The 56087-nt window shown below is 65.2% G+C and carries 58 protein-coding genes and 1 pseudogene (2 of these 59 cut by a window edge); 37 read left to right on the top strand and 22 right to left on the bottom strand.

What is annotated here, in order from left to right; translation table 11 throughout:
* Positions 1-445, bottom strand: the start of a protein-coding gene (locus ACQVDU_RS06810; protein WP_443476622.1) for a flavin-containing monooxygenase. The gene continues 1193 nt to the left of window position 1, outside the view; the window shows 445 of its 1638 coding nt (coding positions 1-445); it begins with the start codon at positions 443-445; the stop codon falls past the left edge of the window.
* A gap of 214 nt (positions 446-659) precedes the next feature.
* Between ACQVDU_RS06810 and ACQVDU_RS06805 the strand changes: the two genes are divergently transcribed.
* The 3 genes from ACQVDU_RS06805 to ACQVDU_RS06795 are packed head-to-tail and all read left to right on the top strand — an operon-like array spanning position 660 to position 4352.
* A complete protein-coding gene (locus ACQVDU_RS06805; protein ID WP_443476621.1) occupies positions 660-1907 on the top strand; it encodes a thiolase family protein in 1248 nt (415 codons plus the stop codon).
* On the top strand, positions 1810-2244 hold the full coding sequence (locus ACQVDU_RS06800) for a Zn-ribbon domain-containing OB-fold protein (RefSeq protein WP_443476620.1): 435 nt from the start codon (positions 1810-1812) through the stop codon (positions 2242-2244). The genes ACQVDU_RS06805 and ACQVDU_RS06800 overlap by 98 nt, the downstream gene beginning before the upstream one ends.
* Complete coding sequence (locus ACQVDU_RS06795) at positions 2241-4352, top strand: acetate--CoA ligase family protein (protein ID WP_443476619.1); 2112 nt, start codon at positions 2241-2243, stop codon at positions 4350-4352. The genes ACQVDU_RS06800 and ACQVDU_RS06795 overlap by 4 nt, the downstream gene beginning before the upstream one ends.
* Before the next feature lie 85 nt (positions 4353-4437).
* On the opposite strand, the gene ACQVDU_RS06790 is transcribed toward ACQVDU_RS06795, so the two are convergent.
* The 4 genes from ACQVDU_RS06790 to ACQVDU_RS06775 form a co-directional block, all read right to left on the bottom strand.
* Positions 4438-5670: an alkene reductase gene (locus ACQVDU_RS06790; protein WP_443476618.1), complete on the bottom strand. Its 1233-nt coding sequence runs from the start codon at positions 5668-5670 to the stop codon at positions 4438-4440.
* 61 nt (positions 5671-5731) lie between these two features.
* A complete protein-coding gene (locus ACQVDU_RS06785) occupies positions 5732-6493 on the bottom strand; it encodes an SDR family NAD(P)-dependent oxidoreductase (protein ID WP_443476617.1) in 762 nt (253 codons plus the stop codon).
* Positions 6494-6524: 31 nt separating this feature from the next.
* A complete protein-coding gene (locus ACQVDU_RS06780; protein ID WP_443476616.1) occupies positions 6525-7982 on the bottom strand; it encodes an NAD-dependent succinate-semialdehyde dehydrogenase in 1458 nt (485 codons plus the stop codon).
* A 35-nt stretch (positions 7983-8017) separates the two neighbouring features.
* Entirely contained in the window at positions 8018-9139 is a 1122-nt protein-coding gene (locus ACQVDU_RS06775) for a zinc-binding dehydrogenase (protein ID WP_443476615.1), read from the bottom strand.
* Positions 9140-9353: 214 nt separating this feature from the next.
* Between ACQVDU_RS06775 and ACQVDU_RS06770 the strand changes: the two genes are divergently transcribed.
* Positions 9354-10139: an N-acyl homoserine lactonase family protein gene (locus ACQVDU_RS06770; RefSeq protein ID WP_443476614.1), complete on the top strand. Its 786-nt coding sequence runs from the start codon at positions 9354-9356 to the stop codon at positions 10137-10139.
* Between the two features lie 484 nt (positions 10140-10623).
* On the opposite strand, the gene ACQVDU_RS06765 is transcribed toward ACQVDU_RS06770, so the two are convergent.
* The gene (locus ACQVDU_RS06765) at positions 10624-12432 is read right to left on the bottom strand and encodes a sigma-54-dependent Fis family transcriptional regulator (RefSeq protein ID WP_443476613.1); all 1809 of its coding nucleotides are present in this window, start codon (positions 12430-12432) and stop codon (positions 10624-10626) included.
* 284 nt (positions 12433-12716) lie between these two features.
* Here ACQVDU_RS06765 and ACQVDU_RS06760 point away from each other — a divergent pair, with 284 nt between their 5' ends.
* The 9 genes from ACQVDU_RS06760 to ACQVDU_RS06720 all read left to right on the top strand — a co-directional run bounded on the left by ACQVDU_RS06760 (position 12717) and on the right by ACQVDU_RS06720 (position 22423).
* Positions 12717-13778, top strand: coding sequence for an ABC transporter permease (locus tag ACQVDU_RS06760; protein WP_443476612.1), 1062 nt, complete (start codon positions 12717-12719; stop codon positions 13776-13778).
* A gap of 58 nt (positions 13779-13836) precedes the next feature.
* Positions 13837-15087, top strand: a complete 1251-nt coding sequence (locus ACQVDU_RS06755; protein WP_443476611.1) for a substrate-binding domain-containing protein — start codon at positions 13837-13839, stop codon at positions 15085-15087.
* Between the two features lie 88 nt (positions 15088-15175).
* Positions 15176-17797: an ATP-binding cassette domain-containing protein gene (locus tag ACQVDU_RS06750; RefSeq protein WP_443476610.1), complete on the top strand. Its 2622-nt coding sequence runs from the start codon at positions 15176-15178 to the stop codon at positions 17795-17797.
* A gap of 23 nt (positions 17798-17820) precedes the next feature.
* The gene (locus ACQVDU_RS06745) at positions 17821-18399 is read left to right on the top strand and encodes a 2,4'-dihydroxyacetophenone dioxygenase family protein (RefSeq protein WP_443476609.1); all 579 of its coding nucleotides are present in this window, start codon (positions 17821-17823) and stop codon (positions 18397-18399) included.
* 17 nt (positions 18400-18416) lie between these two features.
* Positions 18417-18665, top strand: a complete 249-nt coding sequence (locus tag ACQVDU_RS06740) for a glutaredoxin family protein (RefSeq protein ID WP_443476608.1) — start codon at positions 18417-18419, stop codon at positions 18663-18665.
* A gap of 358 nt (positions 18666-19023) precedes the next feature.
* Positions 19024-19776, top strand: coding sequence for a 3-oxoacid CoA-transferase subunit A (locus ACQVDU_RS06735; RefSeq protein WP_443476607.1), 753 nt, complete (start codon positions 19024-19026; stop codon positions 19774-19776).
* Complete coding sequence (locus tag ACQVDU_RS06730) at positions 19773-20429, top strand: 3-oxoacid CoA-transferase subunit B (protein ID WP_443476606.1); 657 nt, start codon at positions 19773-19775, stop codon at positions 20427-20429. The genes ACQVDU_RS06735 and ACQVDU_RS06730 overlap by 4 nt, the downstream gene beginning before the upstream one ends.
* Positions 20430-20431: 2 nt before the next feature.
* The gene (locus ACQVDU_RS06725) at positions 20432-21601 is read left to right on the top strand and encodes a thiolase family protein (RefSeq protein ID WP_443476605.1); all 1170 of its coding nucleotides are present in this window, start codon (positions 20432-20434) and stop codon (positions 21599-21601) included.
* 30 nt (positions 21602-21631) lie between these two features.
* Positions 21632-22423 carry an IclR family transcriptional regulator domain-containing protein gene (locus ACQVDU_RS06720; RefSeq protein ID WP_443476604.1) on the top strand — a complete coding sequence of 264 codons (792 nt, stop codon included), beginning with the start codon at positions 21632-21634 and terminating at the stop codon, positions 22421-22423.
* A 42-nt stretch (positions 22424-22465) separates the two neighbouring features.
* On the opposite strand, the gene ACQVDU_RS06715 is transcribed toward ACQVDU_RS06720, so the two are convergent.
* Positions 22466-23353, bottom strand: a complete 888-nt coding sequence (locus tag ACQVDU_RS06715) for a helix-turn-helix domain-containing protein (protein WP_443476603.1) — start codon at positions 23351-23353, stop codon at positions 22466-22468.
* A gap of 125 nt (positions 23354-23478) precedes the next feature.
* Here ACQVDU_RS06715 and ACQVDU_RS06710 point away from each other — a divergent pair, with 125 nt between their 5' ends.
* Positions 23479-24330, top strand: a complete 852-nt coding sequence (locus ACQVDU_RS06710; protein WP_443476602.1) for an aldo/keto reductase — start codon at positions 23479-23481, stop codon at positions 24328-24330.
* Positions 24331-24367: 37 nt separating this feature from the next.
* Positions 24368-24550, top strand: a complete 183-nt coding sequence (locus tag ACQVDU_RS06705; RefSeq protein ID WP_443476758.1) for a HepT-like ribonuclease domain-containing protein — start codon at positions 24368-24370, stop codon at positions 24548-24550.
* 613 nt (positions 24551-25163) lie between these two features.
* Here ACQVDU_RS06705 and ACQVDU_RS06700 read toward each other — a convergent pair.
* The 5 genes from ACQVDU_RS06700 to ACQVDU_RS06680 form a co-directional block, all read right to left on the bottom strand.
* Complete coding sequence (locus ACQVDU_RS06700; protein WP_443476601.1) at positions 25164-25781, bottom strand: DUF305 domain-containing protein; 618 nt, start codon at positions 25779-25781, stop codon at positions 25164-25166.
* Between the two features lie 81 nt (positions 25782-25862).
* A complete protein-coding gene (locus ACQVDU_RS06695; protein ID WP_443476600.1) occupies positions 25863-26294 on the bottom strand; it encodes a DUF6153 family protein in 432 nt (143 codons plus the stop codon).
* A gap of 67 nt (positions 26295-26361) precedes the next feature.
* Positions 26362-27564: an MFS transporter gene (locus ACQVDU_RS06690; protein WP_443476599.1), complete on the bottom strand. Its 1203-nt coding sequence runs from the start codon at positions 27562-27564 to the stop codon at positions 26362-26364.
* Positions 27561-27905, bottom strand: a complete 345-nt coding sequence (locus ACQVDU_RS06685; protein WP_443476598.1) for an ArsR/SmtB family transcription factor — start codon at positions 27903-27905, stop codon at positions 27561-27563. The genes ACQVDU_RS06690 and ACQVDU_RS06685 overlap by 4 nt, the downstream gene beginning before the upstream one ends.
* 130 nt (positions 27906-28035) lie before the next feature.
* Positions 28036-29049, bottom strand: a complete 1014-nt coding sequence (locus ACQVDU_RS06680; protein WP_443476597.1) for a hypothetical protein — start codon at positions 29047-29049, stop codon at positions 28036-28038.
* 128 nt (positions 29050-29177) lie between these two features.
* On the opposite strand from ACQVDU_RS06680, the gene ACQVDU_RS06675 reads away from it, so the two are divergent.
* From ACQVDU_RS06675 to ACQVDU_RS06665, 3 genes are all read left to right on the top strand, one after another.
* Positions 29178-29483 carry a nucleotidyltransferase family protein gene (locus tag ACQVDU_RS06675; RefSeq protein ID WP_443476596.1) on the top strand — a complete coding sequence of 102 codons (306 nt, stop codon included), beginning with the start codon at positions 29178-29180 and terminating at the stop codon, positions 29481-29483.
* Complete coding sequence (locus ACQVDU_RS06670) at positions 29473-29604, top strand: hypothetical protein (protein ID WP_443476595.1); 132 nt, start codon at positions 29473-29475, stop codon at positions 29602-29604. The genes ACQVDU_RS06675 and ACQVDU_RS06670 overlap by 11 nt, the downstream gene beginning before the upstream one ends.
* Positions 29605-29974: 370 nt before the next feature.
* Positions 29975-30274 (top strand): SDR family NAD(P)-dependent oxidoreductase, encoded by a 300-nt coding sequence (locus ACQVDU_RS06665; protein WP_443476594.1) that lies wholly within the window; start codon positions 29975-29977, stop codon positions 30272-30274.
* Here the strand turns inward: ACQVDU_RS06665 and ACQVDU_RS06660 are convergent.
* From ACQVDU_RS06660 to ACQVDU_RS06650, 3 genes are read right to left on the bottom strand one after another with little or no spacing between them, the layout of a single operon-like run.
* Entirely contained in the window at positions 30261-30911 is a 651-nt protein-coding gene (locus tag ACQVDU_RS06660; RefSeq protein WP_443476593.1) for a TetR/AcrR family transcriptional regulator, read from the bottom strand. The two genes, ACQVDU_RS06665 and ACQVDU_RS06660, sit on opposite strands and share 14 nt — an antisense overlap.
* Before the next feature lie 60 nt (positions 30912-30971).
* Positions 30972-32456 (bottom strand): GH39 family glycosyl hydrolase, encoded by a 1485-nt coding sequence (locus tag ACQVDU_RS06655; RefSeq protein WP_341578409.1) that lies wholly within the window; start codon positions 32454-32456, stop codon positions 30972-30974.
* 39 nt (positions 32457-32495) lie between these two features.
* Entirely contained in the window at positions 32496-33659 is a 1164-nt protein-coding gene (locus ACQVDU_RS06650; RefSeq protein ID WP_443476592.1) for an FAD-dependent monooxygenase, read from the bottom strand.
* Positions 33660-33888: 229 nt separating this feature from the next.
* On the opposite strand from ACQVDU_RS06650, the gene ACQVDU_RS06645 reads away from it, so the two are divergent.
* Positions 33889-34623: a sulfite exporter TauE/SafE family protein gene (locus tag ACQVDU_RS06645; RefSeq protein ID WP_341578411.1), complete on the top strand. Its 735-nt coding sequence runs from the start codon at positions 33889-33891 to the stop codon at positions 34621-34623.
* A gap of 106 nt (positions 34624-34729) precedes the next feature.
* Positions 34730-36250 (top strand): CoA-acylating methylmalonate-semialdehyde dehydrogenase, encoded by a 1521-nt coding sequence (locus ACQVDU_RS06640; protein WP_443476591.1) that lies wholly within the window; start codon positions 34730-34732, stop codon positions 36248-36250.
* A gap of 14 nt (positions 36251-36264) precedes the next feature.
* Here ACQVDU_RS06640 and ACQVDU_RS06635 read toward each other — a convergent pair whose 3' ends face one another.
* Positions 36265-37725 (bottom strand): PucR family transcriptional regulator ligand-binding domain-containing protein, encoded by a 1461-nt coding sequence (locus ACQVDU_RS06635; RefSeq protein WP_443476590.1) that lies wholly within the window; start codon positions 37723-37725, stop codon positions 36265-36267.
* 138 nt (positions 37726-37863) lie between these two features.
* On the opposite strand from ACQVDU_RS06635, the gene ACQVDU_RS06630 reads away from it, so the two are divergent.
* The 6 genes from ACQVDU_RS06630 (at position 37864) to ACQVDU_RS06605 (ending at position 42488) form a co-directional block, all read left to right on the top strand.
* On the top strand, positions 37864-39177 hold the full coding sequence (locus ACQVDU_RS06630) for an aspartate aminotransferase family protein (RefSeq protein WP_443476589.1): 1314 nt from the start codon (positions 37864-37866) through the stop codon (positions 39175-39177).
* Between the two features lie 10 nt (positions 39178-39187).
* On the top strand, positions 39188-39565 hold the full coding sequence (locus ACQVDU_RS06625) for a cupin domain-containing protein (protein ID WP_331790810.1): 378 nt from the start codon (positions 39188-39190) through the stop codon (positions 39563-39565).
* Positions 39566-39617: 52 nt separating this feature from the next.
* Positions 39618-41045, top strand: a complete 1428-nt coding sequence (locus ACQVDU_RS06620; RefSeq protein ID WP_331790809.1) for an NAD(P)/FAD-dependent oxidoreductase — start codon at positions 39618-39620, stop codon at positions 41043-41045.
* Positions 41046-41145: 100 nt separating this feature from the next.
* On the top strand, positions 41146-42063 hold the full coding sequence (locus ACQVDU_RS06615; RefSeq protein WP_443476588.1) for a sugar phosphate isomerase/epimerase family protein: 918 nt from the start codon (positions 41146-41148) through the stop codon (positions 42061-42063).
* On the top strand, positions 42060-42197 hold the full coding sequence (locus ACQVDU_RS06610) for a hypothetical protein (protein WP_228177444.1): 138 nt from the start codon (positions 42060-42062) through the stop codon (positions 42195-42197). The genes ACQVDU_RS06615 and ACQVDU_RS06610 overlap by 4 nt, the downstream gene beginning before the upstream one ends.
* A 39-nt stretch (positions 42198-42236) precedes the next feature.
* Positions 42237-42488, top strand: coding sequence for a hypothetical protein (locus ACQVDU_RS06605; protein WP_344678669.1), 252 nt, complete (start codon positions 42237-42239; stop codon positions 42486-42488).
* Here the strand turns inward: ACQVDU_RS06605 and ACQVDU_RS06600 are convergent, their stop codons facing one another.
* Positions 42489-43031: a MarR family winged helix-turn-helix transcriptional regulator gene (locus ACQVDU_RS06600; RefSeq protein ID WP_300592916.1), complete on the bottom strand. Its 543-nt coding sequence runs from the start codon at positions 43029-43031 to the stop codon at positions 42489-42491.
* 432 nt (positions 43032-43463) lie between these two features.
* Here ACQVDU_RS06600 and ACQVDU_RS06595 point away from each other — a divergent pair, with 432 nt between their 5' ends.
* Positions 43464-43751 (top strand): helix-turn-helix transcriptional regulator, encoded by a 288-nt coding sequence (locus ACQVDU_RS06595; protein ID WP_228177441.1) that lies wholly within the window; start codon positions 43464-43466, stop codon positions 43749-43751.
* A gap of 140 nt (positions 43752-43891) precedes the next feature.
* Here ACQVDU_RS06595 and ACQVDU_RS06590 read toward each other — a convergent pair.
* Positions 43892-44635 (bottom strand): annotated as a pseudogene (locus tag ACQVDU_RS06590) (aldolase/citrate lyase family protein); the annotation flags it as partial.
* On the opposite strand from ACQVDU_RS06590, the gene ACQVDU_RS06585 reads away from it, so the two are divergent.
* Positions 44601-45020 (top strand): class II aldolase/adducin family protein, encoded by a 420-nt coding sequence (locus ACQVDU_RS06585; RefSeq protein ID WP_308017242.1) that lies wholly within the window; start codon positions 44601-44603, stop codon positions 45018-45020. The pseudogene ACQVDU_RS06590 and the gene ACQVDU_RS06585 overlap by 35 nt on opposite strands.
* 5 nt (positions 45021-45025) lie before the next feature.
* Here ACQVDU_RS06585 and ACQVDU_RS06580 read toward each other — a convergent pair whose 3' ends face one another.
* Entirely contained in the window at positions 45026-45748 is a 723-nt protein-coding gene (locus tag ACQVDU_RS06580; RefSeq protein ID WP_228177439.1) for a DUF4386 domain-containing protein, read from the bottom strand.
* A 98-nt stretch (positions 45749-45846) separates the two neighbouring features.
* On the opposite strand from ACQVDU_RS06580, the gene ACQVDU_RS06575 reads away from it, so the two are divergent.
* Both ACQVDU_RS06575 and ACQVDU_RS06570 read left to right on the top strand, forming a co-directional pair.
* On the top strand, positions 45847-46515 hold the full coding sequence (locus ACQVDU_RS06575) for a TetR/AcrR family transcriptional regulator (protein WP_228177438.1): 669 nt from the start codon (positions 45847-45849) through the stop codon (positions 46513-46515).
* A 58-nt stretch (positions 46516-46573) separates the two neighbouring features.
* Positions 46574-47311 carry a sulfite exporter TauE/SafE family protein gene (locus ACQVDU_RS06570; protein WP_228177437.1) on the top strand — a complete coding sequence of 246 codons (738 nt, stop codon included), beginning with the start codon at positions 46574-46576 and terminating at the stop codon, positions 47309-47311.
* A 71-nt stretch (positions 47312-47382) separates the two neighbouring features.
* Here ACQVDU_RS06570 and ACQVDU_RS06565 read toward each other — a convergent pair whose 3' ends face one another.
* On the bottom strand, positions 47383-48156 hold the full coding sequence (locus ACQVDU_RS06565) for an IclR family transcriptional regulator (RefSeq protein WP_443476587.1): 774 nt from the start codon (positions 48154-48156) through the stop codon (positions 47383-47385).
* Between the two features lie 88 nt (positions 48157-48244).
* Positions 48245-49699 (bottom strand): aldehyde dehydrogenase family protein, encoded by a 1455-nt coding sequence (locus ACQVDU_RS06560; protein WP_434970949.1) that lies wholly within the window; start codon positions 49697-49699, stop codon positions 48245-48247.
* Between the two features lie 194 nt (positions 49700-49893).
* Here ACQVDU_RS06560 and ACQVDU_RS06555 point away from each other — a divergent pair, with 194 nt between their 5' ends.
* From ACQVDU_RS06555 to ACQVDU_RS06525, 7 genes are read left to right on the top strand one after another with little or no spacing between them, the layout of a single operon-like run.
* A complete protein-coding gene (locus ACQVDU_RS06555; RefSeq protein WP_228177435.1) occupies positions 49894-51336 on the top strand; it encodes a Rieske 2Fe-2S domain-containing protein in 1443 nt (480 codons plus the stop codon).
* Positions 51333-51923, top strand: a complete 591-nt coding sequence (locus ACQVDU_RS06550) for a 3-phenylpropionate/cinnamic acid dioxygenase subunit beta (protein ID WP_228177434.1) — start codon at positions 51333-51335, stop codon at positions 51921-51923. The genes ACQVDU_RS06555 and ACQVDU_RS06550 overlap by 4 nt, the downstream gene beginning before the upstream one ends.
* The gene (locus ACQVDU_RS06545) at positions 51920-52231 is read left to right on the top strand and encodes a hypothetical protein (RefSeq protein ID WP_228177433.1); all 312 of its coding nucleotides are present in this window, start codon (positions 51920-51922) and stop codon (positions 52229-52231) included. The genes ACQVDU_RS06550 and ACQVDU_RS06545 overlap by 4 nt, the downstream gene beginning before the upstream one ends.
* 28 nt (positions 52232-52259) lie before the next feature.
* Positions 52260-52454: a ferredoxin gene (locus ACQVDU_RS06540; RefSeq protein WP_228177432.1), complete on the top strand. Its 195-nt coding sequence runs from the start codon at positions 52260-52262 to the stop codon at positions 52452-52454.
* Between the two features lie 13 nt (positions 52455-52467).
* Entirely contained in the window at positions 52468-53691 is a 1224-nt protein-coding gene (locus ACQVDU_RS06535; protein ID WP_443476586.1) for an NAD(P)/FAD-dependent oxidoreductase, read from the top strand.
* Positions 53692-53732: 41 nt separating this feature from the next.
* Positions 53733-54575 (top strand): aldo/keto reductase, encoded by an 843-nt coding sequence (locus ACQVDU_RS06530; protein WP_443476585.1) that lies wholly within the window; start codon positions 53733-53735, stop codon positions 54573-54575.
* A 17-nt stretch (positions 54576-54592) separates the two neighbouring features.
* Positions 54593-55342, top strand: a complete 750-nt coding sequence (locus tag ACQVDU_RS06525; protein WP_443476584.1) for a class II aldolase/adducin family protein — start codon at positions 54593-54595, stop codon at positions 55340-55342.
* Positions 55343-55387: 45 nt separating this feature from the next.
* Here the strand turns inward: ACQVDU_RS06525 and ACQVDU_RS06520 are convergent, their stop codons facing one another.
* Positions 55388-56087, bottom strand: partial view of a zinc-dependent alcohol dehydrogenase gene (locus ACQVDU_RS06520; RefSeq protein ID WP_443476583.1) — the 3' portion only. The gene runs 287 nt beyond the window's last position; the window shows 700 of its 987 coding nt (coding positions 288-987); the start codon falls outside the window, past its right edge; the stop codon is at positions 55388-55390.

Below are 56087 nucleotides of genomic sequence, written 5' to 3'. Positions count from 1 at the left end.
ACAGACCTACCGCTTCGATGAGGAACTTCGCGGAGAACACCTGGCCCCTGTCGGTGCTGATCTGCCAGCGTTCGTTCTCCTCGTCGAAGACGACGCTCTGCACCTGAGTGTTGAATTGGTAGCTCCGACGCAAGTCATAGCGGTCCGCGACGTGGCTGAGGTACCCGAGGATCTCAGACTGTCGCGGGTAGCGCTCCGACCACTTCCAGCTCTCGTAGAGATCACGGTCGAAGAAGTAGCAGTACGCGTTGACCTCGGTGTCCGAGCGCGCCCCCGGGTAGCGGTTCCAGTACCAGGTCCCGCCCACATCGCCTGCGTTGTCGAACGCCTGGACGCTGAGCCCCAGATCGTCGCGAAGCTTATGGACGGAGTACAGGCCAGCGAAGCCACCTCCAATGACGACGGCGTCAATTTCGATCGCTTCCGAGTTGGCAACACTGCTCATTGTCGGATGTCCTTTCATGTCTCGGATTGCACCGGATGAGGGTCTCGGCCGGGGCGGCAATACCGCTGGTGGGGCACCATCCTCCGCTTTGTCCCGCATGGTTCCGGTGGGTCCCGGCCGTGTGCAACGATCATGACCCGTTCGGTGCCGACGAGGTCTGGGACGTCCGAAGATGGGACAGCGCCGGTCGCACGTGTTCGGAAAGACTGCTGGGGTGTCACCAGCAGAAGACCTCCAGAAGACCCAGTTTGTTCCGGGCGAGCTTCGTCACCGGGCGGCAATCAGCGGCATCGGCCTGACCGCCTTCGGCCGTGACCTGGGCCGAAGCGCGCTGGAATTGCAGACCGACGCCGCCTGGGCGGCGCTGGATGATGCCGGTTGCGGGCCGCGCGACATCGATACGATCATCACGGGCTACGCGACGACGGTGCAGCACATCATGCCGGCCAATCTCCTCGCTGAGCAGCTCGGAGCTCACCCAGTGCGGGCATTCGGGATGAACGTCGGCGGCGCGACGGGCCTGGCAATGGTTGCGGAAGCTACGAGGCTGCTTCGCTCTGGTCACGCGCAACGCGTTCTCGTGGTCGGTGGCGAGAACCGGGCAAGCGGCCAGAGCCGCGATGCTGCTATCGCGACCCTCGCGCAAGTCGGCCACGCCACCCATGAGGTGCCGCTGGGGGCGAACATCCCCGCGTACTACGCGTTGCTCGCATCTTGGTATCTGCAGCAAACCGGCGCTACGCGCGAGGATCTCGCATCCCTCGCAGTCGTGATGCGTGCGCATGCAGCACATAGCCCCGGAGCGCAATTCGTCAAGCCGATCACCGTGGAGGACGTGCTCGGGGCACTTCCGATCGCTGATCCGCTCGGCTTGCTCGACTGCTGCCCGGTGTCGGACGGGGGCGCGGCCATCGTGCTTGAGTCCGGTTTGAGCTCAGCCCGATCGGTCGAGGTCGCCGGGATTGGGCAGGCGAACCTCCATCAGCACGTCACTGAAGCCGAATTCGGACACTTCGGCGCAGCGGAGAGCTCACAGAACGCCCTCGTGGAGGCCGGGGTGTCGTTGGACGACGTCGATATCTTCGGCATCTACGACAGTTTCACCGTGACGCTGGCGATTCTGCTTGAGGAGATCGGGATCGCGCCCGAGGGCGGCGCGGGGAAGATGGCTGCGCAAGGAGCCTTCTCTGCGGATGGGCAGTATCCACTGAATCTGCACGGAGGCCTGCTGTCCTATGGGCATTCCGGAGTTGCAGGCGGGATGGCTCACCTCGCGGAAGTTGTCTCTCAGCTGCGTGGCGAAGCCGGCGCACGCCAGGTTCGGCGAGCAGCTCCTGACAGTGCGCCCAGGCGTGGACTGGTCCATGCCGATGGTGGCGTGCTCTCTGCGCACGTATCTCTGGTCGTCGGCGGCGACACCACTCAAGCGGCCACGGGGAAGGTCAACCACCATGAACGATGAACGCGACTGGACAGACGGCGGAACGGTGCTGCAGGGCCAACACTGCCGGAGTGGGCACGCATGGTATTTGCCGCGCCGACGTTGTCCGTTTTGCGGAGGCGCTGCGGAGTGGTTTGAACCGTCCGGCCGCGGCCGCATCTTCGCGGCAACCACCGTGCATCGGCGCGCAGACGGCGGTGAAGGAGAGATAGGTATCGCCTTGGTTGACCTCGATGAAGGAATTCGGATCATGGCGCGCTGCGCGCCAGGGACCACTATCGGTGCTCGCGTCCGGGTATCGCCGCAGGAAGACAACTCGTCCGGCCGGATGGTGCCGGCTTGTGAGGCCGAAGCATGAGCGCATTGCACTACTTTCACAACCCTGAGTCGATCGCGGTCATTGGCGCTTCGAATGATCCCGACAAGATCGGCGGGCGTCCCATCGCGTACATGCGGCGGTACGGATTCACCGGGAATCTGTATCCAATCAATCCGAACCGGCCGGAGATCCAGGGGCTGCGCGCGTATGCGAGTCTTGACGAGCTGCCCGAGATCCCGGATGTCATCGTGGTGGCGGTCGCTGGGGCAAGCGCGGTCGCGCAGATCACGCGAGCAGCGCAACTCGGTGTCAAAGGCTGTGTGATCATGTCCTCCGGGTTCGGGGAGACCGGCGACGAGCAGGGCCTGGCGTGGCAGCGCGAGATGATTGCCGCAGCCTCGCAAACGGGGATGAGGCTCGTGGGTCCGAACGCTCAGGGTCTGGCGAGCTTCCACTCAGGCGCGGTGTTGAGTTTCTCCACGCTCTTCACGGAGCAGCCGCCCGAGGACGGCCCCGTCGCTATCGTGAGCCAATCCGGTGCGATGTGCTCCGTCCCGTACGGTCTCCTGCGGGAAGCGGGAATCGGTGTGCGATACGCGCACGGCACCGGTAACGACATCGACGTGACCGCGGCCGAACTCGCTGCAACAGCCGTGGCGGACCCCGCCATTCAGCTACTCCTCATGTACCTCGAGGACTTCAGCGACTTGGACTCGATCGCGGAAGTGGCGCGAGTTGCGCGCGAACGTGACGTGCCGGTCGTGGTGCTCAAGGGCGGTCGCAGTGAGGCTGGTCAGAAGGCGGCGGCCTCGCACACAGGCGCGCTAGCCACCGAGGAGCGGGTCGTGGACGCGTTCCTCGAGAAGCACGGAATCTGGCGAGCGCGAAGCACCCATGACCTCGTTGCCGCGGTGCCGCTCTACCTGCGACGGACGCGGCCGCGTGGTGAACGGTTGGCCATCGTGAGCAACTCCGGCGCGATCTGTGTCCTCTCCGCTGACGCGGCCGCCGACAACGGCCTGTCCCTTGCGACGCTCTCCTCTGACTCGCGCACGCGGCTCAGGGCCGATCTGCCGCACTTCGCATCGGTCGACAACCCGATTGATGTCACCGCGGCGCTTCTCACGGACAGTTCATTGTTCGGGAAGGTGCTGCCTGTTCTGGCGGACGACGATGAAGTCGATGCTGTCGTGCTCGGGATTCCGGTCGCCGGCCGCGGCTACGACGTCGACCGATTCGCCGCCGACGTAGCAGAATTCGAAGACTCCTCGGGAGTCCCCGTTGTACTGGCCGTTCCGCAGAAGAGCGTGGCGCAGGTGTTCAAGGACGCTGGCGCGGTCGTCTTCGCCGATGAATCGCAGGCTGTGGGTGCGCTTGCGCAGTACTTGCGCCACCATGAGCGGATGAGGAGGGCAGCTGCACGCGGTACGGGCGCAACGCCGCGGAGGTCACGTGACGAGGGTCCGCGGGTGGTGTTGAACGAGGCGCGGAGTCTCGAGATGCTCGCTTCTGTCGGGGTCCCCGTCGTTGAGCACGCCGTCGTGAACTCGGCAGCAGATGCGGCCGCCGCGTTCTCCGCACTGGGCGGCAACCCTGTGGTCGTGAAGGGGTGCTCATCCGAAGTGACCCACAAGTCTGAACTCGGTCTTGTGAAGGTGGGGATCTCGGACTCTGCATCAGCGACCCGCACGGTCCAGACGATGCTCGACAGAATGGGGCAAGCGGGCGTCGCCAACGAGGGTGTGATCCTGGCGACGATGGTCGAGTCCGTTCATGAGGCGATGCTTGGTGCTCGCCTCGACCCGGTCTTTGGGCCAGTCGTGCTGGTCGGGGCCGGCGGGATCTATCTCGAAGAGATGCCCGACGTTCAGTTCCTGCTACCGCCGTTCGATGTCGACGAGGCGCTCGCAGCAATTGGGCGGCTGCGGATCTCTGCCGTGTTGGGGGGCGCGAGAGGAAGGCCGCCTGTGGATGTGCGGGCATGGGCCGAGGCCGCGGTGCGCGTTGGTGAGCTCATGCTGGATGGCGACCGGACGGTTCTCGAGCTCGATGTGAACCCCCTGATGCTCTTGGCTGCCAAGGGTAGGATGCAACCTGCGGTGCGTGCCGTCGACGCCGTCGTCATCCTGGAGGGGGCGACGCAGTAGCGTGTGCGGCGATGTCCCCATGATCCGAACACGGCGTCGCGGAATACCTCGACGCCGTGTTCGTGTGACTACCCGCTGATGGGACTCATCCGTCGCGTAACGCCCGATACTGGGTGACCGCCCATGCGGCCTCCCACTCGTCGTGCGGAGTAGTTCCCGAGAACGGGGCGCTGATGGTCGCCGCCAATTGTGCTTCGTCGCGCTCGCCCGACTCCAGTTCCTGGAGCAGGCGCTCCGCAGCCAGCGATGGCCAGTCAACATAGCCGCGGTCATCGGCCGTGTAGAAGGTCGTCCGGTCAGGCGGAGCGAGCCGAGCTCGCTCCGCGAACCGAATCGCCAGGTCGGGGTTGGAGGTGAAGAGCCGCCCGAACGCCACCGCATTCAGAGTGCCGCTGTCGATGGCGGCGGTCGCCGACTCGGCGGTGTAGCGGCCCGCAGCGATCAGCGGATGCGGATAGCGCGCCCGGGCCCACCGCGAATCAATGCCGTCCGCGTGGCTGCTATGTGACTCGGAGCCAGAGATTCCGGGCTCGACCAGATGCAGATAGGCCAACCCAAATCCCCCGATGACCTCCAGCACGCGCGTCCACAGCTCATACGGCGTCGAATCATGCATGCTCTGGAATGTGCTGGCGGGCGAGATTCGAATTGCGGTGCGCCCCGCCCCGATAGAGTCGACGACCGCATCGAGAACTTCGCGAAGGAATCGTGTGCGGTTCTCGACGGAGCCGCCGTATGCATCGGTGCGGTGGTTGCTACCGTCTTGGAGGAACTCATCGATGAGGTAGCCGTTCGCGCCGTGCAACTCCACGCCGTCGAATCCCGCTGCGATCGCATTGCGTGCGGCTGTTGCGTAGTCCCGGACGACTCGCGGGATCTCGTCCGACCCAAGAGGACGCGGTACGGCTGACGGGACCATCCGACCGTCGAGTTCGCGGTCCTTGCCGATCGCGATGGCCGACGGGGCAACAGGGGCGACTCCACCCGGCTGCAGCGCAGGATGTGAGGCTCGGCCGGTGTGCCAGAGCTGAGCGACGATAAGACCGCCTCGGCTGTGAACCGCATCCGTCACCGCCTCCCAGCCTCTCAGCTGTTCGTCCGTCCACAAGCCCGGGAGCCTGCGGTCTCCAATGCCTTCGGCGGAGATACAGGCTCCCTCGCTGATGATCAAGCCAGCGTCAGCACGCTGTGCGTAGTACAGAGGTGCGCTGGGGGATGGCACCGCCGCCGCGCTTGCACGTCGTCGCGTCAGCGGTGCCAGCACGACCCTGTTCCGCAGGTTCAATTCGCCGAGAGTGACCGGCTCGAGTAGTGCCATTGCGGCGGATCCTTTCGATCTCTGTTGATGCCAGGGTGAGACCAGCTGATCGGATGTAACCTCAAACGATCGTCCAGCCTCCGTCGATCACGTAGGCGGCCCCATGGACGAATGCGGATTCCTCGCTGGCGAGGAAGAGCGCGAGGTTCGCGATTTCTTCCGGTTGGGCATGACGACCTGCGGGCACGGCGTTGATGGACTCGATGACCGCCGCATCGCCTTCGGCAAGGATCTGCCGGGTCATGCTGGTCTCGACGGCCCCCGGACAGATTGCATTGGCTCGGATTCCGGCGCGGCCATAGTCTGCGGAGAGCTGCTTCGTGAAGCCGATGACGCCGTGTTTGGCTGACGTGTAGGCGGCTCCACCTCCCCGCGCCACGAAGCCTGCAATGGACGACATGTTGATGACGGTTCCTGCCCCCGATTCCAGCATCAGCGGCAACGTTGCCCGAGTCATGAGGAAGAGGCTTTTGAGATCCACCCCGAGAATGCGATCCCAGAGCTCTTCGCTCGTGTCGAGGAGCGGAGCGTAGCCGTCGAGGATGCCTGCGTTGTTGACGAGCGTGTCGACTCCGCCCAGGGCCTGAGAGCTTTCCGCCACCGCAGCGTCTACCGAACGCGCGTCGGACACATCGACTGCGACCGCACGTGCCGTGCCGCCATCGGTGGCGATGAGAGCGGTGGTCTCCTGCGCGGACTCAGCATTGAGATCAAGCACGGCGACCGCGGCCCCCTCGGCTGCGAAGCGTCGCGCTATCGCTCGGCCCATGCCGGAACCCGCACCCGTGACGATGACCTTTCGCCCGCTCAGTCGTTCGTTCATACTTCTTGCCCTTTCGCCGGAATTTCGCTCATCATCGGGAGATGCCGCCCAGGGAGATGTACTTGATGTCCAGATACTCGTCCATTCCCCAGTGCCCTCCTTCGCGCCCGACACCGCTCTCCTTGACCCCGCCGAACGGGGCCTGCACGGCAGAGATGGTTCCGTCATTGGCGCCCACGGTGCCGTACTCAAGCGCCTCCGACACACGGACGACGCGGTTGACGTCCTTCGTGAAGAAGTACGCGGCAAGGCCGTAGGGGGAGTTGTTGGCGCGCGCGACGACCTCTTCCTCGGTGTCGAATTCGAAGACGGGAGCAACCGGACCGAACGTCTCTTCGCGCGCGACGAGCATGTCGTCTGTGACACCCGTCAGCACGGTCGGCTCGTAGAAGTTCCCCTTGGCGAGCGCGGCCGACTCGGGTCGGCGACCGCCGACCACCAGCTGGGCGCCGGCTGCCACTGCATCGGCTACGTGCGAGTGCACCTTCTCCACCGCCGAGTCATCGATCAGCGGCCCCACCTCCGTTCCCGCGCTGGATCCGTCTCCGATACGAAGCGCGCCCATCCGATCAGCGATTCGCCTCGTGAACTTGTCAGCGATGGACCTCTGAACGTAGACGCGGTTGGCGGAGACGCATGTCTGTCCCATGTTGCGCATCTTGACCGCGATGAGCTGCTCGACTGCGTGGTCGAGGTCAGCGTCTTCGAAGACGATGAACGGCGCGTGGCCGCCCAGCTCCAGCGATACGCGCTTCATCGTCGCGGCGCCTTCGCGCATCAGCACCTTGCCGACTTCGGTTGAGCCGGTGAAGGAGACCACTCGTACGCGTGGATCAGACATCAGGGCGTCGCTGACGCGCGATGCCCGTGAGCTGGTCACGACCTGCAGGACCCCGTCGGGAAGTCCTGCTTCCGAGAAGAACGCTCCGATCTCCAACGCTGACAGCGGGGTGAGCGCGGCCGGTTTGACGATCATCGAGCAGCCGGCTGCCAGCGCGGCACCGAGCTTGCGGAGGATCTGCAGTGATGGGAAGTTCCAGGGCGTGATTGCCACGCTGACTCCCGCCGCCTGCTTGATGGCGGTGATCCGCTTGTCGGGGCCGGTGGACGGCACCGTTGTGCCATATGTTCGGCGAGCCTCCTCGGCGAACCAGTCGATGAAGTCCAACCCGTAGGTCAGTTCCCCCACTGCTTGCTCGTGGGGCTTTCCATGCTCGAGCGTCATGATTCTCGCCAGTCGCTGGATATCGGAGCGCGCGATGCGTGCCGCTTCGCGCAGCACGCGTGAACGTTCCAGGGCCGGGGTACTGGCCCAGGCAGGTTGCGCCGCGTGGGCACCATCGATCGCGCGGGTGGCGTCAGTTGCGGATGCATCGGCGATGCGCACGAGTTCGCTGCCGTCTGCGGGGTTGTGCACCGCGAAGGTGGCGCCGTCCGCTGCGTCCTGCCAAACGCCGTCGATGAAGAGCTGCGTGCGGTACTCGGTCATTGGTATCAACTTCCTTGTCGTGGGCGATGCGCCTGTCAGCGACATTCGCAGTGGGGCGTGGGGGAGGGCGAGAAGGTGATCGACGCCCGTGCGACGGTTCGCGACTCGCCGTCGCGGATGGCCTCTTCGATTCGTTTGAACGGGTGTGCCGTCTTGGTGAGTGCGGCATACGGATACTTCATATGGGTGTGCTGCAGGAAGGCGAGGGCCTGGTGCAGATACCAGGGGTCGTAGCGGAGAACTCCGTGGATGATCAGGCTCTTGCGGGTGATGATGCCGGGAGAGACGGACACCTCGTATTTGGGTCCGACGTTGAGATTCCCCACCGACACCACTTCGCCGCCAACTCGCGCGAGCGCCAACGACTCGGGAAACGCACCGGCGGCCCCGGTCACCTCAAGGACGACGTCAGGACCGATGCCGTGGGTCAAGTCGAGCACTCGTTCCACACGGTCCTCGAGCGTCGTGTACTCTCGCATGTCCACGACGTCGTCCGCGCCGAACTGCCGCGCGAGGGTGAGTCTGTCGGCCAGGCCGTCAATGACGATCACCCTCGCCCCGCGCTCTTTCGCGACGGCGGCCGCGTAGAGGCCGAGGCCGCCTGCGCCTTGGATGACAATTGTGGTTCTTTGCCCCAAGCGCGTCTGGTCGAGCGTGAACAGCATCTGCGCCAGTCCGCAGTTCGCTCCGGCGACGATCTGATCGTCGAGTTCGTCGGGAACCACGAAGAAGTACTGGTCCGGATGGACGACATAGTGCGTTGCGAAGCCGCCGCGGAAGTGCGGCGGAACATCCGGATTCTGAGACCACTCGCGGAGAGCGTTGGCGCACATTCCGAAGTCGCCCCGCAGGCACCGCTCACATCGCCGGCACGTGACGTAGTACACGGGGACAACCCGGTCCCCGACTCGTACAGGTTCCCCCGAATTGTCTTGCGTGACTCCATCACCGAGGGCTGCAACTTCTCCGACGAATTCGTGTCCGAGGACGGCCTCTCGAAGGGCCGGGCTGTCGCCGTGGAACTGGTGAATGTCGGACCCGCATACGTTCGCGCGGCGGACTGCCAGGAGTACAGCTCCGGGAGCCGGATCCGGGACCTCGTAGGTCTTGATCGCCAACTCACTCGGTCCGACAACCGTCGCCAATGTGCCTTGCATAGCTCGCTCCTTCGCGTGCATCGCCGAGATGTGGCGGCGTCGCAACGACGATGCTAGGCGGAGCACTTTCGCCGCGACTGTCCCGATTCGCTACAGCGGAAGCCGACGGGAGGGCCTCTCCTTGAGCTGACCCAAGATGGGACACGGCCTTCGTGCGGGCTGGGGAAAGACTGGCTCAGTCAACTGTTCGACGCACGTCCCAAAGGAGCGACACATGCGGACACATGGCCACGCCACGAAACTCTGGGCACTGGATTCGCCCACCCTGACCGTTCAGTCTGAGACGCTGTTGTACGGAACGAGCGGCGAGGTGACGATCCCGGTGCCTTCGTTCCTCATCGAGCACCCTCGAGGGCTCGTTCTGTTCGACACCGGGATGCATCCGGACGCGATCACCGACCCCGAACGCGTATACGGGGCGCTCGCGGCCGACCTCGGAATCGGAGGAACGGTCGACCAGCGTCTTGACCGTCAGATCGAAGCGCTCGGCTATCGTCTCTCGGACGTCACTCACGTCATCTCCTCGCACGGCCACTTCGACCACACGGGCGGCCTCTTCCTCTTCCCTGAGGCGAAGCACTACTTCGGCGAAGGGGAGCTTCGCTATGCCCATTGGCCTGACCCCATACAGCGCTTCGTCTATCGCCCCGAGATCCTTGAGACAATCGCGACTCTCGACACGCGCGAAGTGCCCGGTGATCTCGATCTGTTCGGTGATGGCGCGATCACGATCCTGGCCACGCCGGGCCATTCACCTGGCGAGACGAGCCTGGTGGTTCGGCTGGCGTCGAGAACGTTCATCCTGACGGGCGACGCGATCCACCTTCGTGCGGCGATGGACCAAGAGTTCCATTTCCCCATCGATGCCGACACGCACTCCGCGCTGCGTTCACTTCGTCGTCTGAAGCGGCTGAAGGAGTCGCTGGACGCGACTATCTGGATCAGCCACGATCCGGACGATTGGGCTGAGTTCGCTCACGCTCCCGGCTTCTACGAGTGAGCGGGCCGACATGCTGATCGTCGATTATCGCTGCGTTGCGTGCGGGATCCTCAGCGAGGCTTTCGTGGAGACGCCTGTGCCCGCGCGAGCTTCATGCCCGCACTGTGGCGGGGTGGCTCGCCGCAGATGGAGTTCGGCGGGTCTCGTGTCGGGTTCTCGTCGCTCTGCGCCCGCTTCGCCGGTATCGCGTGCTCAACGGCGACCGCTGTGTGCCACGGCACCAGACGTTCCCGGACTCTGCCACATGTCAGAGTCTGCGGGTCGTGCATGGATCGCTCGGGCTCGAGGCGACAACCGCGCGCTGGACACGGAGCTGGCGCGCCAGGAGAGTGCGGCCAAAGAGCAGGTGCCTACCGTCGCTGACGCGATATCTCATGGGCATCACCATGCCGAGACAGGCGTCACATCTACACATCTGCATTGAGGGAGGGCGCTCAGTTGGCAGCGTCGGACATCAGTCCGTCCGACGCTGCCAACTCCTCGTCTAGAGGAAGAGGCGCTCCTCGTCGAGTCGGTAGCCGCTGATCTTTCGGTACAGGGTCGATCGTGAGATGCCGAGCATCTCGGCAGTGAGTACCTTGTTGCCCTCGCAACGAATGAGCGCGTTGACGATGCCGTCTACCTCCAGCTGCTCCAGCATCGTGAGGTCCCGACGTCTTGCATACTCTGCGATCGCAGGAGGAAGCCTATCGATGGTGATTTCGCTGCCGCGCCCCAGAGCGAAAACCCCGCGCATGACGCTGTGAAGCTGTCGCAAGTTTCCCGGCCACGGGGCTCGAGACAGTGCGGTGAGCGCGCCGGGCGTATAGGTGATCGACGTGTTGGGCATATAGTCACGTTCAATCGATTTCAGGATGACGCGCATGTCCTGGCGGCGTTCTCGCAGGTTCGGCATGTCTATGCGCCCAATAGCAAGAACGTCCAACAACTTCTGTTGGCCGGCCGACAGAAGCGCTACGCCCTGCGCCGCCGATGTGCCGTGTATCAGACCACGTTCGAGAAGATCCGGTGCGGCGCTGAGTCGTTCTGCAAGGTTCTGAGCGTTGCTGCTCTCCAACTGGTCGATGTGTCGGATGATGATCGGAGACTGGCCCGCGAGCGCCGTGGTGATGCGATCCATCCATCCGCTGGCATCGGTGTGTGTTTCTTGCGCATCGAACACGGTAGGGACGACTCGCGGAGCGAGGCGATCCAGCATGTGCTTGATCAGAGTGAGTTTTCCTGACCCTGGGGCTCCGAAGACCACCACCGGCAACGAAGCTCTCATGGCGGACTCTGCCTGCTCCCGTGCGTACACCCACGCCTGGCTCGCCCCGGGCAGCGATTCGGAGAGCGGCTGCCACGCCGGTGCTGCGGCGCGGGATGGCGGTTCCTCAACTGCGCGCACCTGACCTACGACCTCGATGATCGCCCCGATGACTTCGTCGTCGAAGATGACTGCGGAGCAGGCTAGTTCGGTTCGGGCTTCCTCGGTATCCAGGTGAACGATCCGATCGGGGTGAGAGACACTCACGGCCTCGGACACGAGCAGCCAGAGGGAACTCTTGTCTACGAACCGGAGGTACTCCGTTGCGGAGGGGTTCTCCATATAGATATCTCCCCCGACCACGGCTACCGGTCGCCGACGGCCCGCAGCGACGAGGTACGCGTCGAAGAGGACACGCTCTCGCATGCTCGAGAGGTTCAGCATTTGCTGGCCGACTTCGCGCGCGGCACGACCGATGAGACCCGGAAGAATCGGACTGGCGTCGGCCACAAGGCCGGTCAGAGTGACGACGCCCTGGAAACGATTGTTTATTGGGTTGTAGATCGGCGCGCCGACACACGCGAAGTCACTGAGCGCGTCCGAGAGATGCTCTGCCCCGACAATCACCCCCGCGCGCTTGGCCGTTGCCGTCGTGCCGATTCCGTTGGTGCCCACGTCTTCCTCGGCTCCCGAATGACCGGGTGCCGAGCCGATGCGCTCCATCCGACGCGCAAACTCGGCGTCTGGGCTCCAGGTCTGCAAGATGCGGGCATGACGGTCCGCTACGAGCAGGCTCGAATGGCGTAGGCCCAGCTCTTGTGCCAGATTCGCCAGGATGGGACGCGCGGCGCGAAGGAGTACGGAGTCGCTGACAATCGGCGACTCGAACGGCAGACGGGCACGTCCGGAGCCGCTCCCCAGCAGTCTCGAACGTTTCCACGACTCAAGAACGACGGGTCGTACGAGATGCTCCATCCGGTCGTCTAGCCTGCCGGTGCTGAGGAACGTCGCACGAACTTCATCGAGTTTCGTGACGGTTGCGGCCACGGGTGCCTCCTCGCTGCTGAACACATCCTCGTGATCAGCGGCTTCGCGAATTTGCTGATGTGAGCATACGCCTGTTGCGAGCCCACTGAAGCTGCGGCTGCGACTTCGCTACAAGCCTGTGTCTTTTCGGTGGCGTTGAGGCGGTCTGTCCCGATTTGGTACATGCCCTCCGAATGCGTGTGCTCGGGGGGCATGATCGTGCATCAGTCACCCGATCCACCAAGGAATGGCACCGGTGCTGCCCCGGCAACGGGCACGAGCAGGAATGCAAAGGAGGATTCCGCGTGTCACAGTCGACTTCGCCAGAGACGGCATCCACGGTTACTATCCGCGTGCCCAAACGCGGAATTTCCTGGACACCGCTCACAGTGATCGTCGTTGCCAACGTCCTATTGCTGCTGATTCTGCAGTTCGTCGTTGGGCAGAACCTGTTCGAGCCGCGCACGCTTGCCACCCTTACGCCGCTACTCGGAGTGATGGTGCTGATCGGACTCGCGCAGGCGTTCGTGATCGGCACGGGTGGCATCGATCTGAGCTTGCCCGCGGTGGTCACCCTCATGGGAATCGTCATCCTGGGGGAGTCGGCCGGGGAGAATGCGCGGCTTCCCCAGGCTCTGCTCGTCGCCGGGATCGTGTGCGTTGTGGTCGGAGTGCTCAACGGCATCTTGGTCGAAGTTGTGGGGCTGAACGCCCTTGTGACAACGCTCGCGACGGGGCAGCTCGTCACCGGAGCGACGGTGATCTATCGGGAGAGCGTGAATGTCACCCGCGTCCCGCCTGCGTTGTATGAGTGGGCCCAGGGAAATGTCATCGGCGTCAGCGTCATCCTGATCGTTGCGGCCGCGCTTGCGCTCGTCATCTTCATCTCCGTGCGCCGCGTCGTCGTCGGGCGGGAATTGGTGCTTGCCAGCGCATCGTTGCGGGCAAGCACACTCGTCGGCCTGCGTTCGCTCGTGCTGCGAGTGTCAGCGTGGGTGGTCGCCGCCCTCATCGGCGGGATGGGGGGCGTCCTTCTTGCCGGTCAGATCGCTTCGCCGGACATGTCCCTGGGAAGCCCGTATCTGCTGTCGAGCATTATCGTCGTCGTCCTTGGTGGGGCGGTTCTGACCGGCGGTCGCGTCGGTCCGTTCGCCACGATGCTCGGAGCCACATTCATCATCCTCCTGGACCACGGGCTGGCCGTCCAAGGATTCTCATCCGGCGCGCGCACGCTCGTCCAAGGGCTCGTCTTGGCCCTCGGCCTTGCCGGTGTCGCTCTCTTGCTGAAGCCCCGCGCCGCGCGAGCTCGCCCCAGCGACATCACCCCGCCGAGTAGCGGCAGATCTGCGCCCGGCACCGCAACGTGATCGGTTCAGCCGACTCGTCCAAGCCACGATCCACCCACCAAGAGAAGAAGGAAATGTGATGACAAGGTACTCACGACTGACGCGCCAAGCGATGATGCTTGGTGCCGCAACCATGGCGCTTGCCTTGACGCTTGCTGGCTGCAGTTCGTCCGGAGGTTCCGACGGCCAAGTCGAGATCGACACCTCACAGGACTACGACGTCGCCGAGGTTCAGGCCATCGTCGACCTGGCGTTCGGAACTGAGGTTCCTATCGACGAGTTGCCGGCGGAAGCGGTCACCGGTTTCGCGCGTGCGACGATCGAGCTGACGGATGAACAGGTTCAGACTGCATTGGATTGCTGGAAGCAGCCCGAATGCACGATCGGAGATGGGCCGTTGCACGTCGGCATCTACAACGCCGTCGACAACCTCTGGCAGACCGCAGCGGTAATGGATGTCATCCTGCAGGCACTGACCTATCCCGAGATCGGCAAGATCTCCTACTCCTTCGTTGCGGATCTGCCCTCGGCCCAGTCCGCCGTTCGCAGCCTCGCTGCCGATGGTGCCGACATCATCATCGGCTACAATGCCTTCGGGTCGGCGATGGCGCCGGTGTTCACAGAGGCGCAGGCTGCGGGTGCTGTTGTCGTCACGTACACCGGTGAGACCCCGGATGTCGACGGTGGCGTGATCAACAACCAGGTCTACGCGCTGGCGTGCGATGCCGGTACCGGCATGGCGGATGTCACGGTCGATGACTTGGGCCTGACCTCGTCGGATGACATCGCGTTCTTCTTCGGTACCCCCGGCAATCCTCAGGACACTCTTGTCGAGGGGTGCCTCGCCGACCAGCTGGTAGCGCTCGACGGTCCGCAGATCGGCTTCGAACAAGACACCGACTGGTCACGCCCGGGTGTCGCAGCTGCTGCAACGGCCCTGATCGCCTCCGGAGTCCCGGCGAAGGCCGTACTCAACACCTACGCAGACCCGGTTCCGCAGCTCATCAGTGCGTACGACCAGGCAGGTGTCCAGGTCCCGGCGATTCTCACATGGACTGAGATGAATGAACTGTTCGGCATTTGGGAAGAGCGTGTCGGCACCGACGCCGAGTTCCCGCTCTACTACACAAACGCCCTCGTCAACCAAGCGAGGCTGGCGCTGACGAACGCAGTGGGAATCATTGCCGGCGACGACATTCCTGATCGCACGCCGCTTCCGTTGCCGATCATCAAAGCCGAGCCGGGAATCTATCAGGCCGACCTTCCCGGTGACTTCCCGGGGTGGAGCGCCCTCATCCCCGAGAACGTCATGGCGGGAATGCTCGAGTAGATGATCCGTAGCTGACACCGGCGGGGCAGCAGCCTGCCCCGCCGGTGCAGCGGACGAGATCTCATCGCGGATGAACAAGGAAGGTACGATGACGAACCTCAGCCTGGTCGCTACCTCTACCGGCATGGCGGCCTCTGACATTGCGCTTGAGGCGACCGGACTCACCAAGCAATACGGTCCGGTTCTTGCTCTTCGGGACTTCTCTCTGACCCTTCGGGCGGGCGAAGTGCGTGCGCTCGTCGGAGAGAACGGGTCGGGGAAGTCGACTTTCGTTGGCATGGTCAGCGGTACCGTTATCCCTACGCGCGGCTCACTGCGCGTAGGACAGACGCGGCTGACCCGACACCGACCGGTCGAGTCGCAAAGCGTCGGGGCGCTCACGGTCTTCCAGGACGGGTCGCTTCTTCCTTCGCTGAGCGTGGCCCAGAACCTCTACATCGGCACGCCGGCGGATCAGAGGCCCAAGTACGGGAAGATCGACGAGTGGGCTTCGCAGCGCCTGTCGGAGTACGACATGGACCTGGATGCCCGGCTCAAGGTGTCACAGCTTGCTTCCGGAGATCGCCAGCTCCTTGAGATCGTGCGTGCTGTCATGGCTCGCCCGAGAGTGCTCATGCTGGATGAGTCGACATCTGCGCTCGACTCCGCCGGGGTGGACCGCGTCCTCGATTTGATGCGCGCCGCGGCGAGTGGGGGCGCGGCCGTCCTTTTCGTGACTCACCGGCTCTCAGAGGTATTCCGAGTTGCCGATGAGGTGACAATTCTGCGTGATGGGAGATTCGTCGGCGATTACTTCGTGAGTGAGGTATCCCCGGAGGACATCGTCGAGTTGATGGCCGGCACCAAAGTCGACATGGAGTTCCCGACGCGCTCGCCGCTGGACTCTCGATCGGCGGATGTGCTCCGCGCGGAGCAGCTCACCGGCTGCGGATTCGGTCCGATCGACCTTTCGCTGAAGGCCGGGGAGATTGTGGGAATTGCGGGTGCCGACGGCAACGGGCAAGAGGACCTGCTACGGGGCCTGGCGACTCTCGGGGTGACCGCGGGGTCCGTCACGCTTGAGGGCAAGAACCTGACAAACTATCGCGCGGCCGCATCGGCGGGGATCGTCTTTCTCAGCGGCGACCGCAAGAACGAGTCGCTCTTCCAGGCCCTCACGATCAGAGAGAACCTGACCGCGGGCGTGCTGCGCACCCTGTCGCTCGGGGGAGTCGTGCGCCTCGGCGCGGAACGGTCCTTCGTGCAGCAGAAGATCCGCGATTTCGGCATTCGGCTGGGGAAGTCATCCGATCTCCCCTCATCCCTCTCGGGGGGAAACCAGCAGAAGATTGCGATCAGCCGCGCGTTGGCGACGGGGCCAAGGGTCTTTCTCGTCGACGAGCCGACTCAAGGAGTCGACGTCCGATCTCGTATGGACATTTATAGGATGCTTCGCGCATGCGCCAACGACGGCAACGCCGTTGTGTTTGTGAGCTCCGACGCGTCAGAACTGGCCGGGCTTGCGGATCGCATCCTCGTCATGTCCAGGGGGCGCATTATCGAGGACATGCCGGGCATGGGCTCTGACGAGGAGAGCATCGTCGGCGCATTCGCGGTGGAGTCGCGCGTCGACGCGGAGTGGGAAGAGCCGGGTCCGGGATCCGGAGTCGCGTCGGCGTCTCAGCGCGTGGATACCGGGGAGCCTGTGAACGCGGTTCCACCCATCGGTGCGGGCGAGACGGCTGAGCCGCCGCCGAAAGCGGTCATGCGCGGCCGATGGTGGCGCAACGAAGAGACGGTGCGCCTGGGCGTGTTGGCGCTACTGATCGTCGCGATCTCTGCGGTTGCCGCCCTGCAGAACGCATCGTTCCTCAGCGAACTCAGTCTGCGAAACGTCCTGACGATCTCGACACCCTTGGCTGCGGTTGCAATTGCGCAGTACTTCGTGCTCCTCATCGGAGGTATCGACGTCTCCGTCGGAGCGACGATGAGCCTGAGCGTCGTCGCGATCTCGTACCTCGTTCAAGCCGAGAACGTCTTCGGATCGTTCATGTTCGCGTTCGCCGTCTCGATTGCGCTGGGACTCCTCGTTGGCCTCGTAAACGCGTGGTTGGTCGAACGGATGAAGCTGTCCGCTGTCATCGCGACCATAGCGACTCTGGGGATCGTCGCGGGGGTTGCGCTCACGCTTCGGCCAACGCCAGGCGGAACTCTGCCTTACGAGCTGATCAGCGCCCTCACCCGATCTGTCGGGCCAGTGCCGATCGCAGTAGTAGCGATGGTCATCGTGGTCATCGTGGGTGACATCGTGCTTCGCCGGACCGGCTTCGGCATACGCGTCCGTGCGGTCGGACTCAACGGCCATTTCGCGAATCGGCTCGGCATTCGAGCTTCGATGGTGCGTGCCGGCGCGTATCTCCTGTGCGGCGCACTCGCTGCCATTGGCGGCGTGTTCCTCGCATCACAGGTGGGAATCGGCGATGCCACCGTGGGTGATACCTACACTCTCTTGGCCATCGCCGCACCGGTCATCGGGGGCGCGAGTCTCCTGGGAGGGCGCGGAACATTGGCCGGGGCACTGTTGGGCTCTGTCCTCCTTGCCCTCCTGCTCACGCTCGCGACGACGCTCCGGATCTCTCAGGGCGCAAACCTGATCTTCGTCGGCGTGGTCACGCTGCTCGCGCTCCTGACCTTCGTGATACGCCCTCCGAAGTCAAGGTCTTCCCGGTGATCCGGGCTTCACTTTCGTGTGGTGTGAGCGAGGAAATGGGAACCACGATGGCCTACGCAAGCTCCGGGAGCTCCCCGGAACCGGATCGGGACGACGCGGCCGCCGCATACCGCGGGGAGCAACCATTCGGGATGGTGGACGACCTCGTCGTTGAGGGAGCCCTTCGCATAGACGACGATGATCGTTTCTGGGTTCCGCAGTCGCGCGACGTGCGATTCAAGCCCCTCGTGCTTTCGGTCAGTCAGGGCTACTTCGTGAACATACTCCGAGTACGAAGGCGCGGGATCTTGTCTCGCCACCGGCATGCCGGCCCGGTGCAGGCGGTCGTGCTCCGTGGCCGATGGCACTACCTGGAGCATGACTGGTGGGCGGAAGAGGGCTCCTTCGTGTTCGAGCCGCCGGGTGACATCCATACTCTTGAGATACCGGACGGCGTGGATGAAATGGCGACGTTGTTTCACGTCACCGGCGCGTACGTCTACGTCGACCCCGATGGCACCCCTACGGGCGTTGAGGACGTGTTCACAAAGATTGCGAATGCGCGGGCACACTACGAGCGTGTTGGTCTGGGGCCCGACTATGTTGAGCGTTTCATCCGATGATCTGATTCGAGGCGAACATGAGCGGTGTGATCGTGTACGGCAAGCCTGAGTGTCCGGACTACGGACGCGTGCGGGAAGGATTCACGGAAGCGGCGATCGACTTCCACTTCATCGACGTGGCTGCGGATGGCGATGCCGCCCGGGAAGCTGAGCGATTGTCGGGAGGTGTGGCGACTCCAGTCGTCCTCCTTGAGGATGGCACCATCGCCGTCGAGCCGGACAACGCTGAGATCGCTCGGCTCATCCATAACGTCGGACAGAGTTAGCAGCTCCTGCCGTCGCGCACCGCGCGTTTGCCGGCATGGAGTTTCTTGACACACGCGAGGTTCCCAATGCGAGCATCGGTCCGCGATGTCAATCTCTGACTCAGGCGAGCTCGGCGATCCGGTCGGCGGTGAACTCGCGTTCGTCACGCACGTGAATACGTAAATCACGTCAGACTGCGGTACTGATCTCTCTCTGCGGGGTATTCGCCAGGCACCCTTCTCAGCCCGGAAAGCCTCTGGCTTTGCGGAGAGGTGATATTTCGGCTCGAGCGGCGTGCAGACGTCCTTGAGACGCTGGCCGATCGCCTCTAAGGTGTACGATATACGTACGCATGTTCGCAATACGAACGGAGACTCGATGATCGACAAATCCGTGGCGGATGCGGCGTCCGCCGTCGCCGACATCCCCGACGGCTCGACCGTCATGATCGGCGGCTTCGGGCGTGCCGGGCAGCCGGTTGAACTCATCGACGCGCTGATCGCCCACGGTGCCCGCGACCTCACGATCGTGAACAACAACGCCGGCAACGGGGACGTCGGCCTCGCCGCGCTCCTCGCCTCCGGCGCTGTCCGCAAGATCATCTGCTCCTTCCCGCGCCAGACGGACTCCTGGGTCTTCGACGGCCTGTATCGCGACGGCAGGATCGAACTTGAGCTTGTGCCGCAGGGAAACCTCGCGGAACGCATCCGCGCGGCCGGTGCCGGCATCGGTGCCTTTTTCAGCCCGACCGGCGTCGGCACAGAGCTGGCGCTTGGCAAGGAGTCTCGCGAGATCGATGGGCGCTCCTACGTCCTGGAGTATCCGATCCGCGCGGACTTCGCGCTCATCAGTGCCTACCGCGCCGACCGGTGGGGCAATCTCGTCTTCCGCGAGACCGCGCGCAACTTCGGCCCGATCATGGCGACGGCGGCCACGACGACGATCGTCCAAGTCGACGAGGTCGTCCCCCTCGGGACCATCGACCCCGAATCGGTCGTCACGCCGGGACTCTTCGTCGATCGCGTGGTCACGGTGGGTGAGCGGTCATGGCTGAGCGCGGGGGAGTTCGTCGGCGGGGTGGACATCGACGGTCGTCCGCTCGGCGCGGCGGGAACGGAGCAGGTCCGATGACAACGCGGATTTCGCGCGAGGAGCTCGCGCGGCGCATCGCCGCTGACATTCCTGAGGGATCTGTCGTCAACCTCGGCATCGGCGCCCCCACGCTCGTCGCGAATTTCCTGCCGGAGGATGAGGAGATCCTTCTTCATACCGAGAACGGGCTGCTCGGCATGGGCCCTTCACCCGCTGGGGGGAAAATCGACCCCGACCTCATCAACGCGGGCAAGCAGCCGGTCACGGCTCTCCCGGGCGCGGCATTCTTCCACCACGCGGACTCGTTCGCGATGATGCGCGGTGGCCACCTGGACGTCTGCGTCCTCGGCGCCTTCCAGGTCGGGCAGAACGGCGATCTCGCGAACTGGTCGACGGGTGCACCCGGCGCGATCCCCGCCGTCGGAGGCGCGATGGATCTGGCGATCGGTGCGAAGAGCGTCTATGTGATGACCGACCTCCTCACCAAGACGGGCGAGTCCAAACTCGTTCAGGAGTGCAGCTACCCGCTGACCGGGGTCGGGTGCGTCACCCGGGTCTACACGGACCACGCGATCTTCGACGTCTCCCCCGACGGGTTCGCCGTGCGGGAGGCCTTCGGCGAGAACACCGTCGAGTCACTTTCGGCGCTGACAGGTCTGGCACTCGTCGATGCGACACGAGAGGATGCCTGACCATGCCTGCGACCTACATCCACGACGCCGTGCGCACGCCGTTCGGTCGCGGCGGGGGCGCCCTCTCCGGCATCCGACCCGATGACCTTGCCGCGGTGGTGATGCGCGCGACGGTCGAGCGCAATGACCTCGACCCCGGGCGGATCACCGACGTCATCTTCGGCGATGCGAATCAGGCCGGGGAGGACAACCGCAACGTGGCGCGGTTCGGTGCGCTGCTGGCCGGGTTCCCGACGAGTGTGACCGGTGTCACGGTGAACCGGCTGTGCGCGTCCTCGGTCGAGGCCGTGATCCAGGGAGCGCGGGCGATCGAGTCGGGGGATGCTGAGATCGTCCTCGCGGGCGGGGTCGAGTCGATGAGCCGCGCGCCGTTCGTCGTCGAGAAGTCCCCCAAGCCGTGGCCCGCCGTCGGCAACCAGACCCTGTGGAACACCTCCATCGGATGGCGGATGACGAACCGGGCGCTGCCTGCGCGCTGGACGATCTCCAACGGGGAGTCGGCGGAGAAGATCGCCCGCGAGTGGGGAATCGCCCGCGACGAGCAGGACGAATTCGCGGTGCGCTCCCACCGGCTCGCCGCCGCCGCGTGGGCGGACGGGATCTACGACGCCGAAACCGTGCAGGTGCCCGGCGCCGCGCTCGCCCGTGATGAGGGCATCCGTGACGACACGTCGATCGAGAGGCTGGCCGGTCTCAACGCCCTGTTCGCGGCAGATGGAACGGTGACGGCGGGCAATGCCTCGTCGATCAATGACGGCGCCTCTGCGGTGCTGCTGGCCGGCGAGGGGGTGCTGCCCGGCGAACCGCTTGCGCGTATCACCGGGCGCGCTGCCCATGGCGTGGACCCCGACGACTTCCCGATCGCACCGATCGAGGCCGCCAACAAGGCGCTCGCGAACGCAGGTCGGACGTGGGCCGATGTCGACGTGGTCGAGCTCAACGAGGCCTTCGCGTCCCAGTCCCTCGCGTGCCTGAAAGGATGGCCGGATCTCGATCCCGCCAAGCTCAACATCCATGGGGGTGCGATCGCGATCGGGCACCCGCTGGGCGCATCGGGCGGTCGGATCATCGGACATGCCGCCCACGAGCTTGCCCGTCGCGGCGGCGGGGTCGCGGTCGCCGCGATCTGCATCGGCGTCGGACAGGGTCTGGCGGTCGTCCTCGAGCGGTGAGCGGCGGCATCCACTGCCAGGATGTTGAGCATGAGTGATGCCGGCACCGAGACCAGTTCCGGAGAGTTCGTCCAGTCACTCGCGCGCGGACTGGCGGTCATCCGCGCGTTCGATGCGACACACGCGGAGCTCTCGCTCAGTGATGTCGCGCGACGTACGGAATTGACCCGCGCCGCCGCGCGGCGGTTCCTGCACACGCTGGAGGCGCTGGGGTACGTCAGATCGGACGGTCGATTGTTCTCGCTCACGCCACGGGTGCTCGATCTCGGCTTCAGCTATCTGTCGGCACTTTCGCTGCCGGAGATCGTGCAGCCACACCTGGAGAAGCTTTCGCGAGAGGTCGACGAGAGCGTGTCGGCGGCAGTGCTCGATGGGGCCGACATCGTCTATGTCGCACGTGTGCCCACGCGTCGGATCATGAGCGTGCGGATCACGATCGGTACGCGCTTTCCTGCCGCCGCAACGAGCATGGGTCGTGTGCTGCTGGCATCGCTGCCGCCCGATGCGCTGGATGCTCTGCTCGAGTCGTCGCCCCTGACCGCTCACACCGACCGCACGATCACGAACCCGCTCGAGCTGCGCGAGCATCTCGAGCGGGTGAGGGAACAGGGATGGGCGCTCGTCGACAGCGAGCTCGAAACCGGGTTGCGATCTATTGCGGCGCCCCTGCATGCGCGTTCGGGCAAAGTTGTCGCCGCGGTGAATATCTCAACCAGTGCGAGCCGGGATTCGCTCGAGCATGTGCGGAGCGCCTATCTCCCGCTCCTACTCGACACCGTCCGCGCCGCCCAGACCGACCTCGCAACCTGTAGCACTCTGTGATCCAGGACGCCGAGTGCCCTGTTCAGTGTGGCGAGGGGTCGGTCAGGGCCCAGGGGGTGGTGCTTGCACGGTACCGGCCGTATGCGGTGTGGCGGCGAGGCTGCCGAGCAGTCTGACCCGCTCTTCGCTCGAGGACCCGGATTTCGTCGTGTACGCAAAGAGGGTGAGCGCGGGATCGCTGGGCAGGGTGAAAGCCTCGTAGTCGAATTCGAGGTCGTCGACGGCGGGGTGGTGGATGCGTTTGGTGCCGCCGCGATGGAAGCGCACGTCGTGGCGGGCCCACCGCTGACGGAAGTCGTCGCTGCGGGTCACGAGTTCACCGATGAGGTCGGTGAGGGGCTTGTCGTGTGGACTCGGCCCGGCGCGAGTGCGAAGCGAGGCGACGACACTATCGGCCCCGATGTCCCACTCCGGATAGAAGACGCGCGCGGCTGGGCTGAGAAAAGTGAACAGGGCATTGTTCCGCCGCGCGGCGGGGTCTTCGAGTACAGGGGTGAGCAGTGCCTCCCCGAGCACGTTTCCCGCGACGTAGTCGGAGCGCTGATTCGTTACCCAGACGGGGGTGCCGGTGATGGCGTCGAGGAATCGTTGCAGGGTCTCGCCTACCGTCGGGCTGGGGGACTGCGGCGGGCGGCGACGTCCGGTGGTGGGAGTTGCGGCGCGATGCAGATCGTGGAGGTGGGCCGTCTCGGCGTCATCGAGCTGAAGCGCGCGGGCGAGCGTGCCGATGATCTCCAAAGACACACCGGTGAGGTTTCCCCGCTCCATCTTCGCGACGTAGTCGACACTGATGCCGGCCAGCATAGCGAGCTCTTCGCGACGCAGTCCAGGCACACGCCTTCGTCCACCGCGGATGATTCCCGCCTGCTCGGGCGTGAGACGGTCGCGTCGCGTGCGGAGGAACTCGCTCACCTCAGCACGGTTGTCCATGGCTCCACAGTAGGAGCACACATCCGTGGACAGGAGGTACCAGCAGTACACGGATAACCGGTCACTGCCACCCGCGTAGATGTGGGAGTGGAATGGTCTCAATGCCCCGTTGAAAGGACCACACCATGCAGACCGTGACATTGAACAACGGCATCCAGATGCCGATCCTCGGATTCGGCGTGTTCCAGGTCGGCCCCGAAGAAACCGAGAGGGCCGTCAGCGATGCACTCGCCGCCGGCTACCGTCTCATCGACACGGCTGCCTCATACATGAACGAAGAAGCCGTGGGAGCTGCGATCGCGAAGTCCGGCATCCCCCGCGACGGGCTGTTCATCACGACCAAGTTGTGGGTGCAGGACGCGCCCGCCGAAGAGAACACCGCCCGCGCGTTCGATGACTCGCTGACCAAGCTCGGGCTGGACTACATCGACCTGTATCTGATCCACCAGCCGTTCGGTGACTACTACGGTCAGTGGCGTGGGATGGAGCAGATCAACCGCGAGGGCCGCGCACGCGCGATCGGCGTCTCCAACTTCGCCTCCGACCGACTCCTCGACCTGATTCTGAACACCGAGATCACCCCCGCCGTCAACCAGATCGAGACCAACCCGTTCCACCAGCAGGGCGCCGCGCACGACATCCTCGTCGCCGAGGGCGTGCAGCACGAGTCCTGGGGTCCGTTCGCTGAAGGCAAGAACGGCCTGTTCACTAACCCGGTCCTGGCCGCGATCGGTCAGAAGCATGGCAAGTCGGTCGCACAGGTCGTGCTGCGATGGATGATCCAGCGGGAGGTCGTGGTGATCCCCAAGACCGTCAACCCCGAACGGATGGCGCAAAACCTCGACGTGTTCGACTTCGCCCTCAGTCCAGCCGACATGGACTCCATCGCGGCACTGGACGAGGCAACTTCCCAATTCTTCGACCACCGCGACCCCGACATGGTCCGCTGGCTCGCCGCACGACGCGTCGAAGCGTGAGCCCCGCACTGCCGTCCGCGGTGGAAGGCAGCTTGAGATCATCGGCGAGGCGCTGAACAACCTCCGTCGGGCGTATGGTGACACGGCCGCTCTGATCCCTGAGGTCGAGCGAATCATCGGGTTGCGCAACGTCCTCGCCCACGGCTACGCGGTCGTCGACGACAGTGTGGTGTGGACTGCCGCGTCCCCGAGCTCCGAGAGATCATCGACCGGATGGTAGTGACGTAGGCCGCTGGCACCTTAGACGCGGACGCGGGTTGGCGGGGCAATAGCGCGAGGGGCACGGATCGGCCAGCCGGCGCGGGTAACGGCGTGGGTAAATGTGTAGACATGTAGGGCTCGACGAGGTCGGTCCCCGAAAAGCTGCCGACCAGCGGGATGACGGTGAGATGGCTCCGAAGTCGGTCCTCGAAATCGGATCCGGCAATAGTTCAAATCCCACCGTCACCGCCATTTTTCTCCCAGATCAGCGCCTCTTTTTGGGGCGCTGATCTGCGTGTGGGTAAAGATTCGGGTAAACGCATTCAAGCCAGGAAATCGCCTTTAGCCTGGGTTTTTCTGCGCTGGACCGCTAAGCGTGTTCCGTGGGTAAAGGGATCCCACCGTAGGTTGGCGGGAGCCACTGGGCGTTGTCGAGACTGGTGACGTCCCGCGTGGTGGAGGACCTTCGGCAGGGTGGCCGACGCATCGGACCTTTGTTGAGTCATCGCGCGATGGTCCGTGCGACATCGACAAGGTTGCTGCTCGTAGAAGGACACGACGCAGGAGTGCCGCCGCGGCGTCGACCAAGCCCCACCGTCAGGAAGGCGCGGAGTGGTCCGAGGGATGTCCTGTCACATCTGGGTGAGGAGGTCCTTCATCCTGATGATCTCAGCGGTCTGCGCATCCAGGATTGTCTGGGCGAGCGAACGAACCGCTGGGTTGGACCCTTGGTCGAGTGCGGTCTGCGCCATCTCGATTGCGCCCTCGTGGTGCACGATCATCTGCTCCAGGAACAACCGCGCAGCGTCGGCGCCGTAGGCGCTTTCGAGGGCCGCCATGTCGTCATCCGACATCATCCCGTCGCCGTGTCCCATCCCGCTCATATCGACGCTGGTGCCCAATCCCCAACTGGTCAGCCAGGACCGCATGAGCTCGATCTCGGGGCCTTGGGCATCCTTGATCTGCTGCGCCAGATCCCGCGTCTGCTCGTCAATGCCTTCCTTGCCGAGGATCGTCTTGCTCATATCGACCGCCTGCTCGTGGTGGGGGATCATCATCATCACGAACATCGAGTCCGACGCGTTGACCTCGCCCTCCGCGAGGGCAGACGGAGCCGCGGACGACATCATCCCGCCCTGGCCCATCCCCGGTGTCGAACCGCCACCGAAATGCGCGCATCCTGCCAGCGAGACCGCCATCGCGACCGGCGCGACCGTCAACGCCATCAACCGATACTTCTTCACACTCACTTCTTCTTCTCCATCGATTAGTGAACTGCGCCCGCGTGCGGGCATGACTCGACCCCGGCCGCGGGAGCCGGGAAGGCCGATTCATGTTCGACTTATCGAAAGATCCAGCAATGACGGCGGGCGAGTCATCACCGAAGTCGGCACCGCGACCAGGCGCGCCAGCACGGTCCGCCCGCTCCTTCGCCTGCGGATCACCCCCGGTCCGGAGCGCGCAGCCCACAGCGCCACCGCCAGCAGGCCGATCACGCACACCACGCTCAGCGCATCGTGCATGCCGCCGGAGGTGCAGCTTTCGCAGGCGGACTCGGAGAGGGCACCGGCGTTCGACAAGGATCCGTGGCCGTGCTCGGCCTCGATACTCGACACGCTCCCACTCGGCGCCTCGGAGTGCCCAGTCATGAGTGTGTGCATGGACAGCAGACCCACCATCACGAGGGCCGCAAGCAGTACCGACAGCATCCACCGCCACAGCATCGGCGGATGCAGACGGGTTCGCGTTGCGTCGAGGGTCATGGGTATTCCTGCCTCGAAGTATACCCCGCAGGGGTATACGCCCCCGCCCCTGCTCACCCCGTGCCGCCTACCGATCGAATCGGATCCGAGGACACGCGATGGCGGCGGCGGCTCCGATGGCGGTGAGGGCGACGGCTGCGGCGGTGAGGCTTACAGCTCCTAGCCATCCAGCGAGGGGGTAGGTGATCAGGAAGCATGCGTGTGAGAGTGCGAATTGTGCCGTGTAGACGAGGTTGCGGTTGCTCGGGGTGGATGCCTCGGCGAGGAGGATCGCGGAGGGGGTGGTGACCAGTGCGGTTCCCGCTCCCAGGGCCGCCCAGGTCCCCAGGATCATCCACCACCCCGCGACGAGTTCGGTTCCCCACGCGGTGACTACGGATGCTGTGATCAGCCCGGTCACCGTGACTGTGGTACCTGCCCTCATTGTGCGGATCACACCGCGTCGACGGACGAGGCGCGGGATCGTCAGGGCGACGAGCAGGGATCCGATGCCGTAGGCGCCGAGGGTGAGGGCCAGAGCGGAGTCGTCCAGGCCGAGGACCGCCTTGACGTAGACGACGGAGTTGACGAGGACGATCCCCGTACCGGCGGCGACCACGATGTTCGCGAGCGCGAGGAACCGGAGCGTCGGTGCGCGGGAGAACACACGCAAGCCTTCGGGAAGTCGTTGCCAGAACGTCGATGAGGCGGCGTCGGCTGCGTGACGTGGCAGCCGTGTCGCGAGGACGAGTGCCGCGGATAGGGCGAACCCCACAGCAGTGCCGGCGAAGAGGCTGTTGTAGGTGGTGACGGTCAGGAGCGCGGCGGCGATGATCGGACTCAGCAGTGCCTCGAGGTCGTATGCGAGGCGGGACAGCGCCAGCGCGCGGGTGTAGTCCCGGGTGTCGGGGAGGATGGTCGGGATGAGCGACTGGAAGGCGGGGGTAAACGTTGCCGACGCGGACTGGAGGATGAACACGAGCACGTAGATCTGCCAGATCTCGCTGACGAACGGGAGCGTGATCGCAATTGCGAGGCGGATCAGATCAGCGCCGACAAGCACCATCTTCTTGGGTAGCCGGTCAACGAGGGCCGCCATGATGGGGGAGACACCGACGTAGGCGACCATCTTGATCGTCAGCGCAGTGCCCAGGACGGACCCGGCTGCTTCTTCTGCGAGGTCGAACGCCAACAAGCCGAGTGCGACAGTGAGCAGACCCGTGCCCACCAGTGCCATCACCTGTGCGGTAAAAAGCGACCGATAGGTCGGGTCGCGAAGAACCTGGATCACGCGTGGTGACGAGGGGTATCGCTGACGGCGTGCTCGGCCTGTTTGATCGCTTCCATAACCAGGCGGTGTGCGTGCTCATCGGAGAGACGGTAGAACATGCGGTTGCCGTCCTTGCGGGCAAGCACGATCTTCGCCCACCGAAGCTTCGCAAGATGCTGCGACACTGCCGCCGGGCTGCGGCCCACCAGCTCAGCGATCTCGTTCACGGGCAGTTCGCCAGCATGGAGGGCGAGCACGATTCTGATGCGGGTTGCGTCGGCGAGGAGCCCGAAGATCTCGGCCGCGATCTCGACGAACTCGCTGTCGAGCTGCGAACCGTCAACATCAGTATCTACGTGCATACGTAGATACTAGGTCATTCAGGGGCAGGGTCCGCCGCAGGGCTTGCCGGCCTCGCTCAGTGTTTCGACGCCGGGGCTTCCGTCACCTGATCGGGCCGCACCCCACACGGCGTGCCCAGTTTGTTGAGGACTACCGGGTGTCATGGGAGCCGCCGATACCGGGGTGACTGGACCTGTCGTCGCCAGCTTCCGATGCGACAATGACCATTCCGAGTTCGAGGGGGGTCCAGCCGCGCGCGGCAAGTCGTTCTCTGAGCTCAGCGGCCACCATCATCTCGGTGTGCACATCGGCGGTTGACAGTGTGGCCGCCTCCACGCTGAGGTCGGCGCACACCTCTGCGAGATCGCTCGCGAGCGTGCGCAGTGAGGCTAATCCGATCGCGGTGCGCAGCTGCTGTGCATCAGCAAACCGCACCGTCCACGCGCCGACACTGTGCTCATCGGTCACCCCTGTCGAGACGGTGCTCGGCGCGTGGCCCCGCAGCTCGAGGATCACCGCAACCCCGAGCGCCGCGACACATATAGCACCCACAACCGTGGTGGGGACGATAGAAAACCACTCCGCATAGACCGGTGAGTCCGGCCCGAGCGCCAATCCCGCAGCGATCCTCCCAACGCAGAAGAGTGCGTATCCCCCGTTGACCACGACCAGGATCGCACGCGCGCTGCGGGTCAGCGTCGGCGTTCTCGCCGACACGACGGCGGTCGCGACACACAGAATGGTGAGGGCGATCACCTTCACCAGCAGACCCATCGGCGCCGTCGACAGCGACGATACAAGCGCCACGGTCAGGGCCGCGCAGCCCACCGCGATTGCTGCGTGCCCCAATCTTGCGCGGAGTGAACTGACGGCGATGAGCATCCCGCCGGGACCCAGCACCATGAGGACATCGCCTCCGACGAGGGACCCGATACCGCCGACGTGCACATGGATGGCGTACATCAGAGCAGACCCGACAGCAGCGATCCCCGCACCGATGCTGAACCGCGCGAACAGATCATGACCGCCCGACGACCCCGCCCGAGGCAACGCAACCACCACGATCATCGTGGCAACAATCACCGAGATCGTTAGAAGACCCCAGATATAGGCCATTCCCTGCATCCGATCGACAACTCGCCGGTCGCGGTAACGATAGCGCACGTGACCCGCCCCTCGTCTGCCGAGAGACTGAAGGCGATCCGGTCTCCGTGCTGCTCGATTCAGTGCTGTGAGCCCCGAAGCGTGGAGATCCCCCGTCGACAGCGGAGGGTGCTCGGTACACTCGTGCCATGACTCTTCGGCTGGTCGTCGACCGCGATGCGGTCGCCGCGGTGTGCCGCGCGCGTGGCGTGCGGCGGATGCGGGTGTTCGGATCCGCAGTCGATGACAGCTTCGATGCCGCTCGCAGTGATGTTGACCTCCTCGTCGAGTTCGTGCCGGAGCTCGCGGATCCGTTCGAGGCGTACTTCGGGTTGAAGGAAGACCTCGAGGTGCTGTTCGGCCGTCGCGTTGACCTTGTGATGGCGGATGCCGTGCGCAATCCGTACTTCGAGGCGGCAGCGAACGCGAACGCCGAAGAGCTGTATGCGGCCTGAGTCTGCCGCGTTCATGTGGGATGCCCGCAACGCGGCTGACAGGATCGGCACGTTCATCGCCGGACTCACGAGGGACGACTACCTGGCCGATGCGTTGCGGCGCTCCGCGGTGGAGCGGTAGCTCGAGATCATCGGCGAGGCGCTGAACAACCTCCGTCGGGTGGGTGGTGACGCGGCCGCTCTGATCCCCGAGGTCGAGCGCATCATCGGGTTGCGCAACGTCAGGTGTCATGTGCGCAACGGTGAGGGGGGCGCCGATCTGTCAGCCGGCGCGGGTAAGGGTGTGGGTAAGCGTGTAGACATCTAGGACTCGACGAGGTGGGTCTGCGAAACCTGCCGACCTGCGAGAAGACGGCGTGGATGCCTCGAAGTCGGTCCTCGAAATCGGATCCGGCAATAGTTCAAATCCCACCGTCACCGCCATGTGCAAGGCCCCGATATCCGCGGAATAACGCGGGAATCGGGGCCTTCGTCATTCGCCAATCGGCACGGTGACGGGCGCGCCCGAGACCGTCGACAGATACGGCCGCCTCGACGTGCTGGTGAACAACGCGGCAGCGCCGCAGGGCGATGATCGGGCTGACATCGAAGAGGTGCCGGTGTCGACATTCGACCGGATCGTTGCCATCAACCTTCGCGGGACGTACCTCATGTGTCTAGCTGCGGTCCCCGTGATGCATCGACAGCGCTATGGGCGGATCATCAACATTGCGTCGATGGCTAGCGTCGAAGGCGGGGCTCCCGCTGACTCCGCGCCCGAGACGAAGGGCGTGGCCGTCAGCTCGATGTGAGGATCAGGTGGACGGTGTCGGCGAGACGTCCGAGGACGTCGTTCCAGTCGTAGTTGTCCTCGGGACTGACCGTTGCCGCGACACCGAGGCCGAGATAGCGGACGCTCAAGCTGTAGAAGACTTCGAAAGCCCAGTCCGCGCGCGCTGCGGCTAACTCGACATGGTGCTCCTCGGCGGCGGTCAACATGGCGCGAACGAAGACTGCCTGGCCCGCGTCGCCGGACTGCCGGCCGCGGTCGCGGATGGCGGGGTCCTCAACGCCGAGGAGGAAGAACGGCGACAGCAGTTCGCGGTTCTGTCGCAGCAGCTCGGCGTACGCGGTGACGACCGATGTCACGGCCTGCTCGAACGTTGCTGCTCCCAGCCCGGCAGCGCTGACACGATCCCTGGTCTCGGCATCGAGGCGATCGAACTCTTCGTTCTGCACCACTCGCAGCAGGTCGGCCTTGCTCGACACTCGGCCATAGATGGTGCCAACCGACAGGCCAGCAGCCGCGCTCACTTCGGCGATCGAGAACTGGCCGTTGCCGCGCTCCTGCAGAAGCTGCAGCACCGCGGAGCGTACTTTCGCGAAGGAGTCTCGGCTGCGTCGCTGCTTGGGCTCGGCCACCCCGTTGACGGTCGATCGTGTCGCCATCCTCGCTCCGTTTCGCGCGTCGTCTTCCCTCGTCGGGAGTGTAACCAGCCGGCGGCGGGTCTACCGCGCCTCCACCTCGACGAGGAACACCGACTGCGGCGCGAGGTCGAGGTCCACCTCGATCTCGCCCGTCTCGGAGACCACCGCGTCGTAAGGCCCGTCGACAGCTCCTGACACCGACGTGCGTGTGACGCTGACGGAGCGTTCTGCCCACGGGAGGTTCGTGACCTGGATGCGGGCCGAGGTCACTCCCGCCGACGCCAGTTCACCACGTTGCGGGGGGAGTGTGAGGCCGAGCTCGATGCGATGCTCCCCGATCGGGATGCGGAACGTGAACCGGTCCTCCGCCCGCGGTGCCAGCGCCGAGCCGGGGGCGACATAGTTGGCGATAAGCGCACGCACGACATCTCCGTCGCGGCTTGCTGCACAAGCCAGCCCGGATTCGTCTCCGCCGGTGACGCCAAGCCGCCTGCCCGACAGCGCGCGCCCGGCCATCGCGAGCGCGCGAGAGCGTTCGTCGGGGCTGCCATCGGCAGCTCCTACCCCGGCGGGATCGACGAAGCCGTAGTGAGGGTCGAGCCCGCTGTCAGCGCGGAAGAAGAACGCGTGGTCGATGACCGTGTCCTGCAGGTAGATCGCCGTGGCTGCCTGGAACGCTCCCTTCTCGGCCGCGGGCGCGGTGCTACTGGGAACGGCGAGGTAGTTCCAGTAGCTGAGGGTCAGGTCGGTGTCGGTGAAGCCATGACGGTCGAGAAGCGCGCGCAGCTGATTCGACACGTATCGGAAGTCCAGTGGGTCGCGGCTTCCGTCGGTGAACCAGAGGAACGAGAAGAAGTCGAGCGGCAGATCGTTCGTGCGCACGAACTCGAGGAAGCCCTCGCGGTAGGGTGCGTCGCCGTCGAGAGGGAACGCGGTAGCCGGGCCCCCGACGGTCAGCGACGGATCGACGCGGTGCACCGCCTCGCAGAACGCCCGGTACATCTCGTAGAACTCTTCGGGTTCTCCCGCGAAGTGCAGCGGCCCGAAGTCGGGCTGGTCGCCGAATTCATAGATGCGGATGGGAGTGGCGGGGCCCCCGGCCCACCCTTGCGAGTAATGACGCACGATGTGCTCGACGACCTGTCCGTATACCTCGAGGTCTTCTGCAGGCAGCTTGTTCGAGGGGATGGAGCTTGCGACAGTGAACATCACTTGCGCCCCGATGGAGTGCACCGCCTCCACCCACTGGTCGGTGGCTGCGAAGTTGTAGCTCGCAGGGTCGTTGACATCGGCATCCCAGTCGGGAAAGAGGCTCGTCGGGTTGTTGCGGGTGTCAAGGCGCGACAGCCAGTCGAAGGAACGCACCACCGTCACTCCCCCCTCACGCCACAGGGGCGTCATGTCGGGGAACTGGGGGTAGGCGTCGACAGGTCCGGGGATGCCTCCCACCCCGTTGAGCGCACGGAAGGCGCTCTCGTCGGCGGCGTCGATGATGAACGTTCGGTGTAAAGAATCAGCGGTGGGTGTGGCGGTGGCAGCAGGGGACGATTCGTCAGGATGCGACACGCGGGTCTCCTCGGTTGTGACGGGGTGGATGCGGGGCGCTCAGTACGGCATCCGCAGCAGGCGGTTGGCGTACTCGTTCGCGATGGGCTCGTCGTGGCGGAGATAATCGACGCGAGCGCGGTAGGTCTCCGGCGTCACCGAGTCGAACTCCTCGAGCATCGACTCAATCGAGCGATCGTGGACGGCTCGCACGCGCGGCAGGCGACGTTTCATGACGTTCATCTGCGCGTCGACGAGGGGCTGATCTTTCGCGAGTTCCTGGGCGAGGACGACTCCGTCTTCGATGCTCATCGCTGCGCCGGATCCGAGGTAGGGCGTCATCGCGTGTGCGGCGTCACCCATGATCATGATGCGGCCTCGGAACCACGGATACGGAACCCATACTGTCGAGTAGGGCGTGTACGCGACGTTCTCGGAATGACGAACGTCCTCGAGCGCGTCTGCGAGGAACTCGGATCCGCGGGTGAGCGCGACGGCGCGATCGTGCATGATCTCGGCCATCTTGTTCGAGTCGTAGCGGGGGCGCCCCTCCTCGGCCACGGTGAGCACCATGTACATCGCGTCCTCCGACAGGGGAGTGAGCATGATCTTGCCGCCATACCCCTGGCAGATGATCGGCTGCATGAGCTTGCGCCGGTTCGGAAGCGCCGCGCGCCACGCGACACCGCCCACCGGCCGCGGAGCGTACTTCTCGCCGAAGTGATCCTGTCGAATCTGCGAGTTGATGCCGTCGAAGCCGAGGACGAGGTCGTAATCGCCGCGGTCACCGCTACTGAAGGTGACGGAGACGGTGTTCTCGTCCTGCTCCAGATTCGTCACGGTCGTGCTCATCCGGATAGTGCAGCCGTTGTCGAGGGCATGCTGGGCAGCCATCTCGAGGAAGGCAACGCGTGCCATCGTCACGCACCCCGGGAGGCCTTCGTCCTGCGTGCCGTAGCTCATGTTGCTCAGGAAGTTGCCCTCGGCGTCGTAGTTGTCGATCCCCGGAGCAGGGTGCCCGAGCTTCAGAAAGTCATCCAGCAGGCCGATCTCTCGCAGCGCCCGCAATCCGTTGATCCGCAGCCCGAAGCCGACCCCGGCGACGCTGTTGTCGGGCTTGACGTCGATGACGTCGACGTGGACGCCGATTCGGGCAAGGGCCGAGGCGGTGGTCAGGCCGCCAATGCCGGCGCCGACAATCAGGATCTTCATCGGTTCTGCCATGGCGTTTCCTCTCTGAGCGGCCGTCGGTTGCGCGCGTATACGCAGCGCGAATATTCGAATCCGAGCTATGGTTCGGATTCGAAATGTACCGACTCCCGTGGCGACGCGCAAGAGGGGCCCTTCGGCGTGCAGTGAGGAGTTCCCGGCATGCACCTTCGCCCGCCACGGATGCGAAGTGCAGGGCGCGAGCCTCCGGTAGCGTGCCGATCGTGACCGTTGAAGACCTGCCGTGCCCGAACTGAGCGCGCTCGCGTGGGTCGCGCTTGCGGCCGGCGCGGTCATTATCGGACTGTCGAAGGCCGCGCTGCCGGGAGCGGGGACCATCGCTGTGGTTCTCTTCGCGTCAGCACTCCCGGCCAAGCAGTCCACCGGGACGATCCTGCTACTACTCATCGTGGGTGACGCTCTGGCGCTGCTCGCTTACCGGCGTCACGCCGACGTTCGGGCTCTCTTGCGGCTCATCCCGACGGTGATCGCTGGGATCTTGGTGGGCACGCTCTTCCTCGCCTTTGCGTCGGATCAGTGGGTGAGGCGCACGATCGGCGTCATCCTGCTTGTCGTCATCGCTGTCACCCTCTGGCGGCGATCCCGCACGGATGCCGACGCGGCACCAGGCGTGGTGGCAGCTGGCTTTTACGGGGTGATGGGCGGATTCACGACGATGGTCGCCAACGCCGCCGGACCCGTGATGTCGATGTACTTCCTGGCCGCTCGGCTTCCGGTGCACGTCTTTCTCGGGACCGCAGCCTGGTTCTTCGCTGCGGTGAATGTCGCGAAGGTTCCTTTCTCGATCGGCCTCGGGCTCATCACGCCACACGGTCTGCTGATCGATCTGATCCTCGTGCCCGCGGTGGTCATCGGTGCCCTGGTTGGGCGACGGATAGCGGCTGTGATCAGTCAACGCCTCTTCGAGCAGATCGTGATCGTCCTGACTGTCGTGGGAGCCGTATACCTGTTGATCTGAGCCGCGTCACCGACCGACGGTCGAGCGTGCCGGTGTGGCATCCGCGCCGGTCTGCCGTGACAGATTGTCGATCGGTTTGTCCTGGCAGGTGACCTAACCTGACGGCATGGCTGAACTCGACCTCCCGACCATCCCGCACTGGATCGACGGCGCACCGACGGCGTCGACATCCGGCCGCACAGCCCCCGTCTTCAACCCGGCTACCGGCGTGGTGGCAGCTAACGTGGCGCTGGCTGACCAGGCCGAAACGGACGCCGCCATTGCCTCGGCGCGACGCGGCTTCGAGGAGTGGTCGTCGTGGTCGATCGCCAAGCGACAGGGCGTGCTCTTCGCCTTCCGTGAGCTGCTCAACGCGCGCAAGCCGGAGCTCGCGGCGATCATCACCGCCGAACACGGCAAGGTGCTCTCCGACGCGATGGGTGAAATCCTGCGCGGCCAGGAGGTCGTGGAGCTCGCCACCGGCTTTCCGCACCTGATCAAGGGCGCGTACTCCGAGAACGCCTCGAGCGGAATCGACGTCTACTCCCTCAAGCAGCCCCTCGGTGTCGTGGGTGTCATCAGCCCCTTCAACTTCCCCGCGATGGTGCCGCTGTGGTTCGCCCCCATCGCCATCGCCGCTGGCAACGCCGTCGTTCTCAAGCCCAGCGAAAAGGACCCGTCGGCCGCGCTCTGGCTCGCGGGGCTATGGAAGGAAGCGGGGCTTCCCGACGGCGCCTTCACCGTCCTGCAGGGCGACAAGCTGGCCGTGGATGGGCTGCTGAACTCGCCCACCGTCGAGTCCATCAGCTTCGTCGGTTCCACGCCGATCGCGCAGTACATCTACGAGACCGCCGCACGCAACGGCAAGCGAGTTCAGGCGCTCGGTGGGGCCAAGAATCACATGCTCGTGCTGCCGGATGCCGACCTTGATCTCGTCGCCGACCAGGCAGTCAATGCCGGCTACGGCGCGGCGGGTGAGCGGTGTATGGCGATCAGTGTGGTGCTCGCCGTGGAGCCCGTCGCCGATGAGCTGATCGCAAAGATCACGGACCGCATCGCGCGGCTCACCGTCGGCAACGGAGCGCAGACCGGCGATGCCGAACCCGACATGGGGCCGCTCATCACCGACCAGCACCGCCAGAAGGTGGCTGGGTTTGTCGACATCGCCGAGGCTGACGGCGCGACAATCGTCGTCGACGGCCGCTCGCTGGTCGTCGACGGACACGAGGACGGATTCTTCTTCGGACCGACGCTCATCGATGGCCTTCCGACCACCAGCCGTGCCTACACCGAGGAGATTTTCGGTCCGGTGCTGTCGGTTGTGAGGGTCGGAAGCTTCGAAGAGGGAGTCGCGCTGATCAACTCAGGCGAGTTCGGCAACGGAACTGCCATTTTCACGAACGACGGGGGTGCAGCCCGACGATTCCAGAACGAGGTGCAGGTCGGCATGATCGGCATCAACGTGCCGATCCCGGTTCCCGTCGCGTACCACTCGTTCGGTGGATGGAAGAAGTCATTGTTCGGCGACGCCAAGGCCTACGGCGTTCACGGGTTCGACTTCTTCACGCGCGAGAAGGCGATCACCGCGCGCTGGCTCGACCCCGCCACGCACGGCGGAATCAACCTCGGCTTCCCGCAGAACATCTGAGGACGCGTCGGCGCTCATCGTTCGGCGGAGGAGAGTTCCATCGCCGCCCATAGCTGAGCGCGACCATCGAAGGTCGACAGATCCAGGCCGAGGAGTTCGCCCAGTTCATCGATGCGGGCGCGCAGAGTGTGTCGGTGGATGTCGAGGCTGCGGGCAGCTGGGTCCCATGCGGTGTTGGCTGCGAACCAGGCGGTCGCGGCGGCGAGCAGACGTTCACGGTGCGCCGGAGCTAGCTGATCGAGCGGCGCGAGCATGCGGCGGGCAAGGAGCGGACCGCCGTTGTTTCGCAGCATGCCGATCACCCCGCGGTCGGCGATCGCGGCGAACTCGATGACCCCGGGCTCGCTCGACTGTCGGGCAGCATGGGCTGCCTCGGCCAGCGCGCGGCCGAGCTCCTCCCATCGATCGAGCTCGGCGAAGCCTGCGGCGGTGTCATGTTTCTGCAGCAGATCAGCGACCCCCGCGAGTCCCTCGCGCGTGACCAGGATCAGCAGATCCTCCTCGCGCTCGGCGAAGAAGAGGATGCCCGGTTCCGCCGTTGCGGATAGTTCAAGCTCGTCGAGAAGCGACTGACTGCCGGTGAACCCGGCGACCTGACCCGCCAGCAGCGGCGGTGTCGGCATCCGTCCCCACAGCGCCGTCGCTGACCGGGAAGCTTCTTCTGCGCGGCCAGCCAGCAACAGCTCGATGACCCCGGTCCGCACTCGCAGGCGCGCGTCCGAGACTGCTCGCTGTTGCTCCAGCGAGATGCTCGCCAGGGCGATGACCGACTCGACCAGATCACTGTGGGCGGAGTCCAGCGGGGTGTCGGCTCCCACGGCGAGGACGCCCCCGAGTCGCCCGCTCTGACCTATCGTCTGCAGCGTCGCAGCATGGGGCTCGGCGACGCGGATGCTTGCCGGTGTCGACTTGCGCAGCAGCATCCGGGCCCGCTCGACGACTGCGGGCTCGACGGATGCCGGGACCTCAGCGATTCCCGGAAGGCTGAGGGGTCGTCCTGCAGCATCGAAAAGTGCCACCCAGGTGCCAAGCCGGGAGGAGAGGGTTCGCAGAATCGCACGCAGGCCGTCTTGGCGCACGGCTGCCCGGGCCAGTGCTCGCTGCGACTCCAGCGTCCACGACAGCCGTGCGCTGCGATCGGCGGCTTCGGCATCCGCGACGTGCCGGATGATGCCGATGAACGGCGTCGTGCCGGGCACCTCGATAAGGGGGATCTCGAGGCGGCGGCACGCATCGATGAGCTCGGTAGGAACCTCCGGGTGAATGACGTCCGTCGCGAACCCCAATCCAGCCACCCCGCGCTGGCGGAGTCGGAGGCAGTAGGCCTCGGGAGAGGTGGGAGTCTGTCCGGCGAACTGCCCGCCGTCGGTCAACAGCAGCTGACCGGCTTCGAGCCACGGCGTGGGATCGGGCAGGTCGGAGTTGTGAACCCACGAGATGGTTCGGTCGAGGTGATCGGCATCGAGCTCGCCCACGGCGCGCAGACCGAACGCCCGAACAGCTAGAAGGGAGCGCAGTGTCGTCGGAATTGTCGTGCCAATCTGTCGATCGAAGAGTTCGCAGTACGACAATTGTGAACGACGCGAGCCGGCTCCGCGGAGCACACTAGGCGTATGGCTCTCACTCCTGACGACACGAACGCGAGCATCAGCGAACGCGACCGGTCGAGCGTCTTCCACTCCTGGTCCGCGCAGCGCTCCCTCGCTCCTCTGCCGCTTGCAGGCGGGAGCGGCAGCGAGGTCTGGGATGTCGACGGTCGCCGCTACCTCGACTTCTCGAGCCAGCTCGTCAACGTGAACATCGGCCACCAGCATCCGCGGGTCGTCGCCGCCATCCAGGAGCAGGCTGCACAGCTCACGACAGTCGCACCGGCTCATGCGAACGCCACCCGTGCACGCGCCGCTGAGTTGATCCTCGAGCGTGCGCCCGAGGGCTTCGCGAAGGCGTTCTTCACCAATGGCGGTGCGGATGCGAACGAGAACGCGATCCGGATGGCGAGGCTCTTCACGGGGCGCGACAAGGTCATCTCCACGTATCGCTCGTATCACGGCAACACGGGCGCGGCGATCGTCGCCACCGGCGACTGGCGCCGCATTCCGAACGAGTTCTCGCGAGGGCACGTCCACGTCTTCGGGCCCTACCTCTACCGCACGGAGTTCTGGTCGACCACTCCCGAGCAGGAGAGCGAGCGAGCGCTCCGCCACCTCGAACGGACCATCCAGGCAGAGGGCCCCGACTCCATTGCCGCGATTCTGCTCGAGACGATCCCCGGAACCGCCGGAGTGCTCGTTCCGCCGCCCGGCTACCTCCCCGGAGTCCGAGAGATCGCCGATCGTTACGGCATCGTCCTCATTCTCGATGAGGTGATGGCAGGCTTCGCGCGCGCCGGTGAGTGGTTCGCGTTCGACGCTTTCGGTGTGACACCCGACCTCGTCACCTTCGCGAAGGGCGTGAACTCCGGCTACGTACCGCTGGGAGGCGTGATCATCTCGGATGAGATTGCCCGCACGTTCGATGACCGGGTGTTCCCCGGTGGCCTCACGTATTCCGGTCATCCGCTTGCCGCGGCGTCAGCGGTCGCGACGATCGAGGCGATGGCCGACGAGAAGATCGTGGAGCACGCGGCCCGTATGGGAACTGATGTGTTGGGTCCCCGCCTTCGCCAAATCGCCGAGCGTCATGCGGTGGTGGGCGAGGTGCGCGGGCGCGGCGTCTTCTGGGCCGTCGAGCTCGTCGCCGACCGCGAGACACGCGAGCCGCTCGCGGCCGAGCGCATGGGAGCGCTCAAGAAGGACCTTCTCGACCAGGGCCTGCTCGGCTTCTTCGCCGAGAACCGGCTCCATGTCGTGCCGCCTGCCGTCGTCACTGAGTCGGAACTGGACCGGGGCCTCACGATCATCGACGCGGCGCTGGGCCGCCTCGGCTGAGGAGACCGTGATGACACGGCTCGAGCCATTCCAACCGCTCGACGTCGCGGCTGTGGATGTCGCGGTGGCTCCGGTCTCCAACGATCTTCGACTCGAGGGAGAACCCAGCACGGGCTTCCTCGATGTCGCAGTGGTCGGCGGCGCCATGGTCGGGATCTGGGAGATGACTGCCGGTTCGATGCGCGACATCGAGACTGACGAGGTGTTCGTCGTCGTCTCGGGTGAGGCGACTGTCGAACTCATCGGGGAGGACGGGCAGGTCGCGCGAACGATCGAGCTGCGCGCCGGGTCCCTGTGCCGGCTCGAGGCAGGGATGGTGACGCGCTGGCGCGTGCCTGTGCCGCTTCGAAAGGTCTACATCATGCGGGATATCGAACCGGAACCATGATCCGCCCCGCGACCGCGGGTGGGTCCCCGACCACCATCGAAAGAAGATGCCCATGAGTGCGCCGACGGCATATGGCCACGAGATACGCACTGACCTCGGCACCATTCGTGGCGCGTTGGCCGAGGCATCCACAACCCCTTTCTGGCTCGACGATCCCGATCGTCCCGCGGCACGGGGTGGCGTTTCCGGTCTGGTGTCGACCGATCTGCTCGTGGTGGGCGGAGGATTCGCCGGGCTCTGGACAGCACTGATCGCCAAGGAGCGCGACCCGAAGCGCCGCGTCGTTCTGGTCGAGGGCAATCGCATCGGCTGGGCTGCGAGCGGTCGCAACGGCGGCTTCTGTGAAGCAAGCCTCACCCACGGACCGGAGAACGGGGAGCTGCACTTCGCTGACGAGATGCCGGTGCTGAACCGGCTAGCCGACGAGAACTTCGCAGAAATCCGCGCGGCGATCGAGCGGTATGGCATCGACGCAGAGTGGGAAGAGACCGGCATCCTGACGGTGGCCACCGAGCTTCATCAGGTCGACTGGCTTCGAGAGGCCGCGGAGCACTCCGCGAACGAGATCTTCCTCGAGGGTGAGAGCCTTCGCGAGCGGGGGAACTCTCCGCTCTACCGTGCCGGGATGTTCGGAACCGACGGCGTCGCGTATGTGAATCCCGCCAAGCTCGCGTGGGGGCTCGCTGCGGCTGCCGAGCGTCTTGGCGTCGAGATCTACGAGCACACGCGGGTGACCCGCCTGCGCACCGACGGCGATGTCATGGTCGCGCAGACGGCGCACGGCGAGATCCGCGCGAGCCGGGTGGCCCTTGCCACGAACGTGTTCGCGTCGCTGCTGCCCGAACTGCGCCTGTTCACGGTGCCGATCTACGACTATGTGCTCATGACGGAGCCGCTGAGCGCCGACCAGCTCGCCGCCATCGGCTGGACCGAGCGTCACGGAATCACCGACTCGTCGCGCGAGTTCCACTACTACCGAAAGTCGTCTGACAACAGGATTCTGTTCGGCGGGTATGACGCGGTCTACCACCGCGGCAGGCGTGTGAAGGCGGCGCAGGACCAACGCCCCGAGACCTTCGAGCGGCTCGCCGATCACTTCTACAGCACGTTTCCGCAACTGTCCGGCATCCGGTTCTCGCACAAGTGGGGCGGCGCGATCGACATGTCCACCCAGCTCGTCGCATTCCACGGGTCGGCTCGCGGCGGGCGCGTCGCCTATAGCGCGGGATACACCGGGCTCGGCGTCGGAGCAACGCGGTTCGGAGCTGATGTCATGCTCGACCTGCTCGAGTGCCGCGATACCGAGCGCACGAGGCTGAAGATGTCGCGCCGGCTCCCGATCCCGATTCCGCCGGAGCCCTTGGCCTACCCCCTCATCCAAATGATGCGCAGAGCCGTAGCAAAGTCGGACCGTAACGGCGGGAAAGACGGGATTCTGCTGAAGCTCGCAGGACTGTTCGGCGTGGGATTCGATTCGTAGTCGGGTAGCAGGAGGGACCGCGAGCAGCGCGGCGCACCCGCTGGCATCGACGGCATGAGTCCGCGGATGCCGCGACCGTTCGTATGTAAACTCTGGAAGGTTGCCCCCTCGACCCGGAGCGGCGACGGGCGAGGAGGCCCTGATCGTGAATGTGCTGAGCTGCCACATCAACACCCTGGTCGCCGACGTGGAGCATCCCGAGCGGGATGCCGCGCTCGGGGTGATCGCGGACGCGGGATTCGACACCGTCGGGCTCCCGCCGGGGGTTTCGCGGGAGCAGGCGCGCGCGCTGCGGGAGGCGCTGCGGCAGCGCGGGTTGCAGGCCATCGTCTTCGTCGTCCAGCGTCCTGGGGCAGATGTCTCGAGTGCCGACGCCGACGAGCGACGCGCGGGTCGCGCACTGCTCGATTCCGCGCTGCAGGCAGCCGACGTGCTCGGCGCGAATCACATCACGGGTGTGCCCTACGCAGCGTACGGACTGTCATCGGTCTGGAGTTCCGACGCGCGAGCGTGGGCAGCCGAGGCCGTCGGCGAGTTCGCGGCCCGCTCGGCTGCCGGGGGTATCGAGGTCAGCGTCGAGGTTCTCAACCGCTACGAGTGCTCAGCGCTCAACACGGTCACCCAGGCTCTCGCGTTCCGTGACCTGTGTGCCCCGGAGAAGCCGAGTCTGCACCTGGACGGATTTCACGTCATGATCGAGGAGGCCTCGCCGCACGACGCGGTTATCCGCGCGGGCGACGGTCTTGGCATCCTCGAGTTCGGGCAGGCAGGTCGCGGAGCTCTGGATGCCGGGAGCCTCGATGTGGCAGCGCTCGTGCGTTCCGCCGTCGCGGCGGGATTCGACGGACCGATTGCGTTCGAAGCCTTCTCCCGCTCATGGTTCCCCCCCGCCGTGGCGGATCGGCTCCGGACCTGGACGGATCTGGACGTCAGCCGCACCGACCTGGTTCGCGAGAGTGCACACTTTCTGCGCCGCGCCGTCGGCGAAGGACGAGCCGAGAGAGGGGGCCTGCGATGACCGAGTCTGTCGTGATCCGCTGGCAGCTCAGGGATTCGCTCGTGGGCTATATGCTCCGGGATCCTGGTTTCGAGGTCGTCGCGACCGGGGGTGCGTCCTTCGACCCGGCGGTCGGAGTCACGCTTCCCGCGTAGCGACAGTCCTCGGGCGAGTTGCGGGCCAGCGGCTCCGTGGTGTTGCGCGCCCACGACGGTGCGCTGACGGTTCCGCTCGTGGGCGTGCGAATCCACGAGCAGACGCTGTGGATCGCAGCGCCGGGAGGCGGGGAAGAAGCACCCGAGCAGGCGTTCGTCACGCTGTCCGGGCAGCAGGAGGCCGGCGTGTTCCAGACGCAGCTGGCCGCCGAGTCCGATGCGCTGTTCCTGTACAACTATGTCCCCGGTGCCGACTTCGGCAGGCTCGAGGTGCGCGTCGTCGCCGAGTGATCAGCGCTCCGGAGGCGGGGCTGAGAGGATGCGGCGCTCGTATTCCTGCAGCGACGATTCGGCGTCCAGCATGCGGACCAGGAGTGCATTGAGCTGGCGCACCTCGTCGACGCTCAGCGATTCGTGCAGAATCGCCTGGCGCTCGAGCGCGACGGGCATGAAGTCATCGTGCACGATCGCGCCCTCGGGGGTCAGGTAGAGAAAGCGCGAGCCCCGCGGGCCGTTGAGCTGCTCGATCATTCCGCGATCGAGCAGAGCGTTCACGCTCTTGGATGCGACGGACTTGTTGATTCCGAGAATGCCGCACAACTCGGCAGCTGTCGCCCCCGGGTGGTTGCCCAACGCGCTGATGAGGCGCCATTCGTTGGTCCCCACGCCGTGCAGGTGGTGGAAGACCCGGGAACCGCCCCAGACGAGGAGGTTGCTGAGTAATCCGAGCAGAGCGGGGGTGTAGGTGTCGCGGTCGATCGTGGCCGGCAAAGGGTCCACGATCAACCCCTTCGCCGCCGCCCGCGCTGTGATCTCGGCGGATCGGTCTGTCATCAGCAGTGATCCTCTCGGCCCCGGTTCGTGGGGGCAAGTCTATGCGGATCGCCGCAAAAACTGAGCGTTTGCAGTTAAACCGGTTCGTATATAACCTATCGTCACGATCACCGGCATTTCGCAGATGCCGACGGGAACAACGGAGTCTCATGACCGCGACACTGACCCGCGACGACGTCATCGTCGACGTGGACCCCTTCTCGAGCGACGCTGCGGCCAGGGCGAAGGCAAACCAGGTGGCTGCGACACCGGCCGACCGCGCCCGTCGCGATCGGCGACCCGCGATGGCCATGACGAGGGCTCCGATGAGGACGAGCGCGGTAGCTGCGAGGAGGAACGGGTTCACGCGAGGCAGATTACAGGCAATAAATTACCGGAAGCAAATTACCTGGGTTGTGTCGCGTGTTTTGTAGGTCAGGTATCATTTCGAAGGTGGGCACTTGGACGTTCCTCACCAATCACGCGCACGTGTTGATCACGGTGGCGCGGGATCCGGGCATCCGCCTGCGCGACATCGCGTCAGCCGTCGGCATCACCGAACGCACGGCCCAGCAGATCGTCAGCGATCTCGTCGAGGGCGGCTATCTGCGCAGGGAGAAGGACGGGCGGCGCAACACCTATCAGTGCGTGAGCGACCTCCCTCTTCGGCACCCCGTCGAAAGCGACCACGCCGTCGGAGAGCTGCTCGCAGCCCTGGGCGACACCCCGGACCGCCGTTGAGGGTCAGCCGGGCTCAGTCCGCGACGACAGAAGCGCGGACTGTCGGTGAGCTCGGCGCAAAAAGTCCCATGGCAGTGATCGAACTCGACGATGGGTGCACCGTTGCGGCGCACCCGCGACGCTGGCAGCAACGAGCGAGATCAGTAGCTGGCGCGTTCTGAAGACTCGGGCTCCGTCGCGGCGCAGTAGCGAGCCGCCAATGCTTCCGAGCCTCGGGCAAGGAGTGCGACGTCGGCGCCGACGAGCATGAACGCCGCCCCGCAGTCGAGGTATCCGCGGGCCGCGTCAGGGTCGAACGCGTTCACGCCCACCGGCTTGCCGGCGGCGGTCACGGCGGCGAACGCCGCGCGCACCGCCGCCACGACCTCGGGATGGGTCTGGGCGCCGAGGAGGCCCATGGACGCCGAGAGGTCACTGGGTCCGACAAAGACGCCGTCGATGCCGTCGACTGCCGCAATCTCACCTGCCGCTCGCACGGCATCCACCGTCTCGACCTGCACGAACAGCGAGACGTGCTCGTCCGCGTCCGCGAGGTAGTCGTCCACGCGGTTCCACCGTGCCGAGCGACCGAGCGCGGAGCCCACGCCGCGGCGGCCGCGGGGCGGGTAGCGCACCGCGGCGACAGCGGCGGCGGCATCCGCGGCGGAATTGACCATCGGCACCAGGATGTTCTGCGCTCCCAGATCGAGGACCTGCTTGATGATGACGGCATCGTTCGCGGGGATGCGGACCACGGCGGTGACGGGGTAGGCGGCTGCAGCCTGCAGCTGAGCGAGCACGGACTCGACACCGTTGGGTGCGTGCTCCACGCACATCGCGGTCCACGACGACCAGGTCGCGACGCGGAACGTGGAGTTCCAGGCGGTGGTGCACGCCCAGCCCCCTCATCTGACCTTCCTGTCCCACATTCCCGCGTACCGCGACGATGCCACGATGAACGCGCGGCTGCTGCGCTGGGAGCCGGAGTCGATCGTCGCGCTTTCCCAGGGCATCCGCGTGCTTCCGTTCCTAGTGCCCGGTTCTCCCGAGATGATGGCGGCGAACGTGGCGGCGCTGCGGGAAACCGACATCTCCCTGTGGGGAAAGCACGGCGTCATGGCCCGCTCCGATCTTTCTGTCACGCGAGCGGTCGACCGCGTCGAGTACGCCGAGACCGGGGCGAAGTACGAGTACATGAACCTCGCAGCCGGCGGGATCGGAGAGGGCCTGACCCGGGACGAGATCCGTAGCGTCGCCGACGCCTTCGCGGTCAGTTCGCCCTGGATCTGACGCTCTCACGCGGCGACGGGGATCTTCGCCTCATCGTCGGTGGCCGGGCTGGAGCGCCGTCCCGCGAGCAGCAACCAGATCGTGAAGACGAGTTCGCTCACGATCGACGTCGTCGCCACGACGGCGAGCATCACCCCGCCGACCGGCTCATAGTCGGATAGGACGATGTGCAGAAGGGTGTCGAGTCCGTACGCGGCGCCGGCGATCATCAGGATGGCGCCGATGGCGCGGGGAGCGATCCGTGAGCGGATGATCAGCGCGCCGATCAGGATCAGATGCACACCGAAGGCGATCAACCCGACGAGCCAGGCGAAGTCGAACGCCGCGAACATGAGCAGCGCCACATCCGGGCCGAGGTCTGCCGCGCCGAGGCTGACCTCGAGGCCGACGAACAGGAAGACGGACGCAGCTCCGAGCATCACCGTGTAGACGATGCGAAACCATGCTGCGACCAGGGAGCGGGTCCGCCCGGCGGGGAGGAACAGCACGTACAGACCCCACGCCACGGCCACGTCGATGAGGAAGATCAGAACGAACGACGCCAATCCAAGGCGGAACAGGCCCTCCTGCTCCCTGATGGCAGCGGTCGTGGCGAGGGCGTCGGTCGGGTCGATCATCCCCTGCTTCACGACGAAGTTGGCGAAGATCGCAAGAACGAAGAGGGCGACGTAACCGAACGCGGCAACACGTGCGGCGGTGCGGCGGCGGATGTCAGTGTCAAGGGGCATGTCGATTCTCCTGGGTCGTGTCGTACTTAGTACGCTTCTGAGGGCACTGTATTCTTACTAAGTACGAGTCGTCAAGTCGACGGCGGAGGGGTGGAACGATGGTCGGCAAGCCGGGGGTCGTGCGCGGCTCGCTCGATCGTGGACGGATCATCGGTGGTGCCGTGGAGCTCGCTGACGATGTCGGCCTCGAGCCGTTGACCATCCGACGGCTCGCCGACCATCTCGGTGTGAAGCCGATGAGTCTGTACCACTACGTCAGTAGCAAGGACGACATCGTCGACGGGATGGTAGGGCGCGTCTTCGACGAAGTGGGCATGCCCGATCCCAGGGCCTCGTGGGATGCAGCGGTCCGAGAACGGGCGCGCTCGTTGCGCGCGGCATTGCGCCGGCATCCCTGGGCGATCCCGATCATGGAGTCGCGCCGGACTCCGGGGGTCGACATCTTGAAACACCACGACGCGATGCTTGCCACCTGGATGCGCTCAGGAATGCCTCTCTGGGCCGTGGCCCACGGGGTCGCGGTCATCGATGCGTTCGTCTACGGATTCGCGATGCAGGAGGCGGCGCTGCCCCTTGGCGGCACTGGAGGCGATCTGAGCGAGGCTGGGGAGCAGATCGTCGCACCGCTCTCGCCCGACGAGTATCCCGCGCTCCTGACCTTCACGGTCGAGCACGTGATGAAGCCCGGGTATGACTTCGGGGATTCTTTCGAGGTGGGACTGGATGTCATCCTGAGCGGGGTCACGCGCCTCGCTTCGGCGCAGTGACGGGAACGCGCCCGGTGCGACTCGGGTAGCGTGCTCAGCGTGAGTCGAGTGACCGTCCGTGCCTGAGCTCAGCGTCATCGCGTGGCTCGCTCTCGCGGCGGGCGCGGTCGTCATCGGGCTCTCGAAGGCGGCGCTTCCCGGCGCCGGCACGATCGCGGTCGCCCTGTTCGCGGCGGCACTACCCGCCGAGCAGTCGACGGGGACGATCCTGCTGTTGCTCATCGTCGGCGACCTGTTCGCGGTCCTCGCCTATCGGCGCCACGCCGACATTCGGGCCCTGCTGCGCTTGATCCCGACCGTCGTGGCGGGGATCCTCGCCGGGACGCTGTTCCTGGCCTACTCCTCCGACGAAGGGGTGCGCCGCACGATCGGTATCATCCTCCTCCTGGTCGTTGCGATCACGCTGTGGCGACGGCGAGCCCAGACCGATACCGTGACCGCGCCGAGCGCGGCAGCCGCGGGCGTGTACGGAGTGCTCGGCGGGTTCACGACGATGGTCGCGAACGCCGCGGGCCCGGTCATGTCGATGTACTTCCTTTCGGCCCGGCTGCCCGTTCACGTCTTCCTCGGCACCGCTGCATGGTTCTTCGCCGTCGTCAACGTCGCCAAGGTCCCCTTTTCGATCGCCTTCGGGCTCATCACGGTGCCGGGACTCGTCGTCGATCTGATCCTGGTCCCCGCCGTACTCCTCGGCGCACTCGTCGGGAGGCGCATCGCCGGCGTCATCAGTCAGCGTCTGTTCGAGCAGATCGTCATCGTCCTCACCGTCGTCGGTGCGGTCTACCTCGTCATCTGACCGTCCTACGCGGCCTGGCTGGCGTCAGCCCAGGGCGATGGATGCGCCTCCTGTGAGCGGTGAGGCGGCATCTACCCCAGAAGATCGGCGAGTGTGAGTGCTGCTTCCCGGAGTTTCCGCGAGATACTGCGCGACTTGCTTTGGGGCAGGCGGAACACGGGGGCCGAGATGTTGAGTGCGAGCTTCAGGCCGGAAGAAACCCCGACGGCGACCGCGACCGACGCGACCCCCATCTCGCTTTCCTCGCGGTTGGTGGCGTATCCGTCGCTTCGCACCCGCTCCAGCTCTTCCTTGAGTTGAGACAGGCTCGCTATCGACTTCGGTGTGACAGTCTCGAGATGTTCGTCCGGGTACAGGCGATCGAGGCTGTCGTCGCTGAGTTCGGCGAGCAGCGCCTTTCCCGTCGAGGTGCAGTGCGCAGGCATCGACAGGCCGAGTCGTGAAGCCACCCGAACTGCCGAGGCGGGCTCGGCGACGGCGAGGAACCGGACACGATCTCCCTCGAGGGTGCCCAAGTGCGCGGTCTCCCCGATCTCTGCCGCGAGGTTCTCGAGCAGGGGCTGAGCGATTCGCGGCAAATCGAGTCTGCGGAGGACGGAGAAGGCGACGGTGGTGAGTGCCGGACCTGGCCTGTACGCCTTGGTCGCGGTGTCCTGCCGCGCGAAACCTCGCCACGTGAGCATGGCCAGTATCCGATGCGCGGTTGACGTCGCCACGCCGAGGTGGGCGCTCGCCTCGGTGAGACGCACATCACCTCTTTCCCCGAGCAGGAGAATCAACCGCAACGCGTTGTCGATCGACTCGATGGGGTACTGGGGCGCCGCGGTGGTAGTCGATCTCTGCACAGGGGAATCGTAGCCCTTCGCCTGTGACGGCGCAGCGACCTCGAGAGCCGACACTTGGGGGCGCATTCCGTCGAGTGCGGTACAGGCTCTACGTCAGCATGATCGTCGTGGTCTTCGTCTCGGCATAAGAGAGGAGCTCTTCGAGAGACTCTTCCCGACCGATACCTGAGGCCTTGACTCCTCCGAACGGAAGCCCCCAGAAGTGCCGGCTGCCGCTGTTGACCAGAACGTACCCCGCCTCAACGCGCTGTGCGACGACGTGGGCGCGTGTGATGTCACGGGTCCAGATGCTCGAGGTGAGTCCGTACTCGACGCCGTTCGCGATCGCGATCGCCTCCTCGTCGGAGTCGAACGTGATCACAGAAAGTACCGGGCCGAAGATCTCGTTCTGCTCGACGAACGACCCGGGAGCCACCCCGGACAGAAGTGTGGGCGCGACGAACCACCCGTCGGGGGTTCCGTCCGGCCGATGTCCACCGGTCTCGACAGTCGCGCCTGCGCTGAGAGCCTCGGATATCGCGTGCAGGGACTTCTCCATCTGAGCTCTCGACACCAGGGGACCCATCTCAGTGGAAGGGTCCAGGGGGTCTCCGACGCGGATCGATGCCATACGTTCCGCGACGAGGCGGATCATCTGCTCGGCCACCGAAGAGTGGACCAGCAGTCGGCTCGTCGAGCCGCAACTCTGCCCGGCAACCCAGGTGAAGTTCATCCCGGCGACGGCGCCGGCAGCGGCGGCTTCGAGGTCGGCGTCTTCGAAGACGATCTGAGCGTTCTTCCCACCCAACTCGAGGGTCACGTGCTTGACTCCCGTCTCCGCAGCATCCCGTTGGATCGACTGGCCGGTCGTGGTGGATCCGATGAACCCGATTCGGCGAACATCCGGATGCCGAACCAGGGCACGCCCGGCTACGGCCCCGCGACCGCTCACGACAAGCAGGAGGTTGGTGGGAAGGACACCCGTGGCCAGCTCGGCCAAGCGCAGGGATGAAAGGGGCGTCTGGTCGGGTGCCTTGAGCACGACAGCGTTGCCGGCCATCAATGGAGCGGCGATCTTCGATGCCGCGAAGAAGAAGGGGTGGTTGAACGCGCCGATGCGAGCGACGACCCCGTACGGGATCTGCGTTGTGTAGTGCAGGTTCGCGCTGACCGGGATCGTCCGGCCGCCGAGCTCGAGCGCCATGTCGGCGAAGATGTCGATGAGCTCCGCAGCCGCATCCACGTCGTTTCGCATCATGGACAGGGTGAACCCGCCGTCCAGCGCGTCCAGCTCGGCGAGCTCTTCCTTGTGGTCCCGGATCGTGGCTGCCAGGCGGCGCAGCACGGCCGCGCGGGCGCGAGGCGGGAGAGCCGCCCACTCCGGTTGTGCGGCGTGGGCAGCTCGGACCATCCGATCCACCTCGCTCGCATCCAGGTCGGGGACCGACGCGAGCGGCTCGGCGCTGGTCGGGTTCTCGACCTCGTAGCGTGACGAAGTTTCCCACGCAACGCCGTCGAGGACGGCGTTCCAGGTGCGGGTGGCGGCGTTGGGGGACGGGCTCATCTCGACTCCAGGATCGGCAGACACTAATTCTGTTGGTCAGAAGCATAGCGACGAGGGTGGGTGTATTGCTTGACAAAATGTCCCTGTCGAGCAGAATAAGATTCTGAAGGACAGAGACAACAGCTGCGCTCCGAGCGCTGAGTGCAGCTCCGAGCGCTGAGTGCAGAAGCGCGGAGACAGAGGACTGGGTACGTATGGGCAATCCGACGACGACCATCTACGACGAGATCCGTCGTGGGATGATTCCGGCATTCATCTACAACGACGGCGAGATCCTCGACCGCGAACGCAAGAACCTCTTCAGCAGAGCCTGGCTGTTCGTCGGCCATGAGTCGGAGATCCCACAGGCGGGTGACTATGTCGTCCGACGCGTCCTCGATGACTCCTTCATCATCGTTCGCGACGAAACCGGCACGATCCACGCGCACTTCAACATGTGCCTCCACCGCGGCATGCAGGTGTGTCGTGCCGAGATCGGAAACGCATCCCACTTCCGTTGCCCGTATCACGGCTGGTCCTATCGCAATGACGGACGTATCGTCGGTCTGCCGTTCCACCAGGAGGCCTACGGCGGCGAAGCAGGATTCAGCCGCAAGGGAGCGCGGCTGCTGCCCGCCCCGAACCTTGACATGTACAACGGTCTGATCTTCATCAGCATGGACCCCGAGGCTCCGCCGCTGCTCGACTACATCGGCGACTTCCGCTTCTACCTCGACTACTACACGAAGCAGAGCCCGAGTGGGATCGAACTCAAGGGGCCGCAACGTTGGCGCGTGAAGACGAACTGGAAGATCGGTGCCGAGAACTTCGCCGGCGACATGTACCACACGCCACAGACGCACACCTCGGTCGTCGAGATCGGCCTATTCCGTGAACCCAAGGCTGAGAAGCGCAAGGACGGCAACACCTACTGGGCCGGGAACGGCGGAGGCACGACGTACAAGCTCCCACCGGGCGACCTCGACGAGCGTTTGCGCTACGTCGGCTACCCGGAAGAGATGATCGCCCGGATGAAGGAGACCTGGTCGCAGGCGCAGCTGGATGTCGTGGGACGCGACGGCTTCATGATCTCGGCCGCGTCGATGTTCCCCAACATGAGCCTCGTCCACAACTGGCCGAAGGTCGAAGAGGGCTCGGACGAGGACGTGCTCCCGTTCATCTCACTGCGCACGTGGGTGCCGATCAGCGAGAACGAGACCGAGGTCTACTCCTGGTTCGCCGTCGACGCCGAGGCGCCCGAAGAGTTCAAGGCACTGTCGTACAAGGCCTATCTGATGTGCTTCGGTTCGAGCGGCATGTTCGAACAGGACGACGTCGAGAACTGGGTGTCGCTGACGAACACGGCCAAGGGGTCTATGGCTCGTCGACTCCTCCTCAACGGACGGATGGGCATGTTGAAGGACGGCTCGCCCGTCGTCGCGCCGCTCACCGAGGACGAGTTCGCAGGGCCCGGCGTCGCGCACGTCGGCTACGGCGAGTACAACCAGCGGCATCTGCTCGACCGTTGGGCCGACTACATGGAGCCGGAGTACGAGGGAGTGGACTTCCACGCGCTCACCATCGGTGGCGAGATCTCATCGGATGCGACGCCCCGCCCGAAGGGAATCACCAATAACGGGCAGGAGGTGACCCGATGATCGAGGAGACGGGAACCGCGATCTCGCAGGCATCACGACTTCGAAAGGACTCGACGCTTGCATCTCGTGTGGGAGCATCGCTCCCTTTCACGAGCGAGATCCACAACACCATCAACCGGTGGCTGGTGGAGGAGGCCTACACCCTTGATCAGCAGCGCTACGAGGAATGGCTCGAACTGCTGACCGAAGACATCCACTACATCATGCCGGTGCGCGCGACGACCGCCCTCGGCACACCGTTCACGACCTCTCCCGGGATGGCGCACTGGGACGAGAACAAATACTCGCTGAGCCGCCGTGTCGCGCGCTTCCTCACTGAGCATGCCTGGACCGAAGACCCCCCGTCTCGCCTGCGCCACTTCATCACGAACGTGCGGGTGTTCGAGAGCGACGTCGCCGGCGAGGTCGTCGCAGATTCCGCCGTGCTGCTGTTTCGCAGTCGCGGAGATGTGAACGAGCCGTCGTTGATCTCGGCACACCGCGAAGACGTCTTCCGCGAAGTCGATGGCCAGTACAGACTCGCCCGTCGCGTGATCATGGTGGATGAGTCGGTGCTGCGGACCCAGAACCTGGCGATCTTCCTATGACGATCGAGTGGGAAGGCGCCGACCTCGACCGCGCTGCCGCGAGCGCTGCCGCCGAAGAGCGTGCGCGGCTCCTCGAGCGTCGGGTGGGTGAGCCGCTGCAGATCGCGAACGAGTTCTCTGAGATCACCGTCTCGCGCGTCGAGACCCGAAACGGAACACGACTTCTGATCGATTCGTCCAAGACAGGCCAATGGATCGCCCTCGACCCGCTCGAGCTGGAGGCTCTCACCTGGCAGACGGTGCGGACGTTCTCCGAGATGATCGGGACCCCCGACGCGCCACTGTTCCCAGACTCACCTGACCAGTAACCCCCAACCGACCAAGAAGGAAAGCCAGATGGCCACAGTGAAGGCTGATCTCTCGCTCTGCCAGGGATATGCAAACTGCGTCGTCGCCGCAGACGACTACTTCGACATCGATGATGAGGGACTCGTCGTCCTCCTGAAGACCGAGGTTCCCGATTCCGAGCGGACACGCGTCGAGGAGGCGGCCCGCAGCTGCCCGGTATCGGCGCTGTGGGTCGAAGACTGACGGAGCCTCACCTGTGTCTCACGTCGTGATCGTCGGTGGCTCCGTCGCCGGCATGAAACTTGCACAGAACCTCCACTCGGAAGGCTTCGGTGGCGCCATCACGCTCGTCGATGCGGAGCCCAACCCGCTCTACGACAAGCCTCCGCTGTCGAAGGACTATCTGAGCGGTGCATCGTCTGGTGATCGGATCCAGCTGACTTCTCCTGAAGCGCTCGCTGACGCCGGCGTCACGACGAAGTTCGGTACGCGGGCAACAGCTCTGGACCCCGCGAGCACGAGCGTCTCCCTCAGCGACGGTACGACCCTCACGTACGACAAGCTGGTCATCGCGACGGGGGCTCGCGCGCGCCGCACCCCTTGGGCCGACCTCTCCGGCGTGCATGTTCTGCGGTCTCGGTCGGACGCAGATGCCCTCCGGGCCGATCTCGTGGCAGGACGGCACCTCGCTGTCATCGGGGCGGGCTTCATCGGTGCGGAGGTTGCCGCGACAGCAGTGAAGGCGGGCCTGAGGGTCAGCATCATCGAGCCCCTGGAGGCTCCGATGGGGCGAGCCATGAACGCCCAGATCGGCAAGATCTTCGCGGACAAGCACTCGCGTGAGGGGGTCGGGTTCCGGTTCGGTGTGTCAGTTGAGCGCGTTGACCGACTGCATGACCAATGTCATCTGCTGTTGACGGACGGCTCTACGCTGAGCGTCGACGCGGTCCTGCTGGGCATCGGCGCGATTCCCAATACGGAATGGCTCGCCGGATCTGGCGTCAGCGTCGACAACGGCGTCATCTGCGATGCGACGCTCTCGGCGGTCGGTGTCCCCGGCGTGTACGCCATCGGTGACGTCGCACGATTCACGAATGACCGTCATCCCGACTCTGTCCGCCTCGAGCATTGGACCAGCGCCGCCGACCAGGCACAACTGGTGGCGCACAACATCGTGCACCCGGAGGATCTTCGTGCGTACGATCCGACCGAGTACGTATGGAGCGACCAGTACGACTGGAAGATCCAGATCGTCGGACGGACCGGCTCGGAACACTCCAGGCTGGTCGGAGAGCCCGCCGCGGGACGATTCGGCGTGGTCTACGGCGTGGACGGTGAAGCCGTCGATGGTGCTGTGATCGTCAACTGGCCGCGCGCACTCATCGACGCGCGACGATCTGTGGCATCCCGGGCTCGCACCCAGGATCTCGTCGCGCGGCTGCAGGCTGCGATTCAGTCGACATCGCCCGCGACGCGCTGACCAGCCTCGGCGACGCCGCCCACCTCCAGAGGAGCCAGACCGTGACAGCACACGAGCAGACGACGCGTCCGCTTCTGCGGGGTCACCGCATCCCTCGCGTGGGGATGGGGACCTGGCCGCTGGTGGGCGATGAATGCGCCGCCATGGTCGAGAAAGCCGTCGACCTCGGATACCGCTTGTTCGACACGGCGGAGAAGTACGGGAACGAGGATGCCGTCGGGGCCGGTCTTCGCGCATCCGGGATCCCTCGCTCGGAGGTCTTCATCACGAGCAAGTTCAACAAGGAGAACCACAGCGTCGACGGTGTGAAGCGCGCCTACGACAGCGCGCTCGAGGCGATCGGTGTGGACTACCTCGACCTGTACCTGATCCACTGGCCGGTCCCCGCGCTGGATCGCTACGTCGATGCGTGGCGTGGACTCGTCCAGCTGCAGGAGCAGGGGCTCGTGAAAGCGATCGGTGTCTCCAACTTCACGGTTCACCACATCGATCGAATCGTCGAGGCGACCGGCGTGTTCCCCGATGTCGATCAGATTCAGCTCAGTGTCGATATCGCGCGCGTCGAACAGCGTGCGTACCACCGGGCACACGGAATCCAAACGGAGGCGTGGAGCCCTCTCGGGCGTGGCGGCCCGCTTCTGTCAGACCCCGTCGTGGGCCGGATCGCCGCTGGTCACGGCAAGTCACCGGCCCAGGTGCTGCTGCGCTGGCATCTCGATGAGGAGATCGTGCCCGTCCCGCGGGCGATGACTCACGAGCAGCTCGCGCAGAACATCGACATCTTCGACTTCACCTTGACCCCGGAAGAACTCGCCCTCCTGGGCTCATTCGATCGGGGCGAACGCGCAGCGCGTGATCCGGACGACCCCGCCAATGGGCACTGAGGCCGCAGCGTCTCGGGATGAGCAGCAGAGGAAAGACGATGACGGAGCAAGACGAAGAACGCCCTGAGCGTGTCCTCGAAGACCTCGTCGACGCCAACCACGTATTGGTGGACAAAGGCATTCTGGATGCCTTCGGACATGTGAGTGTCCGGCACCCCTTCCGTGCCGACAGATTCCTGATCTCACGAAACCTTGCGCCGGGACTGGTGACGACCGATGACATCCAAGAGATGTCGTTCGACGGCGAGACATCCGATCGGCGACCGAGCTATCTCGAGCGTTTTCTGCACGGGCGGATCTACGCGACGCGGCCAGATGTGGTCTCGATCGTCCACAGTCACTCGCCGTCGATGGTGCCCTTCAGTATCTCTGCGGTGCCGCTGCGAGCGGTGTGGCACATGGCGGGATTCCTGGGCGAGGAGGTGCCGGTGTTCGAGATCCGAGACAGCGTCGGTCATGCCAGCGACCTCTTGATCCGCGACACAGCACTGGGTGGGGATCTGGCCGCGGCGCTGGGGGATGCTCCCGTCATCCTGATGCGTGGCCACGGTTTCGTCGCCGTCGGCGCATCGCTGGAGCAGGCTGTGGCCCGTGCGGTATACGCGGACCTCAATGCGCGAGCGCAGACCGCGGCGATCGGACTGCTCGGCGAGTACACGGCACTCACCGCTGAAGAGGCGGCTGCGGCCGCAGCAGCAAACGACGGGCAGTTGCAGCGCGCGTGGTCCGTCTGGCGTGATGAGGTCCGTCGCGCCCCCAGAAGGTGAGGAGGCCCCGAGACCGACGCGTCGGTCACGGGGCCCGTGCTCCTGCTAGGGGTGGATCAGGACCTTGAGTGTGCTCGATGCGTCACGTGACCGATCGAACGCCTCCGCGGCCTCATCGAAGGAGAACTCGTCGGTGGCCAGCGGGGTGAGGTCGATGCCCGTCCGCTCGATGAACCGAATCGCCCGAGGCCACACACCCGACGACCCTGTGATCCCCTTGATCGTGAGGTCCTTCGCCTGGATGAGAGCCAGCGGCGCGGACACTTCGGCCGCGGCGGTGATCCCGATCTGCACAATCGTGCCGTTGTGGCTGACGATGCGATAGGCGCTCGCCATCCCGTGGGGATTGCCGGAGGCTTCGATGACCACGCGCACGCCCAGTGGCCCGGCGACTGCAGCGATCGTGGCTTCCGCATCGGGCGCGGACGGATCCACCGTCGCGTCCACCCCCAGTCGTGTCGCCATCTCGCGGCGCTGTGCCGACGGTTCGACGAGCACGGTCAGTGCGCCCTTCGCGTGCGCAGCCAGCGCAGCGCACTGTCCGATCATGCCTCCGCCGATGACCACGACCGTGTCGCTCGCATCGATCGAGCCCGCTTCCTCGAGAGCGCGGTAGGCGACAGTGAACGGCTCGATCATCGCCGCGCTGCGGTCGCTGATGCGTTCGGGAACATCATGCAGCAGTCGCTCGAGAACCACGAACTCTTCGCTGCCGGCGCCGTCATAGGTCAAACCGAACCACGAC

Origin of the sequence: Microbacterium sp. F2 (assembly GCF_052274505.1) — a bacterium.
Taxonomy (GTDB): Bacteria; Actinomycetota; Actinomycetes; order Actinomycetales; family Microbacteriaceae; genus Microbacterium.
Note: the sequence above shows the minus strand (reverse complement) of the source record. Positions and strands in the feature narration are given on the sequence as shown.

Excerpts from the sequence above, each read along its gene's own strand:
- ACQVDU_RS06800 (WP_443476620.1), top strand. The coding sequence starts at position 1,810 with ATGCCGATGGTGGCGTGCTCTCTGCGCACGTATCTCTGGTCGTCGGCG.
- ACQVDU_RS06795 (WP_443476619.1), top strand. The coding sequence starts at position 2,241 with ATGAGCGCATTGCACTACTTTCACAACCCTGAGTCGATCGCGGTCATT.
- ACQVDU_RS06790 (WP_443476618.1), bottom strand. The coding sequence starts at position 5,670 with ATGGCACTACTCGAGCCGGTCACTCTCGGCGAATTGAACCTGCGGAAC.
- ACQVDU_RS06785 (WP_443476617.1), bottom strand. The coding sequence starts at position 6,493 with ATGAACGAACGACTGAGCGGGCGAAAGGTCATCGTCACGGGTGCGGGT.
- ACQVDU_RS06780 (WP_443476616.1), bottom strand. The coding sequence starts at position 7,982 with ATGACCGAGTACCGCACGCAGCTCTTCATCGACGGCGTTTGGCAGGAC.
- ACQVDU_RS06775 (WP_443476615.1), bottom strand. The coding sequence starts at position 9,139 with ATGCAAGGCACATTGGCGACGGTTGTCGGACCGAGTGAGTTGGCGATC.
- ACQVDU_RS06770 (WP_443476614.1), top strand. The coding sequence starts at position 9,354 with ATGCGGACACATGGCCACGCCACGAAACTCTGGGCACTGGATTCGCCC.
- ACQVDU_RS06755 (WP_443476611.1), top strand. The coding sequence starts at position 13,837 with ATGACAAGGTACTCACGACTGACGCGCCAAGCGATGATGCTTGGTGCC.
- ACQVDU_RS06750 (WP_443476610.1), top strand. The coding sequence starts at position 15,176 with ATGACGAACCTCAGCCTGGTCGCTACCTCTACCGGCATGGCGGCCTCT.
- ACQVDU_RS06740 (WP_443476608.1), top strand. The coding sequence starts at position 18,417 with ATGAGCGGTGTGATCGTGTACGGCAAGCCTGAGTGTCCGGACTACGGA.
- ACQVDU_RS06735 (WP_443476607.1), top strand. The coding sequence starts at position 19,024 with ATGATCGACAAATCCGTGGCGGATGCGGCGTCCGCCGTCGCCGACATC.
- ACQVDU_RS06730 (WP_443476606.1), top strand. The coding sequence starts at position 19,773 with ATGACAACGCGGATTTCGCGCGAGGAGCTCGCGCGGCGCATCGCCGCT.
- ACQVDU_RS06725 (WP_443476605.1), top strand. The coding sequence starts at position 20,432 with ATGCCTGCGACCTACATCCACGACGCCGTGCGCACGCCGTTCGGTCGC.
- ACQVDU_RS06720 (WP_443476604.1), top strand. The coding sequence starts at position 21,632 with ATGAGTGATGCCGGCACCGAGACCAGTTCCGGAGAGTTCGTCCAGTCA.
- ACQVDU_RS06715 (WP_443476603.1), bottom strand. The coding sequence starts at position 23,353 with ATGGACAACCGTGCTGAGGTGAGCGAGTTCCTCCGCACGCGACGCGAC.
- ACQVDU_RS06710 (WP_443476602.1), top strand. The coding sequence starts at position 23,479 with ATGCAGACCGTGACATTGAACAACGGCATCCAGATGCCGATCCTCGGA.
- ACQVDU_RS06695 (WP_443476600.1), bottom strand. The coding sequence starts at position 26,294 with ATGACCCTCGACGCAACGCGAACCCGTCTGCATCCGCCGATGCTGTGG.
- ACQVDU_RS06685 (WP_443476598.1), bottom strand. The coding sequence starts at position 27,905 with ATGCACGTAGATACTGATGTTGACGGTTCGCAGCTCGACAGCGAGTTC.
- ACQVDU_RS06675 (WP_443476596.1), top strand. The coding sequence starts at position 29,178 with ATGACTCTTCGGCTGGTCGTCGACCGCGATGCGGTCGCCGCGGTGTGC.
- ACQVDU_RS06670 (WP_443476595.1), top strand. The coding sequence starts at position 29,473 with ATGCGGCCTGAGTCTGCCGCGTTCATGTGGGATGCCCGCAACGCGGCT.
- ACQVDU_RS06660 (WP_443476593.1), bottom strand. The coding sequence starts at position 30,911 with ATGGCGACACGATCGACCGTCAACGGGGTGGCCGAGCCCAAGCAGCGA.
- ACQVDU_RS06650 (WP_443476592.1), bottom strand. The coding sequence starts at position 33,659 with ATGGCAGAACCGATGAAGATCCTGATTGTCGGCGCCGGCATTGGCGGC.
- ACQVDU_RS06640 (WP_443476591.1), top strand. The coding sequence starts at position 34,730 with ATGGCTGAACTCGACCTCCCGACCATCCCGCACTGGATCGACGGCGCA.
- ACQVDU_RS06630 (WP_443476589.1), top strand. The coding sequence starts at position 37,864 with ATGGCTCTCACTCCTGACGACACGAACGCGAGCATCAGCGAACGCGAC.
- ACQVDU_RS06625 (WP_331790810.1), top strand. The coding sequence starts at position 39,188 with ATGACACGGCTCGAGCCATTCCAACCGCTCGACGTCGCGGCTGTGGAT.
- ACQVDU_RS06620 (WP_331790809.1), top strand. The coding sequence starts at position 39,618 with ATGAGTGCGCCGACGGCATATGGCCACGAGATACGCACTGACCTCGGC.
- ACQVDU_RS06610 (WP_228177444.1), top strand. The coding sequence starts at position 42,060 with ATGACCGAGTCTGTCGTGATCCGCTGGCAGCTCAGGGATTCGCTCGTG.
- ACQVDU_RS06600 (WP_300592916.1), bottom strand. The coding sequence starts at position 43,031 with ATGACAGACCGATCCGCCGAGATCACAGCGCGGGCGGCGGCGAAGGGG.
- ACQVDU_RS06580 (WP_228177439.1), bottom strand. The coding sequence starts at position 45,748 with ATGCCCCTTGACACTGACATCCGCCGCCGCACCGCCGCACGTGTTGCC.
- ACQVDU_RS06575 (WP_228177438.1), top strand. The coding sequence starts at position 45,847 with ATGGTCGGCAAGCCGGGGGTCGTGCGCGGCTCGCTCGATCGTGGACGG.
- ACQVDU_RS06560 (WP_434970949.1), bottom strand. The coding sequence starts at position 49,699 with ATGAGCCCGTCCCCCAACGCCGCCACCCGCACCTGGAACGCCGTCCTC.
- ACQVDU_RS06555 (WP_228177435.1), top strand. The coding sequence starts at position 49,894 with ATGGGCAATCCGACGACGACCATCTACGACGAGATCCGTCGTGGGATG.
- ACQVDU_RS06550 (WP_228177434.1), top strand. The coding sequence starts at position 51,333 with ATGATCGAGGAGACGGGAACCGCGATCTCGCAGGCATCACGACTTCGA.
- ACQVDU_RS06545 (WP_228177433.1), top strand. The coding sequence starts at position 51,920 with ATGACGATCGAGTGGGAAGGCGCCGACCTCGACCGCGCTGCCGCGAGC.
- ACQVDU_RS06540 (WP_228177432.1), top strand. The coding sequence starts at position 52,260 with ATGGCCACAGTGAAGGCTGATCTCTCGCTCTGCCAGGGATATGCAAAC.
- ACQVDU_RS06525 (WP_443476584.1), top strand. The coding sequence starts at position 54,593 with ATGAGCAGCAGAGGAAAGACGATGACGGAGCAAGACGAAGAACGCCCT.